Raw genomic sequence first — 56323 nt, 5'->3', positions numbered from 1 at the left:
AAGTCCTGACCCCCGCAAACAGCCAGCTCATCTTTATTGACCAGCAGCCGCAGATGGCATTCGGGGTCCAATCGATCGATCGTCAGACGCTGAAGAACAATGTCGTCGGCCTCGCCAAGGCCGCCAAGATCTTCAACATCCCGACCACGATCACGACGGTCGAGACGCAATCCTTCTCGGGCAACACGTATCCGGAACTGCTTGCTGTCTTCCCGGAGAACGACCTTCTCGAACGCACCTCGATGAACTCCTGGGATGACCAGAACGTCCGCGAGGCGCTGGCGAAGAACGCCGCCGAGGACCGCAAGAAGATCGTCGTCTCCGGTCTGTGGACCGAAGTCTGCAACACGACGTTCGCGCTTTCGGCCCTCCATGATGTCCCGGAATACGAGATCTACATGGTTGCGGATGCTTCCGGCGGCACTTCAGCCGGCGCGCACAAATACGCGATGGACCGGATGGTGCAGGCCGGCGTGATTCCGGTCACCTGGCAGCAGGTCCTGCTCGAGTGGCAGCGCGACTGGGCCCGCAAGGAGACCTACGATGCGGTCACAGCCCTCGTTAAGGAGCATTCGGGCGCGTACGGAATGGGCATCGACTACGCCTACACGATGGTTCATGGCGCAGAAGAACGCGTCAAGCACGGCAAGCGCATCGGTCCGAATCCCGCAAAGTAACAGTCTGATCAGACCGCTCCGATCACCCCATCGGAGCGGTCCTTTCCGCAATCGGAGAACATCTCATGAAAATCTATCTAATGTCGCTTGGCGCTGGCCTGCTCGTCGGGACCGTCTATAGCCTTCTCAACGTCCGATCACCAGCACCGCCTGTCATTGCCCTGGTCGGCCTTCTCGGAATCCTTGTCGGCGAACAAATTATTCCGTTCGCGAAGACGCTTTGGAGAAACGAGCCGGCGGCGATCTCATGGATTCATCAGATCAAGCCGCACATCTTCGGTCACCTTCCGAGGGGCGGGGACCGTATCAACATTGCCCATCAGGCAAAGGCGACTGTAGAGGAGCGGGGCTGATGACCACGCGTCGATCCTTTCTCGGAGGTGCATCGAGCTTGGCCTTCTCGAACCTCTTCTCACCAGCGAAAGCTGCCGATCCCAGACAGACCGGAGTAGACACTATGCATCCCGACCTGATCCTCCACAATGGCCGCGTGACGACCCTTGACCGGACCAATCCGAATGCGACGGCAATCGCCATCAAGGACGGGCTGTTCCTGGAAGTCGGATCCGACAGCGAGATCATGGCGCTGGCCGGTTCCAGCACTAAGATCATCGACCTCAAGGGCAAGCGCGTCCTGCCCGGCCTTATCGACAACCATACCCATGTCGTTCGCGGTGGCCTGAACTACAACATGGAACTGCGCTGGGACGGCGTGCGCTCGCTCGCCGACGCGATGGACATGCTGAAGCGCCAGGTGGCGATCACGCCCGCGCCGCAGTGGGTTCGCGTCGTCGGCGGGTTCACCGAAAACCAGTTCGTGGAAAAACGCCTCCCGACCATCGAGGAGATCAACGCGGTCGCGCCCGACACGCCCGTGTTCCTTCTGCATCTTTATGACCGTGCGCTGCTCAACGGCGCAGCTCTCCGCGCTGTCGGCTACACCCGTGAAACGCCGAACCCGCCCGGCGGCGAGATCACCCGCGATGCCAACGGCAATCCGACCGGTATGCTGCTGGCCAAGCCGAATGCAGGCATTCTCTATTCGACGCTTGCCAAGGGGCCCAAGCTTCCGCTGGACTACCAGGTCAACTCTACCCGCCACTTCATGCGCGAGTTGAACCGACTTGGCGTGACAGGTGTGATCGACGCGGGTGGTGGTTTCCAGAACTATCCTGACGACTATGAGGTCATCCAGAAGCTGTCCGACGAGAACCAGATGACGGTGCGGCTGGCCTACAATCTCTTCACCCAGAAGCCGAAGGAAGAGAAGCAGGACTTCCTGAACTGGACCCAGTCGGTCAAATACAAGCAGGGTAACGACTACTTCCGGCACAATGGTGCGGGCGAGATGCTTGTGTTCTCGGCCGCCGACTTCGAGGATTTCCGCCAGCCCCGTCCGGAGATGGCTCCGGAAATGGAAGGAGAGCTGGAAGAGGTCGTCCGCGTCCTGGCCGAAAATCGCTGGCCGTGGCGTCTGCACGCCACCTATGACGAGACGATCTCCCGTGCCCTTGACGTGTTCGAGAAGGTCAACAAGGACATTCCACTCGAGGGACTAAACTGGTTCTTCGACCATGCCGAAACCATCTCGGATCGCTCGATCGACCGTATCGCCGCGCTCGGCGGTGGTATCGCCACACAACATCGTATGGCATATCAGGGCGAATACTTCGTTGAGCGCTATGGGCACGGCGTGGCGGAAGCGACACCGCCGATCAGGAAGATGCTCGACAAGGGCGTGAACGTCTCGGCCGGGACCGATGCCACCCGCGTCGCCTCCTATAATCCGTGGGTTTCGCTGTCGTGGATGGTGACTGGCAAGACGCTCGGCGGCATGCAGCTCTATCCGCGTGCCAATTGCCTCGACCGCGAGACGGCGCTCAGGATGTGGACCGAAAAGGTCACATGGTTCTCCAACGAGGAAGGCAAGAAGGGCCGCATCGAGAAGGGTCAGTTCGCCGATCTCGTGGTGCCGGACAAGGACTTCTTCTCCTGCGCCGAGGACGAGATCTCCTTCCTTGTTTCGGAACTGACAATGGTCGGCGGCAAGATCGTGTATGGCGCGGGTGACTTCAAGGCGCTTGACGAGAACGACATCCCGCCCGCCATGCCCGACTGGTCGCCTGTCCGCAAGTTCGGCGGTTATGCGGCCTGGGGCGAACCGGAAGGCGCGGGCGCTCGTTCGCTGCGCCGCACCGCTATCTCTACATGCGGATGCGCCAACGATTGCAGCGTTCACGGCCACGACCATGCCGGAGCCTGGACATCCAAGCTCCCGATTGCCGACCTCAAGGGCTTCTTCGGCGCTCTCGGCTGCTCCTGCTGGGCGGTCTGACGAACATTCAGCTCGGGTGGCCAACTGCCACCCGAGAGCCGCTCTATAATTGCTATTTTTGCAATTAAGTCGAAACTATTGCTGCAATTGTTGGCAATTCGATAACCGGCCAATATCGCTCCAAGCAACACAGCCGCTCGCGGCGGACATACAGGAGCCGACATGACCTACCAATCTCAATCATCCAATCCAATCCGGAGCCGCGTGGCAGGCGTCGTCGAATCGCCTGTGGTGCGGACGGCGTCGCTGCTGGCTCTTTGCGCAGCCTACATCCAGGGTCCGCTCACCAAGATCTTCGACTTCAACGGTGCACTGGCTGAGATGGATCATTTCGGTCTGCATCCCGCCGCGTTCTTCGCGATCGCCGTGATCGTATTCGAGCTGACGGCCTCCGCGATGGTGATCTCGGGTTTCCTGCGCTGGGCGGGCGCGCTTGCGCTTTCAGGCTTCACCCTACTTGCAACCTTCATCGCCCTTCGCTTCTGGGAGATGGCGCCTGGGATGGACCGCATGATGGCCACCAATGCCTTCTTCGAGCACCTCGGCCTCGCAGGCGCATTCGTCTTCGTTACAGCATTCGACCTCGCCAAGGGAGCAGGCAAATGAGCGCCGCAAAATCATCCGGGGGAACCTTCGCGCCCCTCGCACAGCCCGTGTTCGCCGTCCTCTGGATCGCCACCGTTATTGGTAACACCGGAAGCTTCATGCGCGATGTCGCAAGCTCCTGGTTGATGACGGATCTGTCCGCATCGCCGGCCGCGGTCGCCATGGTCCAGGCTGCCGGAACCCTGCCGATTTTCCTGCTTGGCATCCCCGCAGGCGTTCTCACCGACATCCTCGATCGCCGCAAGTTCCTGATCGCCATTCAGGTGCTACTCGCCTCTGTCAGCATCGCGCTGATGGTTCTCTCGCAGACAGGCATGCTTTCGGTCAGCGCGCTGATTGGCCTGACCTTTTTCGGCGGCATTGGCGCGGCATTGATGGGACCGACATGGCAAGCAATTGTGCCGGAACTGGTGAAGCGCGAGGACGTGAAGAGCGCGGTGGCGCTCAACTCGCTCGGCATCAACATCGCCCGCTCCATCGGACCTGCCGCGGGTGGCCTGCTTCTCGCAGCCTTCGGAGCCGGGATCACCTATGGCGCGGACGTGGCCAGCTATATCGTCGTGATCGCAGCTCTTGTCTGGTGGCCGCGGACAAAGAACTCCAACGATGCGCTTCAGGAGAACTTCTTCGGTGCGTTCCGGGCCGGACTTCGCTACACCCGCTCGAGCGAGCCACTGCACGTCGTGCTTCTGCGGGCCGCGATCTTCTTTGCCTTCGCCAGCGCGGTCTGGGCTCTTCTTCCGCTCGTTGCCCGACAACTCCTCGGTGGTGATGCAAGCTTCTATGGCATCCTGCTTGGTGCGGTAGGTGCTGGTGCGATCGGGGGAGCCTTGGTGATGCCGAAGCTGCGTGAACGCTTGAGCTCGGACGGACTGCTTCTCGGCGCCGCGCTTGTCACAGCAGCCGTCATGGGAGTCCTGTCGCTTGCGCCGCCGAAGATCATTGCCATCGTGGTCCTTCTTTTCCTCGGGGGAGCATGGATCACTGCCCTGACTACACTCAACGGGGCAGCGCAGGCCGTTCTCCCGAACTGGGTGCGTGGTCGTGGTCTTGCCGTCTATCTGACCGTCTTCAACGGTGCGATGACTGCCGGAAGTCTCGGCTGGGGTGCAGTCGGCGAAGCTGTCGGCATCCAGTCCACCTTGCTCATTGGAGCGGCCGGCCTGCTCATCGCCGGGTTCATCATGCACCGCGTGAAGCTTCCCGCAGGCGATGCCGACCTTGTGCCGTCCAACCACTGGCCCGAGCCGCTCGTTGCCGAGCCAGTTGCCCATGATCGTGGCCCAGTTCTCATCCTGATCGAATACAAGGTCGAGAAGCAGCACCGCACAGCCTTCCTGCACGCTCTTGACCATCTTTCCAGGGAACGTCGCCGCGACGGTGCCTACGGATGGGGTGTCACTGAGGACTCGGCGGACCCTGAGAAGATCGTCGAGTGGTTCATGGTGGAATCCTGGGCTGAACATCTTCGCCAGCACAAGCGGGTCTCGAACGCCGACGCCGATCTGCAGGGGAAGGTTCTGGCTTACCATGCCGGTCCTGAGAAACCCGTCGTCCGGCACTTCCTGACAATCAACCGACCGGCGGCGGCTTGACACGGAAAAAAGGGGTGGCGGCTACGGCCGCCGTCTCCAGATCCTCTGGCGAGCTAGGTAACTCCTGCGATCATTTTGCGATGCGAACGCCGCCAATCCTACCGCAGCAGGCCTTCGTTCCCGAACTCGTCCCAACCGCTCAGCCCGGTCGCGGGGTCGTCATCGTTCGCATCAGCTTGTTTGACTTTTTCTTGTTTTTTCAGTGAACGCGTCAGCTTCGCCTGATAGGCGGCGCGTCGCCGGTTTTCCGCTTTCACCACCGCGTCTTGCTCGCGCCATTCGTCCACGGCCCCGCGGTCGAGCAGATCCTCTACAACCCGTGGATCAAATACGTGGAAGGTGATCCGTCGCGCTCGGCCTTGCAGCCGGACGGTTCTCGTTCCAGCGCTCGGAAGACGCCCATCCTCCAGCCAACGCATCCTTTCAGAGGCCGTGATCGTTAGGATGTCCTCGATCTCGCGAGGGATGATCCGAAGGTCTGAAATGTTCTGGAGGGCTTCGGTCACAATCGACGAGGTCGCGCGAAACGCCGTCTTCGAAGTCTCCGGCATGACGAGGGTAAGCTCGCCCGACTGCACATCCAGCGACTTTCTGACCGCCGGGGGCAGGCGGGACCGGATCTCCTGCAGGATTCCCTTCACCCTGACAGCCGATCCGAGCCTCGCCTCCACGGGGAGTGACCACTCCCTGATCAGCTCGGGATCATCGCTCTTATTTTTCGTCTTCGTGTTGGGCATACCGGAGCAGATGGGGTCGGAAGCGGCGAGCGTCAACCGGCTGCCTGTCCGATGCCCGCCTTTGGCGCTTCGCACATTCGGGCGATTTTGCTTGATCCACCAGGGCCTATGTGTCCGTTCTGTTAGCCAGGGCACCCACCCTGTCGTGAGGGATCACCCGCTTTAAAGCGGCAGGGCCGCTCAAGTCCTTCCACCGCCAGCGGCCAGCGATTTGATCGGCTTGACTTCGTACTACATTGACGGGTTTTACCACAAGGAACGCGGCCATTGAGGACATCGCCAAGGTTCCGACCAACTCCCCCGAGTCTATGTCCACGTTGACGAGCGCCCTTGAAATCTGCGGTGATAGGAATGCCCGCAACCTCGGCAGAAAGCCGCGAGTCAAGCCGCTGACGTGCAGTAGGTCGGACACTCGAGAGGATCGCCCGTACCGTGACAGACATCCGACTACCGGTCGTTGTCTTCCCCTCGCTTGAAATAGGGCAGCAGAGGCGGCGCCAATCAACAGAAAGACGCCCACGCCGGAAAGGGGTCCAAATCCCGGCAAGCGTATCGTCAGGGTTTAGGGCAAGCGACGGATGGGCGTCGGTGGGATTATCGGCCGCTCGAGAATGCACAATCGACTTGCTTCGGCACAGGCCTGAGATTGGGTCGGCCGAGATGCGCGAGAACAGACCGGCGGACGTCGCCACTCGGCAGCTGGGCAAAGCGGTCAGGCTTGATACCGTATTTTAGGGTGGACCATGTATTTGCACCTTACCTTTCTAGAGTTTCAGATGACCTGTTCCGGCGAACGATCTTTGCCGACATTTTCCGCAAGGAAATCTATGAAAGCGCGAATGCGGGCTGCGAGGTGCTCGTACCCGGCGAATACTGCGTGGATCAATTCGATGTCTTCAGGATTGTATTCTTCCAGCACGGGGATGAGTAATCCAGAGTCGATCTCTGGCTCTACATGAAATTGGCCGATCCGAGCCAAACCAACGCCGGCAAGGCACAACCTGCGTATGGCCATTCCGCTGTTGACCGCGCTGTTGCCGGATACGGGCAACCGATACATCTCGGTCGATCCCGGCGCTCGAAAGGGCCACTCGTTGAGCGTTCGGCGGAAATTGAAAGTCAGGCAATTGTGGCCAGCGAGATCGGCCGGTGTCTTTGGTATGCCATGGGCATCCAGATAGGCCTGAGATGCAACAATGACGCGCCGGCTTTCAAGGAGTTTCCGGGCTTTCAGTGACGAATCTTCCATGGGGCCGGAGCGGATCGCAATGTCGGTCCGCTCTTCGATCAAGCCAATGACGCCGTCCGTAAGTGATATGTCGAGTTGCACTTCGGGATAGAGTTTGAGGAACTTCGGGACGAGCGGGAGGAGATAGCGTTCGCCAAAGCCAACGGAGGCATTGACCCTGAGAATCCCTCGCGGCGCGACTTTTCTGCCAGACGCGATGATCCGTTCAGTCTCCGCAATGTCGCCCAGGATTCGCCGGGCTCTCTCCAGATAAATTTCGCCTTCCGGCGTGAGCGTCATCGTGCGGGTTGAGCGGACGAGCAGTCGGGTCCCGAGCCGGTCCTCAATCCTGGTGACAAGCTTGCTCACCGCCGATGGCGAAAGTTTCAGGCGCCGTCCGGCCGCCGAAAAACTCTGCAATTCCGCCGCATTTACAAATACTTCCATTTCACCAGTGCGATTATCCATCGTGTTGTCCTGTGAATTCGATTCACATCTGTTTCCTCAATATTTCCAATTATCACAAAAGTCCCGTGCAATCATATTGCGGTCAACAACTTCGTCTGACAGCGCTGCTGTCTTTGCAGCCGCCACCTCAACGGCGAGCGGAAAGGAATTTATTATGCCTTTAGCAATCTTAGCCTTGACGATCGCGGCCTATGCGATCGGTACCACAGAATTCGTGATTGTCGGTCTTTTGCCGACCGTTGCCACAGACCTCAACATTACCCTGCCGCTTGCCGGGCTTATCGTCAGCGTCTATGCGCTCGGCGTCACCTTTGGCGCGCCGATCCTGACGGCGCTCACTGCCAAAATCGAAAGAAAGCCGTTGCTGCTCGGCCTAATGGCCTTATTCATCGTTGGCAATACAATCGCGGCGTCGTCGCCGGGCTACGATCTGCTGCTTGTGGCCCGGGTGATCGCCGCCTTCGCCCATGGCGTGTTCTTCTCGGTCGGCTCGACCATTGCCGCCGATCTCGTGCCGGAGAACCGCCGCGCTTCGGCCATTGCCATGATGTTCATGGGCCTGACAGTTGCCATCATCACGGGCGTGCCACTCGGCACCTATATTGGCCAGATCCTCGGTTGGCGCGCGACTTTCTGGGCCGTTGCCGCACTCGGCGTCATCGCCTTCCTCGCCATTGCCGCCCTGTTGCCGCACACGCTCAAGAAGGCGCCGCCGGCAAGCCTGCTCGATCAGCTTCGCGTTCTTGGCTCCGGTCGTCTGCTCATCGTCTTCGCAATGACAGCGCTTGGCTACGGCGGAACCTTCGTCGCCTTCACCTTCCTGGCGCCAATCCTGCAGGAAATCACCGGCTTCTCCGAGGAGAGCGTCAGCCTTATTCTGGTTCTCTACGGCATCGCAATCGCAATCGGCAACATTGCCGGCGGCAGGATCGCCAACCTTAACCCGGTCAAGGCATTGATCGGTCTGTTCATCTTGCAGGCCATTGTACTTGTCATCTTGACCTTTACCGCGGCCTCGCCGGTTCTGGCGATCGTCACCCTGGCTGCGCTCGGGTTCCTTCAGTTCGGCAACGTGCCCGGCCTCCAGCTCTATGTCGTCAAACTGGCCAAAGAACACCGTCCGGGTGCCGTGGACGTCGCATCGGCTCTCAATATTGCCGCCTTCAACCTAGGCATCGCGATCGGCGCATGGCTGGGCGGCCTGGTGGTTGAATCGCCGCTTGGCCTCGGTGCGACCCCTTGGGTTGGTGCCATCCTGGTTGTCATCGCTCTGTTGCTGACCGTGTTGAGCGGCGCTCTCGACCGTCGCGCGGTTCCGGCCCTGAAGACAGCCTAACACAGCGACCCGGCGCGTTCGGCGCCGGGTCGCTCCCATAGGATCTCACCCAGGAGAATTCCCATGTCTACGTTGAAAGCCCGCGAGTTTTCCGCGCTTTCATCGGCAGCAAGGGGGATGACTTTTACCTGACTGCCCGCGATCTGAACACTAACCTGACGGTCTTCCCGAACGGTTATTCTGGCAGCGTCTACGTGTATGCCTGCCTTTCGGCTGTTCCTGGCGCCGGCGGGTTGAGTTTTGTCGAGTCCTACAAAGCACTCATTGGCCGAAGCTTTCCAAAACTGACTGCCTGGGGCCAAACAGGAAAGCCCCTCGCCCCCGCACGGATCGCTAATTCGCTGGAGGGCACCGTCCGTCAAAAACCGCCGCGCGCTGATGCTATCGCAGGAGCGGCAGCAACCAATCACCTTGACGCTTTATCTCCTGCAGATATGGGGTGTCGGATAGGATAAAGTGGCTAATACCAAGATCCTGATATTTGCCCAGGGAGCCTGCCACGTCCTCTGCCGAACCGACGAGCCATGTCGTCCCAGCACCGCCGCCGCCGAACTTGCCCGGCGCGGTGTAAAGATTGTCGTCCAGCACATCGCCGCGCTTGTGCAGGTCAAGCAACCGCTGCTGACCCACCGCGCCAGCTTTATGATCGCTCCAGTTACCACTTCTGCCTTCGGCCATCGCAGCAACTCTTGCCTCCGCGTCCGACCAGGCCTGCTCCCTGGTGTCGCGGACCAAGGTTGTTATCCTCAGCCCAAACTCCAAGGGCGCGAGGTCACGGTCCAAGCCTTTGCTGAGGGTCTTCAAACGCTCGATCCGCTCACGTACACCATCGAGCGGCTCGCCCCAGAACAGTTGGACGTCGGCTTCGGTCGCAGACACCCGTTCGGCGGCCTCGGAGGCGCCGCCGAAATAGATTTTGGGGTGGCGGCGATCGCCACGCACATCGAGCCGCGGTGCAACGGTGGAACCGGTCACATGAAAATGCTGGCCGTTGAATGTGACATCCTCTTCCGTCCACAACAGGCGGATCAGCCGCATGAACTCTTTCGTACGCACGTAGCGCTGCGCCTGATCTCCTTCGTCGTCGCCATAGGCGCCAAGGTCGTCCTGTCCGGAGACGACGTTGACCCGAACACGCCCCCCGGTAAGCTGGTCGAGCGTCGCTGCAGCGGAAGCGAAGTTCGCCGGGCGCCAGTAGCCCGGGCGCACAGCGATCAAGGGCTCGAAGGTCGTGGTGCGTGCGGCAAGCGCTGCTGCGATCGTAAAGGTGTCAGGGCGACCCCAGCCCGTCCCGATGAGCGCCCCCTTCCAGCCATGCTCCTCGAGTGCTCTGGCCTGGCCGGTCAGTGTTTCAAGGCTGTTATGATTTTCGGTTGCGGCGTCGCCCCTGTGGCCTGCCTTGACGTCGTTTGGAATGTACCACAGGAATTCGGAGCTACTGGTCATAGGGGATAGCCTAGATTGTTCTGACTGGATCGTGAAAGGTCGTGTGGTTAGGCCGTGACGCGATTTCGCAACCGGCCCTCCTCGAGCAGGATTCTGACCGTCCGCGCTGCATTGGTGCGCATTTCGACAGCCGCATGGTCGGAATAGAAGGCGTTGTGGGGCGTGATGACAAGCCGTCCGGCAAGCCAATCATCGCGGTTTCGCCATGCAGACAAGAGAGGATGTTGGCCGGGCGGTTCATGGGCCAGTGTGTCGATCGCCGCTGCAGCAAGATGGCCGCTGCGCAACGCTTTTTCGAGGGCATCGAGATCCCCGAGCAATTCTCCGCGAGCGGTGTTGACGAGGATCGCCCCCGGTTTCAGCCGCGCGAGACCGTCAGCGTCCAGCATGCCGCGGGTCTCTGCGGTGGCAGGGCAATGAAGCGTGACGATGTCCGACTGAGCGAGAATGTCTGGGAGGCGTTCCACGCGCTCATAGCCTACAGCCTTTTCATGGCCAGGCGGCTGACCTGGATCGTAGCCGAGGATGCGGAAGCCGAACGGCTTCAGTCGGTTGACGACCGCCGTACCGATCCGGCCGACGCCGATGACGCCGATGGTTGCGTGGTTCGAACGGGAAAGCGGTTTGAGGCTATGAACCTGCCAACCGGACGCATAGCCGCGAGCGCGGGCATCATGTTCCCAGAGGCGGCGATGGAGCGAGAGGATCATTGCGATCGCGTGATCTGCAACTTCCTCGGTGCCGTAATCGGGATTGTTGGCAAAGGGGATGCCGGCATTTGCCAATGCCGCAAGATCTATCTTCTCGTAGCCGACGCCATAGCGCACGACAACCCGGCAACGCTTAAGATGCGCAATGCTACGCGAGGTCAGTCGCGCGCCCCACACCATCAACGCGTCGAGCCTTGCCAGGCGATCAACATCAAAGAGCGTCTCGTTCGTGGTCGCGAGAAAATCGATCTCCACATCCTGGCCGAGCACCTCGGCTTCCAGGTCGGGACTGCCAATCATGTGATCGGTGATGCCGACCACGTACTTCTTCTGTGTCATCATCTTCGGCCAGCCATGCTATCGCGTCATGCCCCATTTCAGGATCGTGTGCCGTTCCAACTGCCGGAACAGGACATTCTCGACGAGAAGGCCAAGCAGGATGACGGTCATCAGGCCGGCGAACACCCGGTCGGTGTAGAGCTCGTTGCGGTTCTGGAAGATGTACCAACCGAGCCCGCCACGGCCGGAGGACGCGCCGAAGACAAGTTCCGCGGCAATCAATGTCCGCCACGCAAAGGCCCAGCCGATCTTAAGGCCCGCGATGATCGACGGCAGGGCTGCTGGCACAAGAATAAGGAAGACATAGCGCAATCCGCGCAGGCCATAATTGCGGCCCGTCATGCGCAAGGTCTCCGGCACGCTGGTGAAGCCAGTATACATATTGAGAGCAAGCGGCCAGAGCACCGAATGGATCAACACGAAAATCAGACTTCCCTGTCCGAGCCCAAACCACAGAAGCCCGAGCGGCAGGAGCGCGATCGGAGGCAAAGGATTGAGCATGGAGGTCAAGGTCGACAGGAAATCGCGACCGAGTTGGCTGGATACGGCGAGCGACGTCAGGGCGAATGCCAAAACGGCCCCCGCGACATAACCTTTCAACAGAATATCGATGGAGTTCGCTGCCCGACCAGGCAAAACCCCATTGGCGATATCGTCGACGAAGGCTTGAAGTGTCTGAGTGAACGAAGGCAGGAGAAGGTCATTTCCCTGAATTCTTGCGACGATTTCCCATAAAATGGCGAGAAAGATCAGGATAAGTCCTTTTCGCAGCCATGCCTGCTGCCAGAGTCGGCGCGGAAGCGACACGCTCCGTTCGGTGGAGCTTCCGGCGATTGGCTCAGGCATCAACTCGTATTCAGGTCGGATCGGCGGCGTCGGCCGTGTACCGGGGCCAGCGGTAGCAGTGTCACGCATGATCGCTTTCCCTTGCAATGGGCGCGTCGTCGAACAGAAGGCGGTGTATCCGGGTCGCGGCTGCCTGGAACTCGAGACTTCCGCCACTCTGCAGGTCCCATTCATGGCTATTGATCTCGGCGCGCATGCGACCCGGATGCGGGGACAGCAGCGCAATGCGATTGCCGACGACCAACGCCTCTTCGATGGAATGAGTCACGAACAGCAGGGTAAAGCGTACTTCTTCCCATAGGGTCAGTAGTTCCTCCTGCATCTTGCGGCGGGTCAGCGCATCAAGCGCGGCGAAGGGCTCATCCATCAGGAGGACACGCGGTTCCATTGCAAGAGCCCGCGCGATCGCAACCCGCTGCTTCATGCCTCCTGACAGGGCATTCGGATAGGCCTCGGCAAAACGGGATAGTCCGACCTTTTCCAGATAATGGTCGGCACGTTCGAGAGCTTCCTTGCGGCCGAGGCGGCCGGAGACCCGAACAGGAAACGCCACGTTCTCGCGAACGGTCTTCCACGGCGGCAACTGGTCGAATTCCTGAAAGACCACCACGCGGTCCGGGCCCGGCGCGGTGACCGGACGACCGTCCAGCAGGATTTTTCCTTCACTTGGCGCAATGAAGCCGCCGACCGCCTTTAGCAGGGTGGATTTGCCGCAGCCGGAGGCGCCGAGCAGGATGAAGCGATCTGCTTCCCAAACCTCGAAGCTCACATTCTGGGTCGCCCGCACGATCCGTCCGGGCGCAGCATATTCCAGTGTAACGCTCTCGACCGAAAGAAGCGGCGTTTGTGCTGAGCGCTCTATGGCGCTCACGGATGCGGTTGATGTGCAGTCCATTCTATCTCGCAAATGTTCTGCGCGGCCTTTCGGGCCGCGCTATTGCAGGATCAGGTTAATCCGATGAATGTCAGCTGCCGTTGTCGCCCTGCGCTTCCGGGAAGAAGTAGTCCTTCCAGGAACTGGCCTCGTTCTTCAATACGCCGATCTTGTAGAGCTCCAAGGCATATATGAAGGTGTTTTTGGGCACGATCGAAAAGTCGTTTTCCGGATCGTTGATGATATCGAGGACCAGTTTGGGCGGGAGCTTCGATTTCTGCTCACGGATGAAGGTGTCGGCTGCCTCTGCCTTGTGCGTGCTGATCCAATCCGCGGCATCCCGCAGTGCTGCATAGAATGCAGCGTAGGTCTTGGGGTTCTTGTCGTGGAAAGCGGTCGTCGCGTAAAGGACGTTGAATGTCGCCGGGCCACCGAGAATATCATAGGAACTGATAACCTTGTGAACGGCCTTGTTGCCCTGCAGTGCCTGATAATAAAACGGTGCCGAGGAGAAGTGCGAGTTCACTTCCGTTCCGCCTGAAATCAATGCCGCGGTCGCATCAGGATGCGGAAGGCTGATAGTGATATCGTCGAGCTTTTGAAAATTGTCCTTCCCGAAGACCTTGGCCGCTTCAATCTGCAGCGTGCGTGACTGAAACCCCACACCGGCAGCAGGCACTGCGATCCGGTCATTTGGTCCAAAGTCCTTGAGAGTATGGATATTTGGATTGGTCGTCAGCAGGTAGTTGGGCTGCGCGCCAAGTGCCGCGACGAGTTTGACGTCCTGGCGCCCTTTGGTTCGGTCCCAGGTGGTGAGCGCCGGCGGTACGCCGGCTGCGGCGATATCGAGATTGTCGGAAAGAAGCGCCTCGTTCATTGCCGTCGCGCCGGACACTGTTGCCCATTCGACCGCTATATCGAGGCCAGCTTCCTTGCCATGCTTCTCGATGAGCTTCTGATCGCGAATAACGTCGAGCGTCAGGTAAGAGATGCCGAACTGCTGCGCGATGCGGATCTTTCCTTCGGCCGCAGCTTGCCCAGGCGCTAGCATGGCGATGAGGCCAAGGGACGCCCCAACGGCGAATAACGGATTACGCCATTTGTCATGGCGGCGGCTTTTAAGAAAATAACGCGGCAGCATGTGTGCTCCTGTGTCGGGCGTTGCGGTTACGAAAAGCCATGCATTCACACGACTCTCCACGCATTCCCCGGAAAGAGACGCGTGAGATCGGTCGAGGGTATTAATCTCGACTAATTCTATCAACATGCTTGCATTTCGTTTTCAAGCGCGCCTTGAGATAAGAATCCTTTGAAAACGAGTACCTGGGCAAATAAATGAGCCTAGAAGCTGGCTGGCGACAAATGACCGAAACTTTGTTTCCTAAGCGCTTTGCGCTCTGGCGTGTCATTCAGCAGCGGCACGATTGGCACCATTGATCGGAAAGAAGGCACCAATCTCTCCGACTGCCTCATCAATGCGTTTGAGGATCTGATCTGATGAAACGGTGTAATCGACAAAGTCACGATCGGACGCATAGACCGCGGTTGGCAGCGTGTGGGCCATGAAGAACCCGAACAACGGGCGAAGCTGGTGCTCCACCATCAGCGCGTGGCGATCGCCGCCGCCGGTGGCCGTGATGAGGATCGGCTTCGACCGTAGCTCATGAGGATCGATGAGATCGATCAAATGCTTGAAGAGACCCGAGTAGGAGCCCTTGTAGGTCGGTGCGCCGATGATCAGAATGTCGGCTTCGACAATCTCTTGAATGACATGCTGAGCCTTTCCGTCGAGCTGTTTGCGCCAGAGAGCGCTACCGAGCGATGGTCCGACATCGAACATGTCGTAAGTCACGCTATCAAAGCCGTAGCGATCGCTTGCGCGTCCGGCGATATGCTGTACAAGCGCCGTGGTTTTCGAAGGCCGGCTGAAGCTGCCCGATATCGCAACGACCCTAGGCGTTCCCATGTTATTCCGTTCGGTCGGCTTGCCTTCCGAAGGCACGCTAAGCGCCGCGCCATCGGCAGTAACGCGATAAAATTCACTAATATCTCGTGTGCCTGGGGGACGGCCCTCGATCGCAAGCTTCGCCGCAGCCTGTTGGAAGGCGGCGTTGAGAGGTGCTGCAACGCCGTGAATTCGTCCGAGACGGACGATTTCACCGTTCAGATAATCGACTTCGCTAGAAGTGCCGCGGGTGAAACTTTGCCAGGTGGATTGTTGACCCGGCTTGATGCCACTCTCCGGCGCAACCCGCCAGGTTGAGATGTCGATCTTCCAATCCGAGGGCGCTGCGGGATCGTATCCGGCAGCCAGGAGGACGGTACGTGCCTCTTGCGCAAGGCTGGCTGCGGCCTTTGAGCGGACTTCGGGCGGACCCGCGAAAAGCTCGACGGCATTGGTGACGTTGTGCTCGAGCTTGGCCGCCTTCCATCGCCGGATATCGGGGCGCGCTTCGGCGAGATAGCCGGCCTTTGCAAGATCGGCGACGATCGACAAGGCCGTGTCGTCGAGCCCCTCGGGGTAGCGGCCGAGGGCGACGATGCCGACATTCGGCTCGCCTCCGACGACGACCTCCCCGGTGACGGTGTAGCGAGCCGGAATGCGGATACTCGCCGCATAGACACGATCGAAGCGCCGCAGTGCGATGTCTTCCGCAGCGAGACCGTTTTGTAACGTCACGAGTGGCAGTTCCGATGCAAAGCCTTCACCCTCGACCTGCCGCCAAGCCCAGAATTCCGTGGCCGATTCGACATCCTGCGCCTTGACCGCAAGGACCAGAATATCGCCCGGGCGAAGCGCTGGCGGCGAAGCCATGTCGGCGGTGTTGAGCTTGAGCACACGATCTCCGCCCGGCCGCCGATAGGACAGACCATGAGCGCCGATATGGGCGATCTGGGTGCCACGCCCGATGAGCACGTAGGGCACGCCATGCGTCTCGAACTCGGCCGCGAGGCTCGCGCCGACTGCACCGGCACCAATGATGATGTAGCGTGTCATGATCAGGCCGTCTTCAATACCGTGAAATCGATCGGAGGTTCCAATGGCGCGTCCCTTTCGCTTTTCCAACGTTCGAAGGCGGCGCGCCCGAGAATGGAGATGGAAGTGTCCTCCTGCGGGGCATGGACGAGCACCGACTGAATGTCCCGGAAATGCCGCTCAAGCCCCAGTTCGTTCCCGAGGCCGGGATTGCCGATGCCGCGCACGGCGATCTGCACCGCGTCGCGCAGCTGCCGGCCGGCAAGCAACCGGGCCCGGATGTGCTTTTCGGCCTCGGCTTGCTTGTCCTTCAGGGCATCGAAAATTAGCTGCCGGGCGCCGGAAACGTGAAGGTCGATCTCGCCAGAAAGCGTCACGAAGCGCTCGGTGCGGGCAATCGGATGGCCGAGGTTGGTCGGAACACGGTCCTCAGCAAAGCGTATGAATGCCTCCTGTGCCGCTTCGGCCACCCCGAGATAGAGCGCAGTCAGCGCCAGCGTGATTGCTGCATGGGCGCGGTTGTCCTGCTGTGCAACCGATGGATCGACCAGATCGATGACATTTTCCAGCGGGATTTCCACGTCGGTGTATTCCACATCGTGGGAGCCCGAGGCTCTCATGCCAAGGCTGTTCCAGTTTTCGATGACGCGAATGCCCGGAAGCTTGTTCGGCACGACGAATGTTCCCACCCGGGCGGCTGGCTCATCCGTGTGCGCCCAGACCAGGAAATGGGTCAGACCGTGTGCGCCGGTGACGAAGCGCTTCCGGCCGGTGATCGACCAGCCGGACGCCGTCCGGCGGGCGACCGTCGCCGGCAGGCCACCACGGGCGGGCGAGCCCAGTTCCGGTTCGACACGTGCAGCATTGAGCAGCAGCGGATACTGTTTGGACTGGGTCAGCAGGCGCTTGTAAAGGTCCTCGGGCCAATGGCTCTTGGTTGCCTGGCCGAGGTGGTTGAAGATCGTCATGGCGCTGATCAGCGCCACCGATGGATCGCCACGGCCGAGAGCCGCAAGGATCGTTGCCGCGTCGTGGAGCGTTGCACCAGAGCCGCCATATCTCGCCGCGACAGTGCTTTCGAGCAGGCCGCTTTGGTGAACCGCCCGGATACCAATCCAGGGAAAATCCCCCGTTCGGTCCGCCTCGGGAGCTGCGTCCGCAAGCGCGCGCGTCGTCGCGTTGAGCAGACTTGAATCGAAAGCCGTGACGCGCGCACTCATCAGGCGGCGGCCTTCTTCTTTGCCTCTTCCCGCTCGCGTATGCCTTCGCGCACCAAGGGCAGTATGTACCGGCCGTAATCGACGGCATCGTTGAAATTGTCGTAGCCGCGTATAGAGATCAGGTCGGCGCCGAGATCGATATAGTCAAGGATCGAATCTGCAATGGTGCGCGGCGATCCGACGAGCGCGGTAGTCGCCCCGGAGGCATTGGTCGCCGTGACCGTCGGATACCACAGGGCGCGATCGTGAACGTCGCCGCGCGCAGCAATGTCGAGAAGCCGCTGCGATCCGACATTGGCGGGACGAGGGGCGGCGGGCGGCGCGCGATGAAGGCCCTTTTCCCGGTTGTCCTTGAGGCGGTCGAGGACCCGGTGGGCCTTTTCCCAGGCCAGTTCGTCGGTTTCTGCAACGATCGGACGGAACGTCACCCAGATCCGGGGCCGGTCGGTCCTACCGGCCTTTGCTGCCTCGGCGTAGATCCGCTCGATCTGCTGCTTGGTTTCCGCCAGCGGTTCGCCCCATAGTCCGAAGATATCGCCGAGCGAGCCGCCGATCCGGTAGGCTGCGTCCGATGACCCGCCGACCGAGATGGGGATGGTTCCATTCGTCGGACGAACGGCGCTGCGGAACTGCTTGAACTGGTAATATTCGCCGTCAAAATCGAAGGGCTCGGTCGAGCTCCATGCAAGACGCAGGATACGGATATATTCCTCCTGCCGCTCGTAGCGCTGCTCCTTGTTGAGGAAGTCGCCCTCGCGCGCCTGCTCGTCATCGCTGCCGCCGGCAATGAAGTGAACGACCACCCGGCCGCCGCTCAACTGGTCAAGTGTGGCAAGCGATTTGGCCGCAACTGTCGGATAGACGGTATTGGGCCTGAGCGCGACGATGATCTTGATGTTCTTCGTATGCGCAAGGACGGTGGCGCCAATGGTGAATGGGTCGAAGGAGGAGGACGAGTAGGGGATCAGCGTATAGTTGAAGCCGTAGTCATCGAGCGCGCGTGCATAGCGCTCGAGATAGCTGGGATCGACCGGAGCGTCCGGGATGGGATCGAGATCGTTCGAGGCGTTGGGAAAGCTGACGCTGATGAATTCCGCGGACATGGGAGCTCCTCTGATTGTCGAATGCTGGACAAAAGTTAGGCGGCAGCTAAGGAGTAAGGAAGACAGGTCTTTCTATTTCCATCGAAACTATAGAAAATATTCCCTAATCGCTCCCGTGGAAGATCTGTCCGGGCGGCGGCCTTACCAGTGGGGCGACCAACCGAGGCTTGGAGCGACGGTTTCAGTAAGATCGCTGAGCAGCCGGATGTTCTCGGCAAGGTCGAAGGCAGGCGGCAGAAAGAGGACGACTTCGTCGGCCACGGCAAGGCCGGGATCACTGAGCACCGCTTCGATGACCTGGTCCGGCGTGCCGTGGAAGACCGGTGATATCTGGCTTCCTGGCGGCTGGTTGGTCCGCGAGCTCGGCTCAAGCGCGCCCTTCGGCCGCGATGCTGCAATGCCTTGAGTGCGACGCTCGAGATCATAGGCGACGTATTTTTCGCGAAGGTCCGGCGTGGTGCCGACCAGGATCGACGCTGCCACAGCAACAGACGGCGGCTCGCTTGTCCGTTCCCTCCGCCAGGTGGCGCGGAAAGCCTCGATGCAGCGCGCCTGATAATCTCCGAAGCTCTCACCTTCGGCGTGGTCATGCTGTACGGTTCCGGCGATCAGCCCGATGCCGAGTTCGGCGGCTTGTATCGCCGATCCTAAGCTGGCGGAGCCCTGTCTGATGCGCGAGCGAAGGGTCGGACTATGCGGCGTCACTCTGAGTTGGCTGCCCTCCGCGGCACCCTGGCCGGGTCCTGCGATGGTGTGCAGAACTTCGCCTGCGATCGCGGAAAGAAAACGGGCTTGACGGCGTTTCGCTTCCGTCCGGGCGTCGGTATCGACCGTGCCGAAGACGGCATCGAAGGCGGCGTTGGAGCCGGTCGAGATCGCCAGTTCCAGCCGGCCGCCGATCAGGAGATCTGTCGTGCCTGCGGCTTCCGCCAGCAGGATGGGATCCTGATAGCGCATCGGAATGACGGCCGAACCGAGGACGATATGCCTGGTGTGCTGGCCGGCTGCGGCAAAGAAGGGGAGCGGTGAGGACAGATAATGGTCGAAATGGCGTTGATAGGCCCAACCCGACTGGTAGCCCAGACGTTCTGCTGCCTTGAAAAGCTCGATGCCTTCCCGCAAGCCGTGAGCCGGGCCGGTCTCGTCGTTGAACGAGACGCGCGTGTTGAAGCCAAGCCGTTTCTTCGGACGGAATGATGCGGACGGTGCCGGGGCGGGGGCGATGACGGTCATGCAATCTTTTCCTCGTTGAAGATCTGCCTGTGCTGCAGGGGCCGAGTTCGCGCAGCGGCGCCTGACGGGATCGATTCCAACAGAGAACGGGTATAGGGCTGGCGGGGGGTATCGAAGATCTCTCCGACGGTGCCATGCTCGACGATGCGTCCGCGCTGCATGACGGAGACCGTGTGGGCAAGCTGGCGCACGAGCGCCAGATCATGCGACACGAAAATATAGGTAAGGCCAAGCTTGACCTGCAGCGACAGCAGCACCTCGACAATATCGGCCTGAACGCTGACGTCGAGCGCAGAGGTAGGCTCGTCAAGCACGATCACATCAGGTTTCAGGACAAGCGAGCGGGCAATGGCGACGCGCTGGCGCTGACCGCCAGACAAGGCGGCGGGCTTGCGAGACAGGAGATGCTCTCCCAGCCCGACATCTGCAAATGCCTTGCGCACCGCAAGCGCCCGCTCCTGATGGGTCCCGATCCTGAAGCGGTCCAGCGGCTCGCGCACGAGCCTCTCGACGTTCCAGGTCGGATCGAGCGATGTGAAGGGGTTCTGGTAGACGAGCTGCAGGTGCCGCCAGACAGAGCGCAGCTGTTCGGATGACCGACCGTTGACCTGTTCGCCGCCGACCGCGATCTTCCCGGCGTCGGGCTGCTCTAGCCCGAGCAGAAGCCGGATCGCCGTTGTCTTTCCTGATCCGGACTCACCGACCAGCGCATGCGTCGTTCCCGCCTGAACGTCGAACGAGACGTCGTTGACGGCGGTCAGCACCTTGCCGTCGACGGTGAAGGTCTTCGTTACGCCGCTGACCTCGATCTTCGGTGTCTTTTCGCGCAGGGCGCCAAGATGCCGGAAACCGGGCTCTCGCAACGGCCGGTACCGGTCTGGGTTGAGTGCCGGCACGTCGCCGTGAAGTTTTCTGGCGTAGGAGGAGGAAGGCGCGGAGAATATCGTAGCGGTACTGCCAGCCTCCTGGACGATGCCGTCCTTGAGGACCACGATGGAATCCGCGCGCTCGGCTGCGATCGCCAGGTCATGGGTGATCAGCAGAAGGCTGATCTGCAGTTCCTCCTGCAACTTTGACAACAGGTCGAGAATACGCTTCTGGATCGTCACATCGAGCGCGGAGGTCGGCTCGTCTGCGATCAGCAGCGACGGCCGCGGCAGAACGGCGAGCCCGATCAGCACGCGCTGGAGCATGCCGCCGGAAAGCTGATGCGGATAGGAATCAAAGACACGCTGCGGATTGTCGAGCCCGACCTGCGCGAATGTCTCAAGAACGAGTGCCTTGCGAAGCGCCTTGTCCGGTTGGCCCAGCAGCGCGACGGCTTCCATTGCTTGTGCGCCGATCGTGCGGACCGGGTTCAGGGAGTTGCCGGGGTCCTGCGGGACGAAGCCTATCCTGCGTCCCCTGAACGGGCGGAAGCGGCGCTCCGAAAGCCCCAGAAGCTCTTGGCCCTTGAATTCGACGCGGCCCGTGGCCTGTCCCGCTGCGGGAAGCAGTCGTAGGACGGCGCGGGCGATGGTCGACTTTCCCGATCCGGATTCGCCGATCAGCGCGAGACCTTTGCCGCGTTGAAGCTCGAAGCCGACATTGCTGACGACCCTATGGGTGCCGTAGGCAACCGACAATCCTTCGGCCCGCAGCAGCGGGGTCGATGGGCGGTTTGAAAGCATGGTCAGTCTGTCTTGCGGAGCCATCGGCTGATCCTGTTTACAGAGAGGACGGTTGCGATCGTGACGAGGGCCGGGGCATAAACCAACCAGGGCCATTTGAGGTAATCCTTGCCGATCGAGATCAGCAGACCCCAGTCGGAAGCCGGCGGCGGATCGCCGTAGCCAAGGAAGGCAAGGCTGGCGATCACCAGAATGGAATCGCCAAACTGCAGGACGGCAAGGGGCAGCACCGATCGCGATGCGTTCGGAAGTACGTGGCGCCATAGAATGTGCCAGCGCGAGCCACCGAGGAGGAAAGACGATTCGACGAATGTCGCCTGCCGGGTCTTGATGACTTCGGAGCGCATCACCCGGGCAAACAAGGCGACGGCGGACACGCCCGTCGCAATTGCCGCATTGGTCGTGTCGAAACCGATTGCGGTGACGACGATGACCGCCAGCAGGAACTTTGGGATGGCCAGCAACACGTCGACGAGACGGGCAAAGGCCGTGTCCACCCAGCCGCCGAAGAAGCCGGCCAGCAATCCGACAACCCCGCCAGCGACGACGCCGATGACGACCGCGATCAGCGCGCTCGCCACCGACGAGGCGGTGCCATAGACGACGCGTGCATAGAGGTCGCGGCCGAGATGATCGGTACCGAACCAATGTGCCGCACTTGGGCCGAGCAGCTTTTGGGCGGGAGTGCCGTTCACCGGATCGTAATGGGTAAAGAGGCCAGGCGCCAAAGACCAGCCGATCGCCAGAGCAACCACCAGCAAAGACAAGATGACCATAGGCGGCACGCGTAGGCGAGCCAGACGGCCGATCGCCGTCGCGCGCGGGGTGGAGGAGACAGAGGCAAGTGTCATGGGGTCACCGCCTTGGAGATGGGGAGAGAGCTGTCATCGGCGGTCGTCGGGCGGCGCGCCTGCCCGCCGAGAAGTTTGACGCGCGGATCGAGGAGCGGGTAGGTGAGGTCGGCGATCAGGTTGACGACGACGAAGACTACCGCGGCAAGCGAAACGACCGCTTGCAGAACCGGCAGGTCCTGCGTGCTGACCGATCGTTGCACCAGGCTGCCGAGCCCGTTTCGCCCGAACACCGTTTCGGTGATCAGCGAGCCTCCGAGCAACTCGCCGATCGTCAAGGCGACGACCGTGATGACCGGGAGCGACGAAGGCTTGAGCAGGTGCATGACGAAGAGACGCATCTGGCCGAGTCCTCGTCCGCGTGCGACGGCGGCATAGTCCTGGCCGGATTCGTAGTCGAGATTGGCAATCAGGACTTCGGCGATCTGTGCCGAGATCGGAATGCCGAGGGCAATCGCTGCGAAAAGTGTTGCCCAGAAACTGTTGGGCTCGATAACGCGAAAGACGCCGAGCTGAAAGCCGAAGAGATGGATCAGCACCAGGCCGATAACGAAGTTCGGAACCGACAGGAACAGCGACGGGAACCCGCGGAGCAGTCCCTGGCCGAACCGTCGGGCCAGAAATTGCGTGCCATAGGCGATGATTGCCGCCAGCAACAGGGCAACTGCGAGGCCCGCCGAGGCAAGCACGAGTGTCGACGGCAGAACCTCAGCGATCAGCGTCGCAACCGGCCGGTTGGTTCGCATCGACAGACCGAGATCGCCGGTCACGAAGCCGGAAAAGGCGTTCCAAAGCTGCACGGGGATCGGTTTATCCAGCCCCTGCGCAGCGATGATCTCCTTGATTTCGTCCGGTGTGAAGCCGTTCTGAGGGTTGTTCAGGACGTTGGTGACAGGATCGCCGGGCAGGATGCTGACGACGACGAAGGTGAAGACATAAGACAGCAGGATCACGACGATCGCCTGCAGGAGCCGCTTTCCAGCGTAGTCGAAATAGGCTTTGCTCATGCCCATCACCTCTCTAGTCTGTTGAACGGCTGGCCTATTCGCTTTTCGTGGCGGTGTAGTAGCTGGCATAGGCGACGCCGTTGTAGATCTCTCCCCTGAGCTTCGGCGACTGCACGTAGATGCGCTGGACGATCTGGGTTCGCGGAATGAAATAGCCCTGGTCGAGCACGTATCTCTGCAATTCGTCGAGCAGCGGTTTGCGGGCTTCGATGGAGCCGGCGCCGGCGATCTTGTCGCGCAGGTCATTGAGGGTCTTGTCGCTCTCGTCGAGCGCAAACCAGTTCTCGCCATTGTTGGCATTCGTCAGGATGCTGGCGACGGTGCCCGCGTCGATGAAGGAGCGCGTCACCTCATATGCCGGTACGCCCGCGCCGCCGTACTTTACCTTCTGGCCGTAGGTCACGACGTCATAGGCACGGATATCGACCTTCCAGCCGATCTTGCCGAGCTGCTGCGCAATCAGTTCATCGATCGATTTCGATGTCGCGAGGTAGGGGTTGGAATTCAGCGTCAACGACAGCGGCTTGCCATCCTTGACGCGGACGCCGCCCGTTCCCTTCTTCCAGCCTGCCTCGTCGAGAAGCTTCTCTGCCTTTTCAGGATTGTAGGCAAGCAGCGCGCTCTGGTCGCTCGCGCCCGGAACGTTGCTCTGGATGAACGACGTCGCAAGCTTCCAGTCGGGCGTATAGACCGTGTCGATGATCTCCTGGCGATTGATGCCGGCCTGAAGCGCCTGGCGAACCTTTATATCGTCATAGGGCGCAAGCTTGGTGTTGATCGCCCAGCCGTTAACGAAGCCGAGATAGCGCGGCGTCGCTACCGTGAGGCCTTCCGACTTGAGAGACTCAAGTTCCTGCGGCGATGCGTTATAGGCTACGTCGGCCTGGCCGGACTGGACGGCTGCGACGCGCAGCGACGGTTCCGAGACGAGCTTGTAGGTGATCGTGTCGAGATGGGCCGGACCTGTCTGGCCGACCGCCGCAGGACCCCAGTTGTAATCCTTGCGCTTGGTAAGCTTGACGTAGTCGCCTTCCTTCCAGGACTCGACGACGTAGGGGCCGCTGCCGGAGGTCTTGCTGAGATCGGCCTGGCTGCTTGCTGGCGAGGCGATGGTCTTCGGGGAGATAAGGATCGAGCCATGATAGCCGAGCGTCGGAATGAAGCCGAGCGTCGGCTTCTTGAAGAAGACCTTCACGGTTGTCGCATCGACGGCTTCGGCATGATCATAGGTCTTGGGGAACAAGCCGATCGGATTGATGCCCTCGCTCTTGCGTCCGGCATACCAGATGTCGAGATTTGCCACGACGGCTGCCGCATCGAGTGGGCTGCCGTCGGAGAAGGTCACGCCGCTCTTGAGATGCAGGGTGAATTCCGTCGCATTGTCGTTCTGCTCCCAGCGCTCGGCGATCCACGGGCTGACTTTGCCGTCGGCATCGACATAAAGAAGCTTGTCGGTGACATGGCCCCAGATGTGGCCCTGAAAGCTCGAGATCGCGCTGTTGTTGGGAATCCAGGTGTCGCCCAGTGAGTCGATCAGGAAGACGACATCCCCGCCATCATGCGCGCCGTTCTCAGCCAATGCCGGGGTTACATTCGCTGTTGCGACCAGAGCGCCAAATGCCAGTGCAGAGGTGGCGGTCAGCAGACGACGCCGGGAAAGAAGAGGGCGAGAAGAACGGTCGTTCATGAAGCGGTCCTGTTTGGTTGCCGGGCTGATTACAAACAGGAGCCTATGGGAGCGGATCAGTTTCGAGAAAGACTGGTTGTTCTTTTTCTACCAAATCTGTAGATTATTTTATCAGCGCAATCCGAAGCACGAGGATCAAGATTTCCGGACGTCGATCGCCCGGCGAGCGAGATTGCGCGATGCCGGTCTATCCGGCCCTAAACGTCATTCCGTCGAGAATGCGCACGGGCGGCAGTTCACCGGTAAAGCGCTCGACATCGACCTTCGTCAGTTGGCCCGTCGAGCCTTGGGCAAGCTGCGATGTACCGGCGTCACGGGTGAGGATGTTCGGGTTGCCATGAATGCACATGGCCATCGCGGCATCAGCATCATCGGGCTCGAACCATGCGCCGGTGGCAAGCTGCATGACACCCGGTCTTACGTCCCCACTGATCACCGCAGCCGCCAGGCAACTGCCGCGGGCGTTGAACAGCCTGACGATATCCTGGTCCGAAATGCCACGCTCTGCCGCATCGGTAGGGTGCATGCGCACCGGCTCCCGGCCGCCGATCTTGGTGGAACGGCTGAAGTCACCATAGTCCAGCTGGCTGTGAAGGCGCGCGTGGGGCTGGTTGCAGATGAGGTAAAGAGGATAGGTTGTCTCTACGGGGTCTGTCTCCAGGGCCGGTTCATACCAGCGCGGATGGCCTCGGCAATCGTCATAGCCAAAGCTCTCTATCGTGTCAGAGAAGATTTCGATCCTGCCCGATGGCGTCGGCAGCGGATTGCCGTCTGGATCGGCGCGGAATGCGCGCGCAGGCCCGCCATCGTCAGGCTTTACCGGCAGCATCAGCTCACCCTTTTCCCAGAACGTTTCGAAATCCGGCGCCGGATGCCCGGCGGCGGCGAGTGCTGTTCGGGTGGTCTCGAAGAGGAAAGCCAGCCACTCACGGCTTGACCGGTTCTCGGTGAACTCGCCGCGCCTGCCGAGGCGCTCTGCGATATCAGCGAATATCTCGTAGTCGGAGCGTGCTTCGCCGACCGGCTCGATCAGCTTCTTCATGGCGATCATCATCGGATCGCGGTCGGCCGCGCCGATATCGTCACGCTCGAGCGACGTGGTCGCGGGTAGGACGATATCCGCGTGGCGCGCCGAAGACGTCCACGCCGTCTCGTGCACGATGATCGTCTCCGGCTTCTTGAATGCCTTGCGCAGCCTGTTGAGATCCTGATGATGATGGAACGGATTGCCGCCCGCCCAATAAACGAGGCGGATGTCAGGATAGCGCAAAGACTGGCCATTGTAGTGGAACGGATCGCCGGGGTTCAGCAGCATGTCTGCGATCCGTGCGACAGGAATGAAATCCGTCACCGGATTGTGGAACTGCCTGAGCGTCGGCAGGGGGACGGTGAGTTGGCGCTTGCCGATGTTGCCGAGCGCACCGAGCGAATAGGAAAAGCCGCCGCCATCGAGCCCGATCTGGCCGAGCATGGCCGCCAACACGATCCCCATCCAGACCGGCTGCTCGCCGTAATCGGCGCGCTGCAGGGAATGGCTGACGGTGATAAGCGTTCGGGCATTCGCCATGCTCCGCGCCAGATCCACGATCGTCTCGGCGGCGATACCGCAGATGCCGGCTGCCCATTGCGGGCTCTTCTCGACGCCATCCTCGCGTCCCAGCAGATAAGCCTCGAAGCGTGGATAGCCTGTCGTATAGCGGTCGAGATATTCCCGGTCATGCCGCCCCTCGGCGACGAGAACGAAGGCGATTGCGAGCATGAGCGCGACATCGGTTCCGGGGATGACTGGCAGCCATTCCGCATCGAGATCGGTGGCAATATCATCCTTGAGCGGGCTTATGAGAACGAAGCGCGCACCACGCGCGCGGGCACCGCTCAGCGCAGGGCGCACGACATGCCGGCTGATGCCGCCGCCATGGACATCGGTGTTCTTGACCGCCATGCCGCCGAAGGCGACGATCAGCTCGGTGCTACGCTCGATCGCCTCCCAGGTGACGCTCTTTCGGTCGAAATGATCATAGGGGCCGAGCACATGCGGAATGACGACCATCGCCGCGCCCGAACTGTAGGTATTGACCGATCTTACATATCCGCCGAGCACGTTCAGGAAGCGGTGGATCTGGCTTTGGGCGTGATGAAACCGTCCGGCACTCGACCAGCCGTACGAGCCGCCGAAGATGGCTTGCGGCCCGACTTTGCCGTAGACACGGCGAAGCTCGTTGGCGACCAGATCGAGCGCTTCCGGCCAGGCGACCTCGACATAGACGTCGCTTCCGCGCTTCTCCGCATTATCAGGCCTGCCTTCAAGCCAGCCTCGTCTGACGGCCGGGCGCCGGATGCGGGCGGAGCTATGTGCGATCGCGGGAAGATTGCCGAGCAGGGGAGATGGATGCGGGTCGGCGGGATGGGGACGGATTTCGAGCTCGCCGCTCTGGTGCCGTCCATAGAATGCACCCCAGTGAGAGCTGTGGGGTTTGAAACCGTCCATCGCACCGTCTCCCGCGGCAAGGGTGGAAAAATGAGCAGCACTTATGCCGGCAGGATCTTGCCGGGGTTCATGATGCCTTTGGGATCGATGGCGTTCTTGAGCAGGGCCATCAGCTCGACGGCGTCTCCATGTTCCTGACGCAGATAGCCGATCTTGCCGGTGCCGACGCCGTGTTCCCCGGTCGACGTGCCGCCGACGGAGATTGCGTGTTCCACCATCTTCTTGTTGATGGCGGCGACCTCCGCGAGCTCCGCTTCGTTATCCGAATCCACGGCGAAGACCACATGATAGTTGCCGTCGCCGACATGGCCGAGAATGGCAGCCGGAACGCTGCAGTCCTGCAAGAGCGTGCGCGTCTTGAGAATGCAGCCGCTGAGTTCCGAAACCGGAACGCAGACATCGGATGACCAGCCCCGTGCATTTTGCCGTTGCGAGACGACCGCGTAGAAGGCGTTGTGGCGGGCTTTCCAGAGACGGTTTCGTTCTTCCGGCGCGTTGGCCCATTCGAAGTCCTTGCCACCGTGATCCTTCACGATTTCTCCAACCAATTCGACCTGCTCCTGAACCGAGGCAGGGGATCCGTGGAACTCGAAGGCGAGGGTATCTTCAATCTTGAGAGAGAGACCGGAATAAGCGTTGGTGGCGGAAATTAGGCCACGGTCCATCAGTTCCATCCGGGCGACTGGAATCGCAAGCTGCACGATCGCAATTGCCGCGTTGACCGCTTGCTCAACGTTCTCGAATGAACAAAGGGCCGCCGAAATGGTTTCCGGAACCCCCTGGAGCCGTAACGTCAGTTCAGTGATGATACCGAGCGTGCCTTCCGAACCGACGAACAGGCGTGTGAGGTCATATCCAGCTGCCGATTTACGCGCCCGCCCGCCGGTCCGGATGACCTGGCCACTCGGCAGCACAACAGTCAACGACAGCACGTTCTCGCGCATGGTGCCGTAGCGAACGGCGTTGGTGCCTGATGCACGGGTCGCTGCCATGCCGCCAATCGAAGCGTTGGCGCCCGGGTCGATCGGAAAGAACAGGCCCTGATCGCGCAGATAAGCGTTGAGCTGTTCGCGCGTGACGCCGGCTTGGACGGTGCAGTCGAGATCCTCGGCGCTGACGCGAATGATCTGCGACATCTGCGAAAGATCGATGGAAATGCCACCGCGCACCGCGGTCAGATGGCCTTCGAGCGACGTGCCCGCGCCAAAGGCGACGACGGGCACGTTTTCGGCCGCGCAGAGCCGAACGATCTCGGCGACCTCGTCCGTGCTTTCCGCAAACACCACGGCATCGGGGATTGCCGATGCGTGGTGGGATTCACCGCGGCCATGCTGTTCGCGCAGCGCCTGCGAAATCGAGAAGCGATTGCCGAACATCGACAGCAACTGATCGGATAGCTCGGTGGATAGGGCGCCCATTTCTGGTTCCTCAGTCAGCAGTGGTGGCGGCGAGAAATCGCGCATATGTGTTTGCACCCAGTCTATGGGTGTCAGACGGCGATCTTCTCGCCCTTCAGATGGCGTTCCAGGAATGGCAGGCTGTCCTGGCCCCAGTAGAGCTCGTCCTCGTAACGAAACGTCGGAAGGCCGAAGATACCGGCGTTCTTGGCGCCTTCTATGTTGGATCGCCAGACTGACTGGATCGCCTCCGACCGAGCCCGATCTTCGAGCTTTGTTCCATCGAAACCTGCCGTTTGGGCAATAGCCTGGCGGATTTCGCTTCGGCCGATATCATCGCCATTCGTCCAGAAGGCCGCCTGAAGAGCGCGCGTCAGCTTGAGCCAGTCCAGGCCATCCTCGATGGCGGCAATCACCATAAAGCCCGCCGGAGTCGGATCGGAAAGCGCGGATCGATTTTCCAAGCTGAGCGTCTTGCCGCGCAATGCCGCCCAGCGCTTCAGGTCCTTGGTCCAGTAGGCGCGCCGCGCCTCGGGCCGGTTGCGCGAATAGATACCGCCATTGTCCTCAATAATAGAGATGACGTGCGGGCGGATCGACGCTCCGTGCCTTCCCGCAAGTTCCGTAAAAGCATCGAGACCGATGAAGGACCAAGGTGAACCGATGCCGAAGAAGTAGTCGATTGCTTTGGTCATACTATGCCTGTTCAGCGTCCTTGATTGGGGAAAGTGCGGCGTCGAAAACGAAAAGAGCGCAGTCTCTGGCGGTCAGCACGGCTCGGGGATCGCGGCCAACGGCGACTGTCGCCAGCGCTCCTTCGTAAAGGAGGGCAAGGTGAGCAGCCGGCTGATGTGCTGCGGCATTCGCCCTCGCCATGAGCGCGCGAAACATTTGGCTGACGGCGGCTTTGTGGGCACGTGCGACGGTAACGACACGTTCGGAATCGCCGTGCTCGGCCACCGCCAGAGCGAACGCACATCCTCGAAATTCAGGGCTATCAGCCTTCTCATGCAACCGCTCAAAGACGAGCTTGAGCTGATCCCGTGGATTGGCTGCCTCGTCTAAGACTTCTTCAAGAGAGCGGACGACGCGCTCATGACGGTCCTGAAGATAGGCGGCGACGAGATGGTCCTTTGACGGGAAATGCCGATAGAGCGTCGCTTTGGCGACCTTGGTTTCGTCGATGATCCGGTCAATGCCAACAGCGCGAATACCCTCGCGGTAAAAAAGTGCGCCGGCTGACGCAAGAATGTGGTCTGATATCGATGCTTTCATGGAACTGTTTAAGGCAGCCTTCTTAATCGGTACGCTTTCACGTGCGAACTAGTTTAAGAGCTTTTATGCGCCTTAGATGGCAAGAGAAAGACAGGTCGTTCCTTTTGCTCCGCTGGCTAGGAATGTTTTTGCTTCAACATGGCGAATATTGCGTTGGCTGTGATTCAGCTAGGTGACGACCTAACTGAGCATTCGATCCTCGAGGTTCGTTCGAGCACGAGCAAGGCTGCATTTTCAGCCACTGCAGTCAGCGATGTTATCTGAGGCGAGACAGCATGCGCCCCAATTACAATTTCAACAGAGACGATTTCGGCCCCCGCGGCGGCGAAGCCGACCAGCTGCGGAAATCCATGGCGAAGCTCTTCGAACGGTCGCGTCGGGTTGTGCTCGGCGCCAGCATGATGGCGATCAACGGGCGTGGTTTTGAGACGATCGCTGCCTTCATTGAGGGCCAGATTGTTTCCCCGACTGGTTACCGAAGGAGAATCCAAGAGATCTGCTGAAAACACGACTGTTGATGGCCGATGAACTAGTTGGCGGCTTTGGACGAAATTGCAGATACCGCACGGAAACAAAACGGCGGCTACGTGGTTACTGATCAGACGCGCAGGAGCGTTTCCCTTGCGAGGAAAACTAGCCGTAACGGGAGCAAGACGATGGACACAGCAACACATTGGGCGCTTCTCCTCGGCATATTGACGTTGGCGAGCTGGTTAGCCGGAGGCTTCGCGGCGGTGCTTGGAAACGTGGAGCTTGGTCCTCACGGGCAAAAGGCAGCCGAATATTTGACGCTCGGCTTGAGCGTCACCGGCTTCATCTGCGCCTTCGCAATGGTATTGATCCTGGTGATCCGATGATCTCGATCACCCGAGTGGCCATAGACCCGGCCTTCCCGCGATCGTCGATTATGTCGGCTGCGGGCTGGATGATTGTTCGGGAGAAGGAGCTCTGATCGATCTGCCTATCCGCTACCCCTGGCGTCGTGCGGCGGCCTGCCCGACAGCAGGCGGACGACGAAAGATCGAGACCTGGTTGCGTCCGGCTTCCTTGGCGCGATAAAGCGCCATGTCGGCTTCGTGCTGGAGACTGGCCAACGAAACATCTGTGTCGACAGCCGACTTGAACGCCACGCCGACGCTCAGCGTCACCGAGGGCCCAACGCTGGAGGCCGGGTTCGGCAGGGCAGCCGCTTCCACGCTCTCGCGTATTCGCCTGGCGACTGCGACGGCCTCTTCTTCATCGACATCCGGAAGCACGATGAGAAACTCCTCGCCGCCATGTCGCGAGACGAGATCGCGATCGGCGCGCACGCAGCTCTGGATGATGCCGGCAACCTTGACGAGGCAGCGATCGCCTTCGCTGTGGCCAAGCCGATCGTTCAGGGCTTTGAAGTGATCGATGTCGCACATCAGCATGGCCGCGATGACGCCGGTTTCGCGGCCGTTGCGCCACAGGCCCTCGAGCGTTTCCATCATCCAACGGCGATTGGCGATTCCGGTCAACGGATCGGTTCTGGCCAGCCGCTCCAATCGGGCGTTCGCATCGGCAAGCTCCGCGACGCGGCGCTGATCCCTGCAGTCCAGGAGAAATGTCTTCTGCGCCAGGATGTTCATCGTTCGCCTGGCGACCACCGTCGCGATGATCCCACAGGAAAAGAAAAGGGTCGCGGCGACGACGCTGCCCGCTTCCAAAAGCGGGTTGTGCCATTGAAGGATGAAGTAGAGACAAAGGGCATAACAGGCGATTGCGGTCGTCCAGGCCAGCGGCACGCTGAAGATGGTGATTGCGCTCGTCGCGACGAACAACATGATGCTCAAATGCCGCTCGTAAAATTCGCCGCCGGCAAAAACGCCGACGAGCCCGACCGAGAGGAGAATGAGGGACATTCCCACAAGCAGCGACGCCCGCTGAACGGCCGCCGGCCGCGGCTTGTTCCAGACGACCGCGGTGAAGATTGCTGCCGGCGGCAAAAGGCAGGCGGGCGCAATCATCGACAGAACGATCTGCCGGGGAAGCAGGAGGGCGTTCAGCGCCAGCGTTAGAACATCGACAAATGCGACCCAAATCATCCAGGAGCGGATGACCTTCGCCGTCTGCCGCCACAGCCTTTCATCAAAACGGCGGCGCAGTTCGCCCGTCAGGCGGATATCGCGGGTTCGGCCCGATAAAAGACGTTCGACCTCATCCACCATTGCGCCGGTCAACGGCCGTGGCGGCACAGACCCGGCTGCAGAGGTTTCAGAGGAAGTGCTTTTGGCATCACTCATCTCTGGTTTAACTAGCCGCGATGCAAAGCTCGGCAAGGCTTACGCACTCGCATCGGGATTCGTACGTTGATATTTTGTAAACAAGATTGCGCGCGCGGTCTGGGCCGGATCGTCTCGATCATGCTACCAACTCTTTTCCGAGAGGGGGCAGGATGAGGCTCAAACTGGTTGCAGTTGCGGTCGCGGCGCTGGCGCCGGTGGTTGCGATGCTCGTCTACAACGAAGTCGCGCTTCGCCATCAGCGCAACGAGGAAGTGCGTGCCTCCGCGGCGCAGGCGGCGAGGCAAGCCTCGTCGGAAGTCGAGCGGATTATCGAGGGTCTGCACGCCCTTCTCGTCGCCGTATCCGCCATGCCTTCCGTCCGGCATCTCGACGGCCAGGCTTGCAACGATGCACTGAAATCGGTTGTCGAAAGCATCCCCAACATCCGCACCATCTTCGTCGCCGGCCTCGATGGGCATCCCATCTGCGGAAGCATGGCGTTTCCACAGGGTGTGATGTTTTCCGACCGCGATTACTTCCGGCAGACTCTGGAGACCAAGGACTTCGTCGTCGGCACCTATACGCAGAGCCGCCTTTCCGATCGCCCTGTGCTGCCGCTCGCGATGCCACTGATGGAAGGCGATACCATCAAGGCCATCGTCATCAGCGGAATCCGGCTGGACTGGCTGCAGAATCGCATCACCGAGCGCGGTATTGCTCCCGGCAATGCGGTGACGATCGCCGACGCCAAGGGAGTGATCATTGCCCACGTTCCCTCTCCCGAACAGTTCGTCGGTACGATCTTGGTGGAGGAATACCAACGGCTGATCCACGCCGAACAGCCTGATGTCATCGAGACCACCGGCCGGGACGGAACAGCGCGCATCCTCGGTTATCGCCCGATAGCCTTGCCTTCCAACCCCCTCTATGTCAGTGCCGGCTTCTCGAAAACGGAGGTCTTCGCCCCGATCGACCGGGCGACACTGATGAATACGCTCGCCATCATCGGCGGTGCGCTTTTCGCCTTCGTCGCCGCGATCTTTATCGGTAACCGCTTCATCCTGATACCGATCTCGAGGATCGCCGATGTGATGGAAAGCTGGCGCAGCGGTCAGACGACGGCGCGGACCGGCATGACGGGACCGGACGAGCTGGGGCTCGTCGGCGCAACCTTCGATCGGCTGCTCGACGAACTCGAAGAGCGCAGGCGGCAAAATCAGCAGGCGGAGGAGGAGCGGAGCCTTCTCGTCCGCGAACTGGCGCATCGCGTCAAGAATGGCTTTACGCTCGTGCAGGCGATTGCCAGACAAACCTTCTCGCGGTCCGATCCGGAGAGATACGGTTCCTTCGCCGAGAGGCTCGCAGCCCTCGCCGGCACCTATGACCTCATCCTGTCGCGGGAGGGGTCGGCTTCGCCCATTCGGGATATCCTCTCCGCAGCCCTGCGAGCGCATGTCGCCTCGCAAGCCGAGCGCATTCACCTCGACGGACCGGATGTGGTTCTCCCGGCGGACACCGCCCTGCCGCTCTCGCTCGTGATTCATGAGCTGGCGACCAATGCAACCAAATATGGAAGCCTCGGAAGCGAAAATGGAACGGTCAGCATCGAATGGAAGCACGAGGATGGACGCGTCCTGCTTTTGTGGACGGAAGCCGGCGGACCGCCGGTCTCGACGCCGACGAAAAAAGGCTTCGGCTCGGTGCTGATAGAACGTGCCTTCCCGTCGAAGGCGCAGGCGCGATCCCGCGCGGACTACCGGAGCGAAGGCCTCGTCTTCCAACTAATATTTTCGATCGCGGAACCGGTTGCCAAAGGCGAAGTTGACCCTCTGAGCCCGGACGTAAAGCATACGAGCCAGACATGAAAAGCAAGGTAGTCGTGGTCGAGGACGAAGCTCTGCTGCTGATGATGGCGGTCGCCATCGTCGAGGAGGCAGGCCTTGAGGCGCTCGAGGCACGCAATGCCGACGAGGCGCTCATGCTTTTCGAAAGAGTGCCCGGCATACGGATCCTGTTTACCGATATCGACATGCCGGGAAGCATGAATGGCTTGATGCTGGCAAAGGCGGTCCGTGATCGCTGGCCGCCCGTGGAAATCATCATCGTCTCCGGCATGAAGCAGCCGGAGGCGGATGCTTTGCCCGAGCGCGGCGTCTTCTTCTCCAAGCCCTATGATACCAGGCAGCTTACCAATGCGCTCGTCAGCATGGCCGCGTAGGGCTGCGAGCCACGGCATCATCTGCGCGACTGGAAATGGTGCTGGTCATGCATCCTTTTGGAATCTCGCGCGTTTTCCTGCTTCAACAAGGAGATCACCATGTCCAAACGCGAACTCATCGATACAGGCCCCGACAAGCGCTACGTCCGTCGCGACGATCAGGGCCGCTTTACCGAGTCGGTCGAGGTCAGCCGCTCGCTCTCGGCAGACAAGCGTAGCCGGGCGAGAAATGATGCGAAGCCCGGAGAGGGCGACCGCGGCGATCATCGCGCCAAGAATCATTGAAGGCGACAATCGAGTCGTCGCTCCGCTCTGGCCAGCGGCCCGATCGACTATCTTTCCGCCATGGAAGGCCGCTGCAAATCGATGCGGCTGGTGATGACCGGCTGGCCGGAAGCAGGGTCTTTGTCGACAGTCTGCAGTCGAAGCCTGTTCTGCCCGATTTTTTCGATCAGTAGCACTGCGTCTCGGTCTCCGTTGATCAGCCGCGCCCAAGTCACCCGCAGGTTGAGGGCGGCGCCTTTCCTATTCCCTGCAAGCTTCGACGGCAGTCCTGATGGTCCCACGTAATTGCCGGTATAACGCTCTCCGGCGGCCTTTACGGTCGCGGAGAAGGTTCTGGTGAAAACCGCAAGGCCGCGACACGTCCCGCTCATCGAGACGGCCGATGTACCTGCGTCAGATCGAAGGGTGCAGGAGACTTTGAGATTCGGGCCGCCTATCTTGGTCAGCACCATTCCGGTTCCGCTCCAGTCCCCGCCCAAAGACTGTAGAAATCCAGCCTCCGACGCTGTTGCCTTGGCCGGCAGGCAGGAGAGCGAGAGCAAAGTCGCAATCAGAGCAGCACGCATAAGATCCCCCCGGGTTGCATGGCCTAACACCTGAGCGGAGCAGATTGTTCCCCGCCGCAGGCTTCGTGCAACCATTGCGGCGGCAGCCTGCTTTCTCGCCTCATTCACTCCATCGCCTCGACGCGGCATCGATTCTCCGGAGCTTGAAGAAATAACGACGGGCATCGCCGTCGACGAACATCATACCAGCGACCTCGTCGTCTCCCGTCCTGCGGAAATAGTCGGCGATTGGCTGCCTGTCGTAGATCATAGCAGCTGTGGTGAGGTTATCGAAGGTCCGAAGCTTCAGCGACGCGGTCGTACCCCGCGCCCGGAGCGCCTTCTGCAGATAGGAGAACCAGTTCCGGGCGATCCGAGTGCGGCCGAACGGCGCCGCCTTGATGGCCAGGCTGATCGGAAAAATGCCGGGGTCGATCGCCACCAGCCGATCCGACCGCCACTGAAAGAGGAGGGCGTCCGCGCGCATGTCGACGTGAAACCGCTTCCCGAACCAGCCGAGGTTCTCGAGAACGCCGTCGAGCGGGTGATCCGATGGGATGCCCGCACCTCGCCACAGGCCGAGCATCTCGGTCGGCTGGACCGGCGCTAGCGAAGAAAACCAGGCTGTCATTTCGTCCTGTCGCTTAGCGCTCTTCAGCGGCATCATGACCCCGCCTTCGTTGACAACAGGGCTTGCAGCGACACCGGCCTGAGGCCCTGCGCATCGACGCCCACATCGTACTGGCGGGGCAAGGGCTTGAGGCGACCGTGGGAATGTCCGTGCAGATTGATCGACTTCTTACCCATCTTGTTCCAGGTGCGGAACGGATAATGGCACAGGATCAGCAGATGATCGTCCAGCGTCATCTCGCTGTAGTGCTGAATGCTTGTCCATCCCTTCGCCGCGGTCGTCGTCGCGGGATCATTATTCCCAATGATCAGGTGCTTTCGCCCGTTCAGCATCGAAAGGAGCTGGTCACAGTCCCCGCCGCGAGACGACATGAAGTCACCGAGATGCCAGATGTCGTCCTGCGGACCAATAATCTCGTTCCAGTTGCGGATCAGGGTCACGTCATGCGACGTCATGTCGGGAAAGGGGCGTCGGTCGATGCGAAGGACGCGGGGATCTGCGAAATGGGTATCGCCGGTGAAGTAGATCATTTGACAGAGATGGCGCAGCCCGCCCGCTTGGGAAGCCGTTTGCTAATGGCCAGGGGTGGGGATCGATTGCTTGACGTCATCAAAGGACGGGCTGTGCACGACGCGATAGCGCGCTTCGACGAGGTTATAGATCCCGAAGGCCGCCAGTCCGATTGCGACGGCGATATAGAGGATCGAGCCGAAAGGAAGCTGTCTCACCCATTCGAGCGCGTCCGCCATGCTGCCTGCCTGCTGAGGATCAACGCGAAACCCTGCATAGGCGAAGAAGATTCCGCTGATCACGAAGACGACGCCGCGGGCGACGAGGCCGTATACGCAGACCGAGGTCACCACGCCGCTGACGTCCGCAAGTCTGAGATAGCGCTCGAATTTCTTGCTGATGCCCTTGGCTGCCGTCACGACCCCGCCGATGATGAAGCCGAGGCCGACGGCTACGGCAAGATAGGCGCCGAACGGCTGCGACATGATCCATTCTGCCAACCCTTTCTCACCAGATTGCTGGCTCCCGCCGCCGCTGAAGAGTGCGTGACCCAGCGCATAACCGGCAAGGCCGAGATAGACGACGGCGCTGCCGAAGAAAACCGTGCGGATGGCGATGGCCTTGGCGTCGCGGCCATGGCCGTCGCTGTCGGCGAGCGACTGCGCCAGTCGCCAGGCGACGAAACCGAGAAGTCCGATGCCGATGAGACCAACCCAGACGCGGCCGAAGGGCTGTGCGAGAAGCGTCGAAAGTGCCGACTTCGTTTCCGGCTTCCCCCCGGCGACGCCGGAAAAGAGGGCGAGGCCCGCCACAAGGAGGAATACGACGCCGCGCGCCACATAGCCGCTCTTGGCAAGCAGGTCGAAACGAAATTCTTTGGGCATGATATTCTCCGCGCGTCTGTGTGGCTGTCACCTCTAACGCGCCACCGCGTGGAAAGTTGTCATCGAGGAAAGACCATGATCATTGAGGGGGTTGTCGATGCCGGTCCGTAGCGCCGGGCTTCTCATCTACCGCCTTTGCGAGACGAGGCTGGAGGTCTTGCTCGTCCATCCCGGCGGTCCCTTCTGGGCGAAGAAGGACGAGGGCGCATGGTCTATTCCGAAAGGTTTGATCGAAGCCGGCGAAGACGAATTGTCGGCAGCGATCCGGGAGGCGCAGGAGGAGCTCGGCGTCGAAATTCAAGGAAGCTTCGCCCCGCTCGGTGAATATCGCCAACCCGGCGGAAAAGTGGTGGTCGTCTGGTCGGTGGAGGCGAACGCGGCGCTTGATGTCGAGACGGTGCGGAGTTCGGAGTTTCAGATCGAATGGCCACCACGATCGGGCCGCATCCAGGCTTTTCCCGAGGTCGATCGCGCGGGATGGTTTCCTACCCCAGAAGCTGAGATCAAAATTCTCAAGGGCCAGCTCCCCATGCTTGCCGATCTCGTTACGCAGCTCGGTCGAGACCAGTGAACCGGAGTCTCAGCCATGATTCTGCTTCGACAAGCCGAGGCTGCAAAAGCCTCAATCGACCCCGGTGATCTCGGGAGTGAAGGCGATAATTTTTTCGGATATCTGACTTCCGTCGCCGCTGCTCGCAGCGAGCAGAAGCGCAGCAGCGACTTCGCCCATCTGACGCCGTGGCGAAATCGAAGTCGCGATCCTGACGGGGAGGGCGCTGGCGACATCCAGCCCATTGAATCCGGCGATCAGGATTTCCGCAGGGCTGGAAATGCCGAGTTCCAGGCACGCAAAGACGCCGCCGGTTGCCATGTCGTCGTTGGAATAATAGATGCAGTCGAGATCTCTCGTCGCCGCGAGCATCGACATCGACAGCCGCTTGCCGTGCGCCACCGAGGAATAGGCGGCGTTGAACCGCTCGTCCACGAAAGAAAGGCCGCTCTCGCGCAGCACTTTCTCGAAGCCGGCTTTCCGCTTGCCGGCGCGCAGATCCCTGTCGATCGCGCTGCCGATATACCCGAACCGCCGCCGGCCGGCCGCCAACAGCGCTTTTGCCATCTCTTCTCCGGCCTTGCCATGAGATAGACCGACGTTGAAATCGATGGGGGTACCGTCGAGGTCCATCAGTTGGATGACGGGAATCGCGGCATTCTGCAGCATTCTCACCGTTTCTGCCGGCTGATCGAGACCCGTCACGATGATGGCGGCAGGGCGCCAGGAGAGCATGTCGCGAATGATCTCGCGCTCCTTCGCCATATCATAATCGGAGATGCCGAACACCGCCTGCATGCCTGATCCTCGCAGCCCGGCCGAAATGCCCGCCAGCATTTCGGGAAAGACGATGTTGGACATGCTGGGAACGACGACGGCGACAAGATTGGTGCGCTGCGACGACAGTGAGAGCGCCAGCCGGTTGCCGACGTAATTTAACCGCTCGGCCTGCTCAAGCACTTTTTCGCGGGTCTCCTTGGAGACGTCGGCGGCGCCGCGAAGAGCGCGCGATGCCGTCATCTTGCTGACGCCGGCCGCAGCGGCAACTTCTTCCAGTGTCGATTTATGCATTGCACCGACCCCATCGTCGAACTGCCTCGCCAGCGGGCAACGTCAAATTCATAGGCCTTTTTCAAAAAAAGGAAAACACTCACTACTTGACAGGAAACGCAAAAATGGGCGTTGTTACCGATACCGGTATCGATAACAGCTATCGGAAACGGGAGGAGAAGCCATGCGGACGAATGACAAGACCGCTGTCTCGGATCATGTCCGATGCGCTGAGCGGGCAGAGCACCTGAGGGTCTGATATCCGACACATGTACGATTGCTGGTGCCTCCGGATCGGTCAAGGACTTGACCCGCAGGTTGCAAATCTATCTGAATTCGATCGGGCATAGTCCGATCAGGCCGGTCCCGGATCGCCGTGACACTGGCCAGGAGTGAGCGCACGAACCATAGGACGCGCAGCGCGATCTTGATCGAATACACCGGCCGACGGGAGGAAGAGCCGATATGCATGTGATGATTCTGGGCGCCGCCGGCATGGTTGGCCGTAAGCTGGTTGAGAGGATTGAGCGTGAGCCGCTCACTTTCGGCCGGCCTGTCACCCGGCTGACCCTGGCAGACGCTTTTCCGCCGCCGGTGCCGGAAGCGCTCCGGTCCGTGACCACCGCGCTGACGGTGGATCTCGCCGGCGCCGGCGCGGCCGACCGGCTGATCGAGGGCCAGCCGGAACTGATCTTCCATCTGGCCGCCATCGTATCGGGTGAGGCCGAAGCGGATTTCGACAAGGGCTACGCGGTCAATCTCGACGGCACGCGCGCCCTGTTCGATGCAATCCGCCAGCTCGGCCTCAAGACCACCTACGTCCCGCGCGTCGTCTTCGCCTCTTCGATCGCCGTCTTCGGCACGCCGTTTCCGGAGGTCATTCCCGACGAATTCTTCACCACGCCGCTGACGAGCTACGGCACCCAGAAGGCGATTGCCGAACTGCTGCTTGCCGATTATTCCCGCCGTGGCATCTTCGACGGCATTGGCATCCGGCTGCCGACCATCTGCGTGCGCCCCGGCGCACCGAACAAGGCGGCCTCCGGGTTCTTCTCCAACATTCTGCGCGAGCCGCTCGTCGGCAGGGAAGCCGTATTGCCGGTCAGCGACAGCGTGCGGCACTGGTTTGCCAGTCCGCGCGCGGCCGTCGGCTTTTTCGTCCATGCCGCGACGATCGATACGACGAGGATCGGCGCGCGCCGCAACCTGACCATGCCGGGCCTTTCCGCGCTGGTCTCCGAAGAGATTGACGCACTGCGCCGAGTGGCCGGCGACAAGGCGGTCGCCCTCATCAAACGCGTGCCCGATCCGGTGATCGAACGCATTGTCGCCGGCTGGCCGACGCAGTTCGATGCGACGAGGGCTTCTGCGCTCGGTTTTACGGCGGAAACGAGCTTCGACGAAATTCTGCAGGTGCATATCGAGGATGAACTCGGCGGGAGGATTGCGTGAGCACAGCGGCGAGCGGAGAAGCAAGGATCGCGCTTGTCACTGGCGGTGGCACCGGCGTCGGGCGCGCCATATCGAGGGGACTCGGCGCTGCCGGCTACAGGGTCGTGATTTCAGGACGACGGGCCGATGTGCTTGAAAAGGCCGCGAGTGAGCTAGGCAGCGAAACGGGGGCCGAGTTTTTCGCAGCTCCCGCCGATGTCGGCGACCCCGCTTCGGTGCGGGCTCTGTTCGATGCGATCTCGGAGAGATACGGACGGCTCGACCTCCTGGTCAATAATGCCGGCGTCACCGTGCCCGGCGTGGCCCTCGAAGAGGTTTCCTTCGAGCAGTGGAGCGCCATCGTCGCCGCCAATCTCACCGGCGCCTTTCTCTGCACCCAGCAGGCCTTCCGGCTGATGAAGAACCAGACCCCGCGCGGCGGGCGCATCATCAACAACGGCTCGGTCTCGGCCACGACACCGCGCCCGAATTCCGCGCCTTACACCGCCACGAAGCACGCCATCACGGGTCTGACCAAATCCACCGCCCTTGACGGGCGCGAATTCGACATCGCCTGCGGCCAGATCGATATTGGCAATGCCGCCAGTGACATGACGACGAAAATTGCGGCCGGCGTGCTGCAGGCGAACGGCAGCATCGCCGCGGAGGCGACGATCGATCCGGCCCATATTGCCGACGCGGTCGTCTACATGGCCGGCCTGCCGCTCAGCGCCAATGTACTGACCATGACTGTCATGGCGACGAAAATGCCCTTTGTCGGACGGGGGTGAATCGGCGGGCTGCCGCCGGCTGAAAACGACATATATGCAGTGCTCATGATCTGGGAGGAGGGAGTATGGCAAACGTTCAATTCGCGGATGTCCGGAAATCGTTCGGTGCGCATCCTGTCATCAAGGGAGTGGACATCGATATCGCCGACGGCGAATTCGTCATCCTCGTCGGCCCTTCGGGCTGCGGCAAGTCCACGCTTCTGAGGATGCTGGCAGGGCTCGAGAACATTTCCGGCGGCGAGATCAAGATCGGCGGGCGCGTGGTCAACACGCTGCCGCCGAAGGACCGCGACATTGCCATGGTGTTCCAGAATTATGCGCTCTACCCGCATATGACGGTGGAGCAGAACATGGGCTTCTCGCTCATGCTCAACAAATCGCCGAAGGCGGAGGCCGAAAAGCGGGTGAAATATGCCGCTGGCATCCTCGGCCTCGACAAGTTGCTCGACCGTTATCCGCGCCAGCTTTCCGGCGGTCAGCGCCAGCGCGTCGCCATGGGCCGCGCCATCGTGCGCAATCCGGAGGTCTTCCTGTTCGATGAGCCGCTGTCCAACCTCGATGCGAAACTGCGCGTCGCCATGCGCGCCGAGATCAAGGAACTGCATCAGCGCCTGAAAACGACGACCGTCTACGTCACCCATGATCAGATCGAGGCGATGACGATGGCCGACAAGATCGTCGTCATGCATGACGGCATCGTCGAGCAGATCGGCAGCCCGCTCGAGCTCTACGACCGCCCCGCCAATCTCTTTGTCGGCGGCTTCATCGGCTCGCCGGCGATGAACATGATCCACGGCAGACTCGATCCGGAGAACCCCAGCCAGTTCGTCGCCGCCAACGGCACGCGGCTGCCTGTCGCCAATCCACCGGCGAGCGCTATCGGCCGCGACCTCGTCTACGGGCTGCGCCCCGAATACATCTCGCTCGATCCCAACGGACTGCCGGCCGAGATCGTGGTGATCGAACCGACCGGCTACGAGACGCATCTGACCGTCCGCCTCGGCGGCAGCGATGTCAGCTGCGTCTTCCGCGAACGTGTCGATGCCCGCCCGGGCGAAGCCATCCGGGTGGCGATCGACGCCAAGCATGTCCATCTCTTCGACGCCGAAGGCGGCATGCGATTGACCGACTGACGCCGGCGGGACAAGGGGAGAGGAGGAGTCTCCCGTTCCGCCGGAGCGCAAGCATTCGAGGGGTGAACCCCCACGGGAGCACGAGCTTTCCGTATCGCGGATGCCAGGCCGCCGTTCACCAAGCGGGAGGTGAATGCCGGAGAATTGCTCCCGCTGTTTCAATGAGGAGGAATCTCATGACGATCAAGAGACGTGAATTTCTTGCTGCATCGGCAGCCGTTGCCGGTGTCGCAGGTCTCGGCATCAAGCCGTCCTTTGCGCAGGCCGAACCGACCTACACGCCGGAAAGCGGCGCCAGCCTGCGGTTGCTGCGCTGGACGCCTTTCGTGAAGGGCGATGAGGAGGCCTGGCTTGCCAATACCAAGAAGTTCACTGAAGCCACCGGCGTGGAAGTGCGCATCGACAAGGAGAGCTGGGAGGACATCCGTCCGAAAGCCGCCGTTGCCGCCAATGTCGGCTCCGGTCCGGATCTCATCATGTGCTGGTTCGACGACGCGCATCAATATCCGGACAAGCTGGTCGATCTCACGGAACTCGGCAACTATCTCGGCAACAAGTACGAAGGCTGGTACGACGGCCTGAAGGGTTACGCCACCCGTGACGACAAGTTCATCGCCATGCCGCTGACGACGATCGGCAATGCCGTGGTCTATCGCGACAGCCATGTCAAGGCGGCCGGCTTCAACGAATTCCCGAACGATACCGCAGGCTTCCTCGAGCTCTGCAAGGCGATGAAGGCAAAGGGCACGCCCGCCGGTTTCCCGCACGGCAAGGCGGTCGGCGACGGCAACAACTATGCCCATTGGCTGCTCTGGAGCCATGGCGGCAAAATGGTCGACGAAAGCGGCACGGTGACGATCAACAGCCCGGAAACGCTCGCCTCGATCAACTATGCCAAGGAACTCTACGCAACCTTCATTCCGGGCACGGAAAGCTGGCTGGATGTCAACAACAACCGCGCCTTCCTCGCCGGCCAGGTATCGCTGATCGCCAACGGCGTCTCGGTCTATTACACGGCCAAGAACGATCCGAAGCTCGCCGAGATCGCCAAGGACATCCGCACGACGAATTTCCCGATCGGACCGGTCGGCAAGAGCGTCGAGCTTTTCCAGACGAGCTCGCTCCTGCTCTTCAAGCACAGCAAATATCCGGAAGCCGCCAAGGCCTACATCAAGTTCATGATGGAAGCCGATCAGATGAATGCCTGGATCCAGGGCTCCAGCGCCTATTGCTGCCAGCCGCTCAAGGCCTTCGCCAAGAACCCGATCTGGACTGCCGACCCGGTCCACGCGCCCTATGCGCTCGCCTCGGAAAAACTGCGCCCGAACGGTTATGCCGGCCCGCTCGGCTATGCCTCGGCGGCGACCATGGCGGACTACGTGCTGGTCGACATGTATGCCGCCGCCGTCACCGGCCAGAAGTCGCCCGAGGACGCGATGAAGGAAGCCGAGCGCCGGGCAAATCGCTACTACCGCGTCTGATCCGGAGCCGGGACATGCGGCATGCCTGGTATCCGGCATGCCGCGAGCTCCTCAAGGACTGAATGCAATCTGGAGATAAGCAATGTCGACCTTGAACTCGGGGGATAAGCGCGGCCCCTCGCTGATGCAGAACAACAACGTGCTCGGCTTCCTCTTCATGCTGCCGGCTGCGGTGTTCCTTGTTTGCTTTCTCACCTATCCCCTGGGGCTCGGCGTCTGGCTTGGTTTTACCGACACGCGAATCGGCCGGGACGGCATCTTCGTCGGCCTGGAGAACTATGAGTTCCTGGCCGATGACGCGGTTTTCTGGCTGTCGGTCTTCAACACCATTCTTTACACGGTCATCGCCTCGGCGCTGAAATTCGCGCTCGGCCTCTGGCTGGCGCTGCTCCTGAACCAGCACCTTCCGTTCAAATCCTTCTTTCGAGCGATCGTGCTGTTGCCATGGGTGGTGCCGACGGTGCTTTCGGCGCTGGCCTTCTGGTGGATCTACGATTCCCAGTTCTCGATCATCTCGTGGTCGCTGATGAAGCTCGGGCTGATCAGCGCGCCGATCAACTTCCTCGGTGATCCCACCAATGCGCGGATATCGGTCATCGTCGCCAATGTCTGGCGCGGCATCCCCTTCGTGGCGATCTCGCTGCTTGCCGGCCTGCAGACCATTCCGGCCTCGCTGCAGGAGGCGGCCTCGCTCGACGGCGCCACGAGCTGGCAGCGCTTCCGCTATGTGACGCTGCCGATGCTGACACCGATCATCGCCGTCGTCATGACCTTCTCAGTGCTCTTCACCTTCACGGATTTCCAGCTGATCTACGTGCTGACCAAGGGCGGGCCTGTTAACGCCACGCATCTGATGGCCACACTCTCCTTCCAGCGCGGCATTCCGGGCGGGCAGCTCGGCGAGGGGGCGGCCATCGCCGTCGCCATGATACCCTTCCTGCTCGGCGCCATCATGTTCAGTTTCTTCGGTCTGCAACGCCGCAAATGGCAGCAGGGCGGACAGGATTGAGGAGCAAACCATGTCGACCAATCTCAAACCCGCCGATGAGGTCCTGACCGACAATGCCGAGGGCATGAGCTATCTGAACCGCCTGCCGCGGCGCGTGGCGATGCTCTGCCTGCCGATGGCCGTCTTCGTCTTCGTGCTGCTCTTTCCCTTCTACTGGATGGCGATCACCGCCGTGAAGCCGAACGAACAGCTGACCGACTACAACAATTACAGCCCCTTCTGGGTGGTCGGGCCGACGCTCGACCACATCAAGTACCTCTTCCTCGAGACATCCTATCCCGGGTGGCTGTGGAACACGATGCTGGTGGCCGTGGGGTCGACGGCGCTGTCGCTGGTCGCCTCGGTGTTCGGCGCCTATGCGATCGAGCGTGTGCGCTTCACCGGCTCGCGCCAGATCGGCCTCGTCATCTTTCTCGCCTATCTTATTCCGCCGTCGATCCTGTTCATCCCGCTCGCCTTCATCGTCTTCAAGCTCGGCATCTACGATTCGCGGCTGGCGCTGATCTTCACCTATCCGACGTTCCTCATTCCCTTCTGCACCTGGCTGCTGATGGGCTATTTCCGCTCGATCCCGTTCGAGCTCGAGGAAAGCGCGCTGGTGGACGGTGCCAACCGCTGGCAGATCCTGGTCAAGATCATCCTGCCGCTTGCCGTGCCGGGCCTGATCTCGGCCGGCATCTTCGCCTTCACGCTCTCCTGGAACGAGTTCATCTACGCGCTGACATTCATCCAGTCCTCTGAGAACAAGACCATTCCGGTCGGCGTCCTGACCGAACTGGTGCGCGGCGACGTCTTCGAATGGGGATCGCTGATGGCGGGTGCGCTTTTCGGCTCGCTGCCGGTCGTTATCCTCTATTCGTTCTTCGTCGACTATTATGTGTCTTCGATGACAGGCGCGGTGAAGGAGTGATCTGAACCCTTCAACCTTATCTCGCCAGCATACGCGCAAGCATATGTCTGATATGGTCCTGAGCACCGTAGAAAATCGCAGCAATAACGATCTTGCGATTATTTTCTACGGGCAAGAACCAGACCGCCGTCTTGTCCCTCCGAAGAAAACGGATGCCAGGGTAAATGTCGGGGCGCAATGTCCCGATATAAGGCGTATCGACGAGACGGTCGATTTCGACACGCGATTTACGGATTCGTTCAGCGGTACGCTCCAAAGCCTCGTCAGGCGAGTCTCCGAGTTCGACATGGGAGTCGAAGAGATGATCAAAAATCAACTCAAAATCGCGTTCGACATCCTCGGAATATTCAAGGGTCCACACAATCAGCCCGCCGCTTCCGGTCGATCATTGTCTCGACGCGGCTTTCCATTTCCGTCGTGGAAATCCTCGGGCCGTTCAAACGCCGCTGGATTAATTCGCGAAGCGCTGCCGTTTCGACGGTCTCGCTTTCCGTCTTTACGCGGAGAAGCTCTAGGCCCTGCTGAAGAACGGAACTCATGCTGGAATACCGGCCGCTCTCCACCAGCGACCGGGCAAACGCGTCCTGCTGGTCGGTCAGCGAGATCGACGACTTGACACTCATCGGTTTATCTCCATCGAGCCGAGTTTGCTACTCAGTAGCACATTTGTCGACGTGACGAAAGCTTTCATCTGTCGTCATTAAAGGCAGGCCCCACCATTGGCCGTTTTTGCTACTAAAGCCGCACTTTCCAGAGAAACGAGTTTCGTCTGCTTTACAGCCACTGGCAATATTGTGCCAAGAGAGTCTCCGCCACGACCGATACGATCAGCTCTTTACAACTAACATGTCAGTCTGCTACACTTAACTCATTAGCCGGGAGGAACAAAGTTGACATCAAGATTCGGGCTGTCCGTCGCTCTCGCCACGCCGTTCGATAGCGATGGCAATATTGCGATCGAGGCGATGATCGCGCAAGCGCGGCGCTGTCTTGCCGCCGGGTGCTCCAGCGTGACGCTGTTCGGGACGACAGGTGAGGGGTCTTCCATCGGGAATGGCGAACGGGAACGCATAGTGGCAGCCTTTCTTGATGCCGGCATCGCACCGGGCAACATCATCGTCGGCGTGTTGGTCGATGCCGCAGAGGATGCCGCGATGCAGGCCGGTCAGGCTCTTTCCCTGGGCGCCCGCAACATCCTTCTTGCCCCGCCGTCCTATTTCAAGAACGTCAGCGACGACGGCGTCTTCCAGTGGTTCTCAGCCGTATTCGCCCTGTTGGGCGACAAGGCCCGCGATATCATCGTCTACAATCTTCCCTCCGTGACCATGGTGCCGCTGAGCGTGTCGCTGATCGGCCGACTGCGGACCGCCTTTCCCCATATCGTCACAGGCGTCAAGGATTCCTCCGGCGACTGGCCCTATACGGAGGCGCTTCTTAAAGCGCATAGTGATCTCATCATCCTGGTCGGGGACGAGCGGCACCTCGCAAGGGCCGTGCGGCTTGGCGGCCAGGGCGCCATATCGGGCATGGCGAATTTTGTGCCCCGCGAACTCAAGCCGGTGGCCGAAGAGGGCAGGGACGATACTCGCGTTGCCGATTTCGTCCTTGAATTGCTGAAACACCCAGTCGTTCCGGCCGTGAAGACGATGATCGCGCGTACGACCTTGGAGGAGATTTGGGTTGCGGTTCGTCCGCCGCTCGTTTCATTATCCGGCGAAGCGCAGGCACAGCTTGCCCTTGCTTTTGACCGTCTTTTTCAATCGAAAGCCGCATAGGTCAGCCATGTTTGCGGGGGAGGCGATGAACGAAACGGAAGAGCAGCCGACACTGCGGGAAAAGGCCTATGCAAGTTTCACGCGCCACCTGCTGGCCCGTGACGTGCGTCCCGGCCAGTTCGTGTCGCAGCGCCGGCTCGTCGAGCTGACCGGGCTGACGCTTGGCGCCATCCGGGAGCTCATCCCGAGGCTTGAGGCGGAGGGGCTGATCAAGACCGTGCCGCAGCGAGGTTTGCAGATCGCTCACATCGATCTCAACCTCATTCGCGAGGCGTTCCAGCTGCGCGTCTTCCTGGAGAAGGAGGCCGTGGCGCTGTTTACCAAATCCGCCTCGGACGAGACGATCGCAAATCTCCTGAAACAGCACCGGGATATCGCCGACGCCATTCGAAGCGGCAACGCGTCGCATGAACTGGAGCTGCACGCGCAGGCCGTCGACTGGGGCATGCACGACGCCTTTATCGATGCGCTTGGAAATACCATCATCTCGAACGCCTACCGCGTGAACTCGATCAAGATGCGCCTGATCAGTCAGGACCGGTTTCGCATCGACGGTCACGTCGGACCCGTGATGGGCGAGCACCTGAAGGTGCTCGAGGCGATCGAGCGCCGGTCGGTGGAGGACGCCGTCAACAGCCTTGTCGCACACATCAACGGTGCAAGGGATCGTGCGCTGAGGATCTAATCGGGAATAAGCAGCCGGAGGTGAGGAGATCGCCGGCGCAAAAGGAGGAGGACTCACATGCCATCATTCTTCAATCCGTCGCGCAGAGAATTTCTGGCGGGTACGGCCGCGCTCGGGGCGAGCAGCATGCTCGGTATGCGCCCGGCCGCCGCCGCGGTCGACTGGAAGCGCTTTGCCGGAACCACGCTTGAGGTCAATCTGGTCAAGAGCCCGCGTAGCGAAATCCTGACCAAGTACCTGTCCGAGTTCGAGGAACTCACCGGCATCAAGGTCAATGCCGAGGCAACGCCCGAACAGCAGCAGCGCCAGAAGACGACGATCGAGCTCAGCTCCGGCAAGCCGAGCTTCGACGTCGTGCACCTCAGCTACCACGTCCAGAAGCGGCAGTTCGAGAAAGGCGGCTGGCTTGCCGATATCAGCGGCTTCCTCAAGGACGCCTCGCTGACCGAACCGTCTCTCACGGAAAGCGACTTCGCCGAAGCAGGCCTCGCCTTCGCCAAGGATAGCGACGGCGTTCTGCGCTCCCTTCCCTTCTCGGTCGATTACTGGATCATCTACTGGAACAAGGCGCTGTTCGAGAAGAAGGGGCTTGCCTATCCCCAGAGCTTCGAAGAACTGGCAAGTGCGGCCGAAGCGCTTACCGACCCGTCGACCAACACCTACGGCTTCGTCGCCCGAGGCCTGAAGAACGCCAACACGCCGGTCTGGACGACGCTGCTGCTCGGTTATGGCTCGAGCCCGCTCGGCCCGGACGGCAAGCTGCGCACGACGTCACCGGAAGCGATCGATGCGGCCAAGCTTTACCAGAGGCTGATGACCAAGACCGCCCCTCCCGGCGTCTCCGGCTTCAACTGGGCCGAGGCGCAGTCGGCCTTCCTGCAAGGCAAGATCGGCATGTGGCTCGATGGCGTCGGTTTCGCCCCGCCGATCGAGAATCCGGAAAAGTCGCGCGTCGTCGGCCAGGTCGGTTACGGCATCATGCCGAAAGGACCGAAGGCGCAAGCCGCAGGCACGTTCGGCGACGGCCTCGGTGTGGTCGCGGCAAGCCAGAAAAAGGAAGCCGCCTACCTGTTCTGCCAATGGGCGATTTCGCACGACATGGGCGCTCGCCTGCTGCAGGCCGGTGCCGGCGTTCCGTTCCGCCAGTCCGTACTTGAGGACGCCAAGGTCCGCGAAGGCGTCAAGATGCCGGGCACATGGCTGGATGCCGTTGCCGGCTCCGGCAAGATCTCGCAGCTCGCCCTGCCGGTCATCATTCCGGTCACCGAGTTCCGCGACATCTATGGCGTCGGTCTCACCAACATGATCGGCGGCGCCGATCCTGAAACCGAACTGAAGACGGCGACGGCACAATTCGAACCCGTCCTGGCGAAAAGCGAGGGATAATGGCCTCGGCAGGCATCGAAACGGCCGCTATGGCCAAGGCGTCGAAAGGAAGGAGCAAACCGGATCGGTTTGCTCCCAACTACTGGCCATTCGTCATCCCGGCGCTCATCGTCATCTCAGCCGTCATCGTCTTTCCATGGGTGTTTACGGTGTGGATGAGCGTCAACAGCTGGACGCTCGGCCAGTCGCAGGTCTTTGCGGGGCTGGACAATTATATCAGACTCGCCACCGACGTGCGCTTCTGGGAGTCACTGTGGCATACGGTGCTCTATACGACGCTTTCCGTGGTGGTTCCCCTTTTCCTGGGGACGCTCGCCGCGCTGATCTTCGATGCCCAATTCCCGCTGCGCGGCCTCATTCGAGGCATATTCGTGATGCCGATGATGGCGACGCCCGTCGCCATCGCGCTCGTCTGGACAATGATGTACCATCCGCAACTCGGCGTGCTCAACTATCTCCTCTCTTTCGTCGGCATCGGCCCGCAGGAGTGGATCTACAATCAGCGCAGCGTCATTCCCTCGCTGGTCCTGGTCGAAAGCTGGCAGTGGACGCCACTCGTCATGCTGATCGTGCTCGGCGGCCTGGCCGCGGTTCCGCGCGAACCTTACGAGAGCGCTGAGATCGACGGCGCCAATGTCTGGCAGAAATTCCGCTATCTGACGCTGCCGATGATCGCGCCGTTCCTGATGATCGCCGTGATCATCCGCAGCATCGATGCGGTGAAGAGCTTCGACATCATCTATGCCATGACCCAAGGCGGTCCCGGAACGGCATCGGAAACGATTAACATCTATCTCTACAATACGGCGTTCGCCTATTACGACATCGGCTATGGCTCCGCCATGGCGGTCGTCTTCTTCATCCTCATCGTGCTGCTCTCCTTCGTCCTGATGATGATCCGGCAGCGCGTCAACTGGTCCGACGGGGAGGCACGCTGATGAAGCGCAAGACGCTCGACCGCATCGGACTGCTGTTCGTCGCGCTGGTGATGATCTCGCCGGTCGTGCTGTTCTTCCTCTGGATGATCTCGCTGTCGCTGAAATATGAGATCGACAACGGCGCCTATCCGCCGATCTTCATCCCGGAACGTTTCGCCTGGTCGAACTATGTGAAGGTCTTCGAGGAGAACAACTTCTTCCTCTATCTCTGGAATTCACTGCTGGTGACGGGTGCCGCTACGCTTCTGGCGCTGTTGATCGGCGTGCCGGCCGGATACGGCATCGCGCGTCTGAAGGCGGAGAAGTCGGCGATGGTGATCATGATCGCGCGCATGACGCCGGGCCTGTCCTTCCTCATTCCGCTCTTCCTGCTGTTCCAATGGCTGAACCTGCTCGGTACGCTGATGCCGCAGATCATCATCCATCTCGTCGTCACCGTGCCGATCGTCGTATGGATCATGATCGGCTATTTCGAGACGACGCCGATGGAGCTGGAGGAGGCGGCAAGCATCGACGGCGCGACGCCCTGGCAGGTTTTCCGCCTGGTCGCCCTGCCGATTGCGAGGCCCGGCATCGTCGTCGCCTTCATCCTGTCGGTGATCTTCTCCTGGAACAATTTCGTCTTCGGCATCGTGCTCGCGAGCCGCGAGACACGCACGCTGCCGGTCGCCGTCTACAATATGCTGTCTTTCGAACAGGTCAGTTGGGGACCGCTCGCGGCAGCCGCGCTGATCGTCACCTTGCCGGTGCTGATCCTGACCGTGTTTGCGCAACGGCAGATCGTCGCCGGTCTGACGGCAGGCGCCGTCAAGTGAGCATGTGAGACGACCGCCGATGACTTCCTCTGCCTTCGGCCCGCCGCCCGGTCCACCACGCCGCGTGCTCTGCATCGGCGCGGCGGTGCTCGACACCCTGTTCCGCGTTCGCTCATTGCCCACGGGCCAGGGCAAGATCTTGCCCTATGGGATGCTGCAGGTCGCCGAAGGCATGGCGTCGAGTGCGGCATTCGCAGTCGCCCGGCTTGGCGGCTATGCCAGCCTCTGGGGCGCGGTTGGCAACGATACGACGGGCGAACGCATCCTTTCCGACCTCGGGAATGACGGCATAGACACGAGCGGCATGACGGTTGTGCAGGGCGCCCGCTCGGCCGTCTCGACGATCCTCATCGATGATCAAGGCGAACGCCTGATCGTGCCTTTCTACGACGAGCGGCTCCACAATACAGTGAGGCTGGTCACCGAGCAGGAGATGTCTGCTTTCGATGCGGTGCTTGTCGATGTCCGATGGCCGAAGCTTGCACTGCGGGCGCTGATCGCAGCTGGCAAGGCGGGCAAACCCGCCATACTGGACGGCGACGTTGCCGGCGAGGGCGTCATCGAGATGCTGGCGCCGGCCGCCAGCCACATCGTGTTTTCACAGCCTGCGGCCGAGCGGCTTGCCGGGACGGCGGATCTCGTCGAGACCGTCGGCCTGCTAAAGCGGAAATTCGAACATGCCTTCATCAGCGTTACGGCTGGCGAAAACGGGTCCCTGTGGTTCGACGACCCAAGCGGCGACATCCGTCACCTCGCCGCGCCGAAAGTGAGAACCATCGACACGCTTGCGGCCGGTGACATCTTCCACGGCGCCTTCGCGCTGGCAATCGCAGAAGGCCTGCCGATCGAAGAGACGATGCGATTGTCATCGATGGCGGCGGCTCTCAAATGCCAGGTGTTCGGCGGACGCATCGGCGCACCCACGCGAGCAGAGGCGTGCGATGCTCTACGGGATTGGAACGTCCGCGTTTCCCAGAAAGCGGGTGATATCAAGTTCAGATGAGGCGGGACATCGTGGTCCTCGCCGACCGCGAATTGCGCCTCCGCTGCAGGATCGCGTTGCTGGTGAACTCGCTGCCATTGTCGCTGACGATCATCTTCGACACGAGTATTCGGGCGCCTCTCCCTCAGGCTCGGGACACCGTCGCGGAGCACCGTGGATACCACTTTGAGCTCGGTTCACGTGCGTGACCGGCAATTGATTTCGCGGAACGTCTCGTTCAATTCGCTATCGCAGGATGTAAGATACCGCTATCCGCGAGCAGCAGTCTTTCGGGTGGGCATGCGCATTCAGCAACTGGCGAACACGCCACATCCTGCCCCGCCCTCACGGCCGTGAAACAGGAAGACCACGGAGAGGCCCAGCCTCTTCGCCAATTTCAGCCCTCTGTGCTCGCCAAGAACCATCATTGCCGTCGCCCAAGCGTCCGCACTCATGCAATCGTGAGCGATCACGGTCGCCGAGGCGGGCGAATCCTCAAGCGGCATGCCGCGGCATGGATCGATGGTGTGGGAGAGGCGGTGTCCGCCGACATCCACCCAATGGCGATAATCCCCGGAGGTTGCGACGGCCGCATCCTCAAGTTCGATGATGGAATGCGGCGCGCGTTGATGACGATGAGGTTTCTCGACCGCAACCGCCCAGCCCGTGCCGTCAGGCTGCGCGCCGCGGGCGCGTAGCTCGCCGTCAATGGCAAAAAGGCCCGCTTCTATGCCGTGCAGAGCGGCGGCTTCCGCCAGCCGATCGACACCGTAGCCCTTGGCGATGCCGTTTAAGTCGAAGCGCATGTCGGCATGCTTTCGCACCCGCCCGTTAGCTGCGTCGAGCTCCAGGATGTCATGAGCCGGGTTACGGCGTAAGCGGCGAGCAGCCTTTATTGCCTGTGCGTCGGCTTCTCCAACGCCGAATCCCCACGCGGCGACGGCATCGCCTATGCCGATATCGAAGGCTCCGCCTGAAGCCACGCCGACGGCAAGGCCTGCCTGAAGCACCTTCACCAATTGCTCGGGAAGGGCGACCCATTCGCCAGGACGGGCCGCGTTCAGGCGATTGAGATCGCTTTCGGGCTTCCAGGTGGACATCTGCCGATCGACCTCTGCGACGGCACCCGCCATCGCGGCGTAGACCCCAGCGGTTTCAAAGCCGTCTGGCATGTGGAAGAGGGCAGACCAGCGTGTGCCCATGGTGGGACCGTTCAGGGCATGGCGGGCGAGATCAGTAAACGTCTTCGGCATAACGGCCCTCTGCCTTGAGTGCTGCAAGACTTACGCCCTGCGGAATTAGGATTTCAGAGAGAGCGGCGGCCACACCCGCCGCCATGTCACGGCCGCCGCAGACGAGGATCTGGCTGCCTGCCGCGATGAGTCTACCGATCTTAGCGGCATCCTTGCGCAAGATGTCCTGGACGTAGGCCGGATTTGCGGTGCGCGAGAAAGCGGTGGAGACGCATGCCAGCCGGCCGTCCTGCCTCCAGTCCGACAATTCCTCCGCATAGAGAGCATCGCTCGCCGGATGACGTGTTCCGAAATAAAGATACATGGGGTGGCGGGCCCTATTCGCGCGGGCGAACCCCGCAAGAGGTCCGATACCGGTGCCTGCGCCGATCAGGATGACGGGCCTGCCGCTGTGTAAAGGCCGAAAGCTCGGATTGGAGCGAACGAAGGCCGTCACCGTCTGCCCGGGTTCCAGAGCTGTCAGTTGTCCGGAGCAGAGGCCGCCCGGCCGCTTGCGGACGCAGATTTCGAGGAACCCGTCCTTCGTGCCCGAAGCGATCGAGTAGAAGCGCGGCACTTCCGAACCTTCCGGCAGGATGCCGACCAGGTCGCCGGCTTCGAACCGCGGAAATGCGTTGCCGGCCAGACGCTGCCAGACGGACGGCATCGGCGGAGTGAAGCGCAGGATCACAGTCGTGGCCTGAACGCTTGCGCCATAGTCGCGTCGCGAGACCAGTGAAAGCTCCCAGGTCTTGGGTCTGGTGGGCCGGTGATCGAGTTCGAAGGTGAGCCCGAGCATCTCCGCGAGATCACGGCCCCAGCGAGCAAAATCCGGCGACGACTGACGGTCCACGGTGTCGTAAGGCAGCAGCCTATCCCAGCCCTTCTCTTCCGCCAGCCGCGCGATGTCGGCCGCGAAACCGCAATAGGCAGGGAAGCTCCGGTCGCCGAAGCCGAGAACGGCAAGCGAAAGCCCCTTCTCTGCAGGCGTGCGCCGAAAGCGTTCCAGAAAACCTTGCGCGGACGCCGGGGCTTCGGCGTCGCCATAGGTTGCGGCAAGAAGGATGAGCCGTTGCGCGATGGGCCAGCGTGCGGGTTGGAAGCTCGACATTGGACCGACATGGACATGCATGCCATGCGCCGCGAGCGATTTTCTCAGGGTTTCGGCAAAGCCCCAGGTCGTCCCGCCCTCGCTGCCGACGAGGATTATGGTGTCGGCCTCGTCTGCGGAAACGGAACTGCCTTTCTTCTCGCCACGCCCCCTGAACCAGACGGCGAGACCGGTCCAACTGAGGACAGGAACGGCAAGTGCGGAAACACCGAGAAGCAGGCCGAGCCACGCCATTCCCTGACCGGTATGCAGCATGGCGAGGAGGTCGGTCAGGCGATTGACCCAGTTTGAATCCTTCCAGGCGAGCAGTTCGCCGCTACCCTGGTCGATATAGCCTTCGCCGGCAGCCGTCTTGAGGGTAAATACGTCGCTTGCATCGCCGGCAGCCGGAAAGCTGAGGGAGCGAAATGTTTCGACCGGGGTCTCCTGCAGTAGGGTTATGGAGGCGATCTGAGCACCGATGGCGCCACTGACCTGCGATGGGAAGGGCGGAGCGCCGGCCCCCTCCGGCAGATAGCCGAATGTTGAGGCGGTCATCCAGAGTGCGCTTAGCGATGACAGGAGCAGGCCGGGCAGCGCAATCCGCGAGATGACGGCATGGAAGCGTCTGTCGCCCGTGCCTTTTGCAGGCTTCAGCATATGGCGCCAGCCGCCGGCACGGCGCGCCAGCAGGAATAGGCCGGACAGGGTCAGCGTCAGCAGGGATGCCGCGCCGATAGCGACGATGAGACGGCCACTATCGTCGAGGAGCAGCGCGCGATGAAGCTCGATGAGCCAACGCTCGACGGTCGACGTGTCGGCGCTGCCAGCGGGCGAGCCGGTCGCCGGGTCGATGATGGAAGACGCCGGCTGGTCGCCGTCGAAATAGTGTGCCGTGATCCGGCCGGATGGCGCGCGCCTGATCAGCTCTACTGAGGGTTCCGTTGTCTGGATCCGTGCCGCGAGTTCCGCGACACTGATGTCTTGAGTGACAGGGGTGGTGAGCCCCTCAATGGCCGGGAAGATGGAGAGTGCCGTACCGCTCAGGGCGATGACGGCGATAAGCACAGCGGCGACCAGCCCGAACCAGCGGTGGAGTGACCGGATCATGGCAATTTCCTTGCAGATTAACGCGTATAGATGAAGTCGGCGATGTAGTGACTACCTTTAGCCGCCTGACCCGATCCGGCCGAGGTTAGCGGCACGACGATTTCGTTGGGGCTGTCGCGCATGTCTTCGACGGCGGAGTCGATGTGCAGCTTATAGCCGGCATCAAAGAGGGTATCGGCGAGGTCAAGTGTGATCTTGAGCGAGCGGCCGGCCCCGACGCTGGCTCCGGTGATGCCGTTGATTTCGCCTGTGTCGCCGCCTGTGGCCCGATACCAGCCGCTCAGATGCTCGTGGTAGCGCGCCTTGCCTCCTGCCATCCACAAGCTGCCGGCATATTTTCCCTGCGCGTCGGTCACGTAGTAGGCAAGATAGGCTCCGTCTCCACCATAGTTGCGCATGCTGGTGGTGAAGGTCACTTCGGTTGCGAGCGCCAGACCGGGTACTGTCAACGCCGTCGTGACGGCCAGCGTGGCCAAATACGACTTCATCCTCATTGTTTATCTCCTTTCCGGGTGCGGTCAGTTCATC

Annotated in this window: 55 protein-coding genes and 1 pseudogene (2 of these 56 running past the window's edge); 24 read left to right on the top strand and 32 right to left on the bottom strand. The window is 61.0% G+C overall.

All coding sequences use genetic code 11. The annotated features are described in order from the left end of the window. The 5 genes from HJC00_RS11900 to HJC00_RS11880 all read left to right on the top strand — a co-directional run. Positions 1 to 677, top strand: partial view of a hydrolase gene (locus HJC00_RS11900; RefSeq protein WP_221164073.1) — the 3' portion only. 13 nt of this gene lie to the left of the window's left edge; the window shows 677 of its 690 coding nt (coding positions 14–690); the start codon falls outside the window, past its left edge; it ends in the stop codon at positions 675 to 677. A gap of 65 nt (positions 678 to 742) precedes the next feature. Continuing rightward, entirely contained in the window at positions 743 to 1030 is a 288-nt protein-coding gene (locus tag HJC00_RS11895) for a XapX domain-containing protein (RefSeq protein ID WP_221155221.1), read from the top strand. Next, a complete protein-coding gene (locus HJC00_RS11890) occupies positions 1030 to 3012 on the top strand; it encodes an amidohydrolase (RefSeq protein ID WP_221164072.1) in 1983 nt (660 codons plus the stop codon). Before HJC00_RS11895 ends, HJC00_RS11890 begins: the two co-directional genes overlap by 1 nt. Positions 3013 to 3174: 162 nt before the next feature. After that, positions 3175 to 3618 (top strand): DoxX family protein, encoded by a 444-nt coding sequence (locus HJC00_RS11885; RefSeq protein ID WP_183705585.1) that lies wholly within the window; start codon positions 3175 to 3177, stop codon positions 3616 to 3618. Then, positions 3615 to 5213 carry an MFS transporter gene (locus HJC00_RS11880; protein WP_183705586.1) on the top strand — a complete coding sequence of 533 codons (1599 nt, stop codon included), beginning with the start codon at positions 3615 to 3617 and terminating at the stop codon, positions 5211 to 5213. Before HJC00_RS11885 ends, HJC00_RS11880 begins: the two co-directional genes overlap by 4 nt. Positions 5214 to 5311: 98 nt before the next feature. Here HJC00_RS11880 and HJC00_RS11875 read toward each other — a convergent pair whose 3' ends face one another. Both HJC00_RS11875 and HJC00_RS11870 read right to left on the bottom strand, forming a co-directional pair. Further along, complete coding sequence (locus HJC00_RS11875) at positions 5312 to 5950, bottom strand: hypothetical protein (RefSeq protein WP_221164123.1); 639 nt, start codon at positions 5948 to 5950, stop codon at positions 5312 to 5314. A gap of 772 nt (positions 5951 to 6722) precedes the next feature. Continuing rightward, a complete protein-coding gene (locus HJC00_RS11870) occupies positions 6723 to 7646 on the bottom strand; it encodes a LysR family transcriptional regulator (protein ID WP_221139236.1) in 924 nt (307 codons plus the stop codon). 154 nt (positions 7647 to 7800) lie between these two features. Here HJC00_RS11870 and HJC00_RS11865 point away from each other — a divergent pair, with 154 nt between their 5' ends. Next, positions 7801 to 8982, top strand: coding sequence for an MFS transporter (locus HJC00_RS11865; protein WP_221164071.1), 1182 nt, complete (start codon positions 7801 to 7803; stop codon positions 8980 to 8982). Between the two features lie 381 nt (positions 8983 to 9363). Here HJC00_RS11865 and HJC00_RS11860 read toward each other — a convergent pair whose 3' ends face one another. The 18 genes and pseudogenes from HJC00_RS11860 to HJC00_RS11775 form a co-directional block, all read right to left on the bottom strand. Then, on the bottom strand, positions 9364 to 10428 hold the full coding sequence (locus HJC00_RS11860) for an LLM class flavin-dependent oxidoreductase (protein ID WP_221164070.1): 1065 nt from the start codon (positions 10426 to 10428) through the stop codon (positions 9364 to 9366). Between the two features lie 47 nt (positions 10429 to 10475). Beyond that, positions 10476 to 11477: a C-terminal binding protein gene (locus HJC00_RS11855; RefSeq protein WP_259672237.1), complete on the bottom strand. Its 1002-nt coding sequence runs from the start codon at positions 11475 to 11477 to the stop codon at positions 10476 to 10478. An 18-nt stretch (positions 11478 to 11495) separates the two neighbouring features. Then, positions 11496 to 12392: an ABC transporter permease gene (locus HJC00_RS11850; protein WP_221155214.1), complete on the bottom strand. Its 897-nt coding sequence runs from the start codon at positions 12390 to 12392 to the stop codon at positions 11496 to 11498. Then, positions 12385 to 13218, bottom strand: a complete 834-nt coding sequence (locus tag HJC00_RS11845; RefSeq protein WP_221164068.1) for an ABC transporter ATP-binding protein — start codon at positions 13216 to 13218, stop codon at positions 12385 to 12387. The genes HJC00_RS11850 and HJC00_RS11845 overlap by 8 nt, the downstream gene beginning before the upstream one ends. Positions 13219 to 13288: 70 nt before the next feature. Next, the gene (locus HJC00_RS11840; protein ID WP_221155365.1) at positions 13289 to 14338 is read right to left on the bottom strand and encodes an ABC transporter substrate-binding protein; all 1050 of its coding nucleotides are present in this window, start codon (positions 14336 to 14338) and stop codon (positions 13289 to 13291) included. Between the two features lie 264 nt (positions 14339 to 14602). Further along, entirely contained in the window at positions 14603 to 15163 is a 561-nt protein-coding gene (gene msuE / locus HJC00_RS11835; protein WP_221164122.1) for an FMN reductase, read from the bottom strand. A gap of 63 nt (positions 15164 to 15226) precedes the next feature. Beyond that, a pseudogene (locus HJC00_RS11830) lies at positions 15227 to 16195 on the bottom strand (ketopantoate reductase family protein); the annotation flags it as partial. 2 nt (positions 16196 to 16197) lie between these two features. Further along, the gene (locus HJC00_RS11825; RefSeq protein ID WP_221164067.1) at positions 16198 to 17394 is read right to left on the bottom strand and encodes an acyl-CoA dehydrogenase family protein; all 1197 of its coding nucleotides are present in this window, start codon (positions 17392 to 17394) and stop codon (positions 16198 to 16200) included. Then, positions 17394 to 18497, bottom strand: a complete 1104-nt coding sequence (locus tag HJC00_RS11820) for an LLM class flavin-dependent oxidoreductase (protein WP_221155211.1) — start codon at positions 18495 to 18497, stop codon at positions 17394 to 17396. Before HJC00_RS11820 ends, HJC00_RS11825 begins: the two co-directional genes overlap by 1 nt. A 141-nt stretch (positions 18498 to 18638) precedes the next feature. Continuing rightward, positions 18639 to 19730, bottom strand: a complete 1092-nt coding sequence (locus tag HJC00_RS11815; RefSeq protein WP_221164066.1) for an LLM class flavin-dependent oxidoreductase — start codon at positions 19728 to 19730, stop codon at positions 18639 to 18641. Continuing rightward, complete coding sequence (locus tag HJC00_RS11810; RefSeq protein WP_221164065.1) at positions 19727 to 21424, bottom strand: ABC transporter ATP-binding protein; 1698 nt, start codon at positions 21422 to 21424, stop codon at positions 19727 to 19729. The genes HJC00_RS11815 and HJC00_RS11810 overlap by 4 nt, the downstream gene beginning before the upstream one ends. After that, positions 21403 to 22251, bottom strand: a complete 849-nt coding sequence (locus HJC00_RS11805) for an ABC transporter permease (protein ID WP_221155205.1) — start codon at positions 22249 to 22251, stop codon at positions 21403 to 21405. The genes HJC00_RS11810 and HJC00_RS11805 overlap by 22 nt, the downstream gene beginning before the upstream one ends. After that, complete coding sequence (locus HJC00_RS11800) at positions 22248 to 23258, bottom strand: ABC transporter permease (protein ID WP_221164064.1); 1011 nt, start codon at positions 23256 to 23258, stop codon at positions 22248 to 22250. The genes HJC00_RS11805 and HJC00_RS11800 overlap by 4 nt, the downstream gene beginning before the upstream one ends. A gap of 34 nt (positions 23259 to 23292) precedes the next feature. Then, positions 23293 to 24945, bottom strand: coding sequence for an ABC transporter substrate-binding protein (locus HJC00_RS11795; protein ID WP_221164063.1), 1653 nt, complete (start codon positions 24943 to 24945; stop codon positions 23293 to 23295). Between the two features lie 187 nt (positions 24946 to 25132). Next, positions 25133 to 27433: a molybdopterin guanine dinucleotide-containing S/N-oxide reductase gene (locus tag HJC00_RS11790; protein WP_221164062.1), complete on the bottom strand. Its 2301-nt coding sequence runs from the start codon at positions 27431 to 27433 to the stop codon at positions 25133 to 25135. 41 nt (positions 27434 to 27474) lie between these two features. Further along, entirely contained in the window at positions 27475 to 28851 is a 1377-nt protein-coding gene (locus HJC00_RS11785) for an FAD-binding oxidoreductase (protein WP_221155193.1), read from the bottom strand. Positions 28852 to 28922: 71 nt separating this feature from the next. Next, positions 28923 to 29525 (bottom strand): 2-hydroxychromene-2-carboxylate isomerase, encoded by a 603-nt coding sequence (locus tag HJC00_RS11780; RefSeq protein WP_221155182.1) that lies wholly within the window; start codon positions 29523 to 29525, stop codon positions 28923 to 28925. A 1-nt stretch (position 29526) separates the two neighbouring features. Continuing rightward, the gene (locus HJC00_RS11775; RefSeq protein WP_221155180.1) at positions 29527 to 30105 is read right to left on the bottom strand and encodes a TetR/AcrR family transcriptional regulator; all 579 of its coding nucleotides are present in this window, start codon (positions 30103 to 30105) and stop codon (positions 29527 to 29529) included. A gap of 275 nt (positions 30106 to 30380) precedes the next feature. Here HJC00_RS11775 and HJC00_RS11770 point away from each other — a divergent pair, with 275 nt between their 5' ends. Together HJC00_RS11770 and HJC00_RS11765 are read left to right on the top strand one after the other, a co-directional pair. Next, positions 30381 to 30608, top strand: a complete 228-nt coding sequence (locus tag HJC00_RS11770) for a hypothetical protein (RefSeq protein ID WP_221155178.1) — start codon at positions 30381 to 30383, stop codon at positions 30606 to 30608. Between the two features lie 153 nt (positions 30609 to 30761). Then, entirely contained in the window at positions 30762 to 30962 is a 201-nt protein-coding gene (locus tag HJC00_RS11765; RefSeq protein WP_221147038.1) for a hypothetical protein, read from the top strand. 111 nt (positions 30963 to 31073) lie between these two features. Here the strand turns inward: HJC00_RS11765 and HJC00_RS11760 are convergent, their stop codons facing one another. After that, positions 31074 to 32372, bottom strand: coding sequence for a GGDEF domain-containing protein (locus tag HJC00_RS11760; RefSeq protein ID WP_221164061.1), 1299 nt, complete (start codon positions 32370 to 32372; stop codon positions 31074 to 31076). A 152-nt stretch (positions 32373 to 32524) separates the two neighbouring features. Between HJC00_RS11760 and HJC00_RS11755 the strand changes: the two genes are divergently transcribed. The 3 genes from HJC00_RS11755 (at position 32525) to HJC00_RS11745 (ending at position 34857) form a co-directional block, all read left to right on the top strand. Next, a complete protein-coding gene (locus HJC00_RS11755) occupies positions 32525 to 34219 on the top strand; it encodes a sensor histidine kinase (protein ID WP_221164060.1) in 1695 nt (564 codons plus the stop codon). After that, complete coding sequence (locus tag HJC00_RS11750) at positions 34216 to 34572, top strand: response regulator (protein WP_221164059.1); 357 nt, start codon at positions 34216 to 34218, stop codon at positions 34570 to 34572. The genes HJC00_RS11755 and HJC00_RS11750 overlap by 4 nt, the downstream gene beginning before the upstream one ends. A 99-nt stretch (positions 34573 to 34671) precedes the next feature. Continuing rightward, complete coding sequence (locus HJC00_RS11745) at positions 34672 to 34857, top strand: hypothetical protein (protein WP_221164058.1); 186 nt, start codon at positions 34672 to 34674, stop codon at positions 34855 to 34857. A gap of 47 nt (positions 34858 to 34904) precedes the next feature. On the opposite strand, the gene HJC00_RS11740 is transcribed toward HJC00_RS11745, so the two are convergent. From HJC00_RS11740 to HJC00_RS11725, 4 genes are all read right to left on the bottom strand, one after another. Then, entirely contained in the window at positions 34905 to 35423 is a 519-nt protein-coding gene (locus HJC00_RS11740) for a hypothetical protein (protein ID WP_221164057.1), read from the bottom strand. Positions 35424 to 35523: 100 nt separating this feature from the next. After that, positions 35524 to 36066 (bottom strand): GXWXG domain-containing protein, encoded by a 543-nt coding sequence (locus tag HJC00_RS11735; protein WP_210632179.1) that lies wholly within the window; start codon positions 36064 to 36066, stop codon positions 35524 to 35526. Continuing rightward, entirely contained in the window at positions 36066 to 36563 is a 498-nt protein-coding gene (locus HJC00_RS11730; protein WP_221164056.1) for a metallophosphoesterase family protein, read from the bottom strand. Before HJC00_RS11730 ends, HJC00_RS11735 begins: the two co-directional genes overlap by 1 nt. A gap of 42 nt (positions 36564 to 36605) precedes the next feature. Beyond that, entirely contained in the window at positions 36606 to 37427 is an 822-nt protein-coding gene (locus HJC00_RS11725; RefSeq protein WP_221164055.1) for a DUF1206 domain-containing protein, read from the bottom strand. Between the two features lie 97 nt (positions 37428 to 37524). Here HJC00_RS11725 and HJC00_RS11720 point away from each other — a divergent pair, with 97 nt between their 5' ends. Continuing rightward, the gene (locus HJC00_RS11720) at positions 37525 to 37998 is read left to right on the top strand and encodes an NUDIX domain-containing protein (RefSeq protein ID WP_221147035.1); all 474 of its coding nucleotides are present in this window, start codon (positions 37525 to 37527) and stop codon (positions 37996 to 37998) included. Positions 37999 to 38049: 51 nt separating this feature from the next. Here the strand turns inward: HJC00_RS11720 and HJC00_RS11715 are convergent, their stop codons facing one another. Next, on the bottom strand, positions 38050 to 39048 hold the full coding sequence (locus HJC00_RS11715; protein ID WP_210632008.1) for a LacI family DNA-binding transcriptional regulator: 999 nt from the start codon (positions 39046 to 39048) through the stop codon (positions 38050 to 38052). Between the two features lie 444 nt (positions 39049 to 39492). Here HJC00_RS11715 and denD point away from each other — a divergent pair, with 444 nt between their 5' ends. The 6 genes from denD to HJC00_RS11685 all read left to right on the top strand — a co-directional run bounded on the left by denD (position 39493) and on the right by HJC00_RS11685 (position 45782). Further along, positions 39493 to 40479, top strand: a complete 987-nt coding sequence (denD, locus tag HJC00_RS11710; RefSeq protein WP_210632007.1) for a D-erythronate dehydrogenase — start codon at positions 39493 to 39495, stop codon at positions 40477 to 40479. After that, complete coding sequence (locus HJC00_RS11705; protein ID WP_221155168.1) at positions 40476 to 41249, top strand: SDR family oxidoreductase; 774 nt, start codon at positions 40476 to 40478, stop codon at positions 41247 to 41249. Before denD ends, HJC00_RS11705 begins: the two co-directional genes overlap by 4 nt. Before the next feature lie 65 nt (positions 41250 to 41314). After that, positions 41315 to 42382, top strand: coding sequence for an ABC transporter ATP-binding protein (locus tag HJC00_RS11700; protein ID WP_210632005.1), 1068 nt, complete (start codon positions 41315 to 41317; stop codon positions 42380 to 42382). 176 nt (positions 42383 to 42558) lie between these two features. Next, positions 42559 to 43863 carry an ABC transporter substrate-binding protein gene (locus tag HJC00_RS11695; protein ID WP_221147032.1) on the top strand — a complete coding sequence of 435 codons (1305 nt, stop codon included), beginning with the start codon at positions 42559 to 42561 and terminating at the stop codon, positions 43861 to 43863. 82 nt (positions 43864 to 43945) lie between these two features. Further along, positions 43946 to 44872: a carbohydrate ABC transporter permease gene (locus HJC00_RS11690; RefSeq protein WP_210632003.1), complete on the top strand. Its 927-nt coding sequence runs from the start codon at positions 43946 to 43948 to the stop codon at positions 44870 to 44872. 10 nt (positions 44873 to 44882) lie between these two features. Continuing rightward, a complete protein-coding gene (locus tag HJC00_RS11685) occupies positions 44883 to 45782 on the top strand; it encodes a carbohydrate ABC transporter permease (protein ID WP_221164054.1) in 900 nt (299 codons plus the stop codon). A 16-nt stretch (positions 45783 to 45798) separates the two neighbouring features. Here HJC00_RS11685 and HJC00_RS11680 read toward each other — a convergent pair whose 3' ends face one another. Further along, entirely contained in the window at positions 45799 to 46149 is a 351-nt protein-coding gene (locus HJC00_RS11680) for a type II toxin-antitoxin system RelE/ParE family toxin (protein WP_221164121.1), read from the bottom strand. Next, entirely contained in the window at positions 46130 to 46405 is a 276-nt protein-coding gene (locus tag HJC00_RS11675) for a type II toxin-antitoxin system ParD family antitoxin (protein ID WP_221164053.1), read from the bottom strand. The genes HJC00_RS11680 and HJC00_RS11675 overlap by 20 nt, the downstream gene beginning before the upstream one ends. A 267-nt stretch (positions 46406 to 46672) precedes the next feature. Between HJC00_RS11675 and HJC00_RS11670 the strand changes: the two genes are divergently transcribed. From HJC00_RS11670 to HJC00_RS11645, 6 genes are read left to right on the top strand one after another with little or no spacing between them, the layout of a single operon-like run. Continuing rightward, the gene (locus tag HJC00_RS11670) at positions 46673 to 47557 is read left to right on the top strand and encodes a dihydrodipicolinate synthase family protein (RefSeq protein ID WP_221164052.1); all 885 of its coding nucleotides are present in this window, start codon (positions 46673 to 46675) and stop codon (positions 47555 to 47557) included. Between the two features lie 7 nt (positions 47558 to 47564). Continuing rightward, complete coding sequence (locus HJC00_RS11665) at positions 47565 to 48242, top strand: GntR family transcriptional regulator (RefSeq protein ID WP_210631999.1); 678 nt, start codon at positions 47565 to 47567, stop codon at positions 48240 to 48242. A 57-nt stretch (positions 48243 to 48299) separates the two neighbouring features. Beyond that, the gene (locus tag HJC00_RS11660; RefSeq protein WP_221123495.1) at positions 48300 to 49628 is read left to right on the top strand and encodes an ABC transporter substrate-binding protein; all 1329 of its coding nucleotides are present in this window, start codon (positions 48300 to 48302) and stop codon (positions 49626 to 49628) included. Then, positions 49628 to 50566, top strand: a complete 939-nt coding sequence (locus HJC00_RS11655; RefSeq protein ID WP_221147028.1) for a carbohydrate ABC transporter permease — start codon at positions 49628 to 49630, stop codon at positions 50564 to 50566. The genes HJC00_RS11660 and HJC00_RS11655 overlap by 1 nt, the downstream gene beginning before the upstream one ends. Then, on the top strand, positions 50566 to 51381 hold the full coding sequence (locus HJC00_RS11650; protein WP_210631996.1) for a carbohydrate ABC transporter permease: 816 nt from the start codon (positions 50566 to 50568) through the stop codon (positions 51379 to 51381). The genes HJC00_RS11655 and HJC00_RS11650 overlap by 1 nt, the downstream gene beginning before the upstream one ends. 19 nt (positions 51382 to 51400) lie before the next feature. Next, positions 51401 to 52384, top strand: a complete 984-nt coding sequence (locus tag HJC00_RS11645; RefSeq protein WP_221164051.1) for a sugar kinase — start codon at positions 51401 to 51403, stop codon at positions 52382 to 52384. Positions 52385 to 52671: 287 nt separating this feature from the next. On the opposite strand, the gene HJC00_RS11640 is transcribed toward HJC00_RS11645, so the two are convergent. The 4 genes in view from HJC00_RS11640 to HJC00_RS11625 are tightly spaced (at most 30 nt apart) and all read right to left on the bottom strand, a layout consistent with a single transcriptional unit that may run on beyond the window. Next, positions 52672 to 53616: an FAD:protein FMN transferase gene (locus HJC00_RS11640; RefSeq protein WP_221164050.1), complete on the bottom strand. Its 945-nt coding sequence runs from the start codon at positions 53614 to 53616 to the stop codon at positions 52672 to 52674. Then, on the bottom strand, positions 53597 to 55795 hold the full coding sequence (locus HJC00_RS11635; protein ID WP_221164049.1) for a PepSY domain-containing protein: 2199 nt from the start codon (positions 55793 to 55795) through the stop codon (positions 53597 to 53599). Before HJC00_RS11635 ends, HJC00_RS11640 begins: the two co-directional genes overlap by 20 nt. Before the next feature lie 17 nt (positions 55796 to 55812). Then, positions 55813 to 56283: a DUF2271 domain-containing protein gene (locus tag HJC00_RS11630; protein WP_221147024.1), complete on the bottom strand. Its 471-nt coding sequence runs from the start codon at positions 56281 to 56283 to the stop codon at positions 55813 to 55815. A 30-nt stretch (positions 56284 to 56313) separates the two neighbouring features. Then, positions 56314 to 56323: the 3' end of a hypothetical protein gene (locus HJC00_RS11625; protein WP_210631991.1), read on the bottom strand. 338 nt of this gene lie beyond the right edge of the window; the window shows 10 of its 348 coding nt (coding positions 339–348); the start codon falls outside the window, past its right edge — the gene reads right to left on this strand; its stop codon occupies positions 56314 to 56316.

Source organism: Rhizobium sp. NLR22b, assembly GCF_019685295.1.
Lineage (GTDB): Bacteria > Pseudomonadota > Alphaproteobacteria > Rhizobiales > Rhizobiaceae > Rhizobium.
The sequence above is the reverse complement of the archived record's forward strand: the minus strand, read 5'-3'. Positions and strand labels throughout refer to the sequence as shown.

Excerpts from the sequence above, each read along its gene's own strand:
- HJC00_RS11895 (WP_221155221.1), top strand. The coding sequence starts at position 743 with ATGAAAATCTATCTAATGTCGCTTGGCGCTGGCCTGCTCGTCGGGACC.
- HJC00_RS11890 (WP_221164072.1), top strand. The coding sequence starts at position 1,030 with ATGACCACGCGTCGATCCTTTCTCGGAGGTGCATCGAGCTTGGCCTTC.
- HJC00_RS11885 (WP_183705585.1), top strand. The coding sequence starts at position 3,175 with ATGACCTACCAATCTCAATCATCCAATCCAATCCGGAGCCGCGTGGCA.
- HJC00_RS11880 (WP_183705586.1), top strand. The coding sequence starts at position 3,615 with ATGAGCGCCGCAAAATCATCCGGGGGAACCTTCGCGCCCCTCGCACAG.
- HJC00_RS11875 (WP_221164123.1), bottom strand. The coding sequence starts at position 5,950 with ATGCCCAACACGAAGACGAAAAATAAGAGCGATGATCCCGAGCTGATC.
- HJC00_RS11870 (WP_221139236.1), bottom strand. The coding sequence starts at position 7,646 with ATGGATAATCGCACTGGTGAAATGGAAGTATTTGTAAATGCGGCGGAA.
- HJC00_RS11865 (WP_221164071.1), top strand. The coding sequence starts at position 7,801 with ATGCCTTTAGCAATCTTAGCCTTGACGATCGCGGCCTATGCGATCGGT.
- HJC00_RS11860 (WP_221164070.1), bottom strand. The coding sequence starts at position 10,428 with ATGACCAGTAGCTCCGAATTCCTGTGGTACATTCCAAACGACGTCAAG.
- HJC00_RS11855 (WP_259672237.1), bottom strand. The coding sequence starts at position 11,477 with ATGACACAGAAGAAGTACGTGGTCGGCATCACCGATCACATGATTGGC.
- HJC00_RS11850 (WP_221155214.1), bottom strand. The coding sequence starts at position 12,392 with ATGCGTGACACTGCTACCGCTGGCCCCGGTACACGGCCGACGCCGCCG.
- HJC00_RS11845 (WP_221164068.1), bottom strand. The coding sequence starts at position 13,218 with ATGGACTGCACATCAACCGCATCCGTGAGCGCCATAGAGCGCTCAGCA.
- HJC00_RS11840 (WP_221155365.1), bottom strand. The coding sequence starts at position 14,338 with ATGCTGCCGCGTTATTTTCTTAAAAGCCGCCGCCATGACAAATGGCGT.
- msuE (WP_221164122.1), bottom strand. The coding sequence starts at position 15,163 with ATGGGAACGCCTAGGGTCGTTGCGATATCGGGCAGCTTCAGCCGGCCT.
- HJC00_RS11825 (WP_221164067.1), bottom strand. The coding sequence starts at position 17,394 with ATGAGTGCGCGCGTCACGGCTTTCGATTCAAGTCTGCTCAACGCGACG.
- HJC00_RS11820 (WP_221155211.1), bottom strand. The coding sequence starts at position 18,497 with ATGTCCGCGGAATTCATCAGCGTCAGCTTTCCCAACGCCTCGAACGAT.
- HJC00_RS11815 (WP_221164066.1), bottom strand. The coding sequence starts at position 19,730 with ATGACCGTCATCGCCCCCGCCCCGGCACCGTCCGCATCATTCCGTCCG.
- HJC00_RS11810 (WP_221164065.1), bottom strand. The coding sequence starts at position 21,424 with ATGGCTCCGCAAGACAGACTGACCATGCTTTCAAACCGCCCATCGACC.
- HJC00_RS11805 (WP_221155205.1), bottom strand. The coding sequence starts at position 22,251 with ATGACACTTGCCTCTGTCTCCTCCACCCCGCGCGCGACGGCGATCGGC.
- HJC00_RS11800 (WP_221164064.1), bottom strand. The coding sequence starts at position 23,258 with ATGAGCAAAGCCTATTTCGACTACGCTGGAAAGCGGCTCCTGCAGGCG.
- HJC00_RS11795 (WP_221164063.1), bottom strand. The coding sequence starts at position 24,945 with ATGAACGACCGTTCTTCTCGCCCTCTTCTTTCCCGGCGTCGTCTGCTG.
- HJC00_RS11790 (WP_221164062.1), bottom strand. The coding sequence starts at position 27,433 with ATGGACGGTTTCAAACCCCACAGCTCTCACTGGGGTGCATTCTATGGA.
- HJC00_RS11785 (WP_221155193.1), bottom strand. The coding sequence starts at position 28,851 with ATGGGCGCCCTATCCACCGAGCTATCCGATCAGTTGCTGTCGATGTTC.
- HJC00_RS11780 (WP_221155182.1), bottom strand. The coding sequence starts at position 29,525 with ATGACCAAAGCAATCGACTACTTCTTCGGCATCGGTTCACCTTGGTCC.
- HJC00_RS11775 (WP_221155180.1), bottom strand. The coding sequence starts at position 30,105 with ATGAAAGCATCGATATCAGACCACATTCTTGCGTCAGCCGGCGCACTT.
- HJC00_RS11770 (WP_221155178.1), top strand. The coding sequence starts at position 30,381 with ATGCGCCCCAATTACAATTTCAACAGAGACGATTTCGGCCCCCGCGGC.
- HJC00_RS11765 (WP_221147038.1), top strand. The coding sequence starts at position 30,762 with ATGGACACAGCAACACATTGGGCGCTTCTCCTCGGCATATTGACGTTG.
- HJC00_RS11760 (WP_221164061.1), bottom strand. The coding sequence starts at position 32,372 with ATGAGTGATGCCAAAAGCACTTCCTCTGAAACCTCTGCAGCCGGGTCT.
- HJC00_RS11755 (WP_221164060.1), top strand. The coding sequence starts at position 32,525 with ATGAGGCTCAAACTGGTTGCAGTTGCGGTCGCGGCGCTGGCGCCGGTG.
- HJC00_RS11750 (WP_221164059.1), top strand. The coding sequence starts at position 34,216 with ATGAAAAGCAAGGTAGTCGTGGTCGAGGACGAAGCTCTGCTGCTGATG.
- HJC00_RS11745 (WP_221164058.1), top strand. The coding sequence starts at position 34,672 with ATGTCCAAACGCGAACTCATCGATACAGGCCCCGACAAGCGCTACGTC.
- HJC00_RS11740 (WP_221164057.1), bottom strand. The coding sequence starts at position 35,423 with ATGCGTGCTGCTCTGATTGCGACTTTGCTCTCGCTCTCCTGCCTGCCG.
- HJC00_RS11735 (WP_210632179.1), bottom strand. The coding sequence starts at position 36,066 with ATGCCGCTGAAGAGCGCTAAGCGACAGGACGAAATGACAGCCTGGTTT.
- HJC00_RS11730 (WP_221164056.1), bottom strand. The coding sequence starts at position 36,563 with ATGATCTACTTCACCGGCGATACCCATTTCGCAGATCCCCGCGTCCTT.
- HJC00_RS11725 (WP_221164055.1), bottom strand. The coding sequence starts at position 37,427 with ATGCCCAAAGAATTTCGTTTCGACCTGCTTGCCAAGAGCGGCTATGTG.
- HJC00_RS11720 (WP_221147035.1), top strand. The coding sequence starts at position 37,525 with ATGCCGGTCCGTAGCGCCGGGCTTCTCATCTACCGCCTTTGCGAGACG.
- HJC00_RS11715 (WP_210632008.1), bottom strand. The coding sequence starts at position 39,048 with ATGCATAAATCGACACTGGAAGAAGTTGCCGCTGCGGCCGGCGTCAGC.
- denD (WP_210632007.1), top strand. The coding sequence starts at position 39,493 with ATGCATGTGATGATTCTGGGCGCCGCCGGCATGGTTGGCCGTAAGCTG.
- HJC00_RS11700 (WP_210632005.1), top strand. The coding sequence starts at position 41,315 with ATGGCAAACGTTCAATTCGCGGATGTCCGGAAATCGTTCGGTGCGCAT.
- HJC00_RS11695 (WP_221147032.1), top strand. The coding sequence starts at position 42,559 with ATGACGATCAAGAGACGTGAATTTCTTGCTGCATCGGCAGCCGTTGCC.
- HJC00_RS11690 (WP_210632003.1), top strand. The coding sequence starts at position 43,946 with ATGTCGACCTTGAACTCGGGGGATAAGCGCGGCCCCTCGCTGATGCAG.
- HJC00_RS11685 (WP_221164054.1), top strand. The coding sequence starts at position 44,883 with ATGTCGACCAATCTCAAACCCGCCGATGAGGTCCTGACCGACAATGCC.
- HJC00_RS11675 (WP_221164053.1), bottom strand. The coding sequence starts at position 46,405 with ATGAGTGTCAAGTCGTCGATCTCGCTGACCGACCAGCAGGACGCGTTT.
- HJC00_RS11665 (WP_210631999.1), top strand. The coding sequence starts at position 47,565 with ATGTTTGCGGGGGAGGCGATGAACGAAACGGAAGAGCAGCCGACACTG.
- HJC00_RS11660 (WP_221123495.1), top strand. The coding sequence starts at position 48,300 with ATGCCATCATTCTTCAATCCGTCGCGCAGAGAATTTCTGGCGGGTACG.
- HJC00_RS11655 (WP_221147028.1), top strand. The coding sequence starts at position 49,628 with ATGGCCTCGGCAGGCATCGAAACGGCCGCTATGGCCAAGGCGTCGAAA.
- HJC00_RS11650 (WP_210631996.1), top strand. The coding sequence starts at position 50,566 with ATGAAGCGCAAGACGCTCGACCGCATCGGACTGCTGTTCGTCGCGCTG.
- HJC00_RS11645 (WP_221164051.1), top strand. The coding sequence starts at position 51,401 with ATGACTTCCTCTGCCTTCGGCCCGCCGCCCGGTCCACCACGCCGCGTG.
- HJC00_RS11640 (WP_221164050.1), bottom strand. The coding sequence starts at position 53,616 with ATGCCGAAGACGTTTACTGATCTCGCCCGCCATGCCCTGAACGGTCCC.
- HJC00_RS11635 (WP_221164049.1), bottom strand. The coding sequence starts at position 55,795 with ATGATCCGGTCACTCCACCGCTGGTTCGGGCTGGTCGCCGCTGTGCTT.
- HJC00_RS11630 (WP_221147024.1), bottom strand. The coding sequence starts at position 56,283 with ATGAAGTCGTATTTGGCCACGCTGGCCGTCACGACGGCGTTGACAGTA.